This window comes from Bacillus cereus group sp. MYBK95-2 (assembly GCF_051915225.1).
GTDB classification, from domain to species: Bacteria; Bacillota; Bacilli; order Bacillales; family Bacillaceae_G; genus Bacillus_A; species Bacillus_A cereus.
The window spans coordinates 115,343-173,013 of sequence record NZ_JBQAEH010000011.1; the positions used below are offsets into that span (position 1 = coordinate 115,343).

Here is a 57,671-nt window from a genome sequence, read left to right on the forward strand (position 1 = left end):
TTTTTGAAAGATACCTTAACTAGCTATGTTTTTCCTATTTTATCAAGAGTACGGTAGAATTCTATCGGAAGTATATGCACATTATCGTAAAATAAATAGTAATTTGTATATAAACTAAGCGATTCTTAATCGTGTTCTAATAACAAGAGGAAAGACCAACTAAAAATATAGTTGGTCTTTCCTTTAAGTTGGTGTAAAAACAAATAAATAAAAGATAGGTGAGAATTAATGCTGCTAAGCAGTATTGATTCTGAATTAACTATAACACACTTCCTAAGAAGTAGTTGTGTCGGTTGATTGAACATTCATCCTTCCTTTTTTAACAAATAAGTATCTAAAATACATCACTTAATTGACAAGGGATGCACTTTAATTGAGGCATAGATCAATGCTCAAGATTTAGAAAGTAAATAACGAAATGTTCGAAGTGACAGATATCTGCTAACATCGATGTATTTACCAGTTTTCTTAGTAGGCTTTGTCAGTAGTTCCTACGCTGAGAACTAAAGTATCTTGTGTGTTGACGTAACTTCGATAAGTATGGGGCGATAAAACATATTTTTTAAAATGCCCCTTAAACTAATTATAAATCTTTTTTTGCATATATCTTCAGTGAAATTATCATTGATATAATGCTAATAACTATTGAAATGAGACAAGGCATCCATGCCATAATAATTGATGGGAATGGAAGAGGGAGTGTAAAATTCAGATGGCTTAACTGAATTTCTTTTATAAGAGTAGGAGCTACAAAAGGTGTCAAAAAGACAACAATAAAAGAAATCATTCTTGTTTTATCAAAACCAAATTTAAATTGGAAAGGGAGTAGTATTCCAAACAAAGTACTAACAACTAAGAATGTTATTCCGAGAGCATTTATACTAAGATTCTCGATACCAGATGGTATAATAATTGAAGTTATCATTCGAATAATTGAGGCACAAAGAAAAACTACCAATAGAAAGAGATATTTTGCCTTTACAAAGGCACTTCTAGTATATGGTGTTGCACAAAGTAGAGTTGCTCCTTTGTATTGGTCTTCGAACTTGGATATTGTACCAAACAAAATATGTTCCATAAAAACTACTGTTAAAAGAAAACCAATAAGCCCACCATCGTTAAGTTTTAATTGAGTAGAAAGATAGATTGGTGCAATGGCTGCAAAAACAAGTAAAATAGAAAAATATTTTTTGACTAACATTATGTCTTTTACAACAAGATTAATAAGCATATGTATTTCCTCCAATATAAGAAAGCATTATATCTTCTATAGTTGGTCTTTCCATCAAAACACCAGGCATAAGCCGGCACACATCATCTATTTTATGAGTAATCCCTTCAAATCCATATTTAGTTTGACTCAAATTCAAAAAGAGTTTTTCTGTTTGATTATTAATCAATTGATTATCACCTTTTACTAATGCATGTGTTTCCACTAGTGCATCTTTTTCTTCATCAATTAATATTTGACCATCATCTATCAAAATAATCATGTCTGCTATTTTATCTAGATCTGAGGTAATATGAGTAGAAAAGAAGACACTTTTTCCTGGTTCTTTCATAAAATCTAGAAGTATGTCTATTAGTTCACTTCGAACCAATGGATCAAGTCCACTTGTGGGTTCATCCATTATTAATAAATCTGCGTGGTGGGATAAAGCTAGAGCAACTGCAAATTTCATTCGCATTCCTTTGGAGAGAGTAGAAATTTTTTGTCCTAGATTTAAATTAAATCGTTTAATATACTTTAAAAAAACTTGCTCATCCCATTCAGTATAGGAAGGGGCGATTACATTCTTCATTTCTTTTAATGTTAATTCATCGTAAAAGTACCCTTCGTCTAACACGACACCAATTTTATTTTTGGATTTTCGCTCATGTTTATCTATATCCTTTTCTAAAAAATTAATTTTACCCGAATCTTTGAGTACGAGCCCGAGGATAGCTTTAATAGTAGTAGTTTTCCCAGAACCATTAGTACCAATAAAACCAGTTATACAGTCCTGGCTAAGTGAAAATGTCACGTCTTTTAATGAAAAATTCCCATAAGCTTTGTTTAGATTCTTCACTTCTAACACTACATTCATTTTTCATTTTCCTCCTTTAAGATTAAATCTAACATCGAATAGAGTTCCTCATTATGGATTCCAATACTTCGAGCCATTTTGCACACTTCTGTCAATTTTACTTCAACCATATGACGCTTAGATTCCATTAATAATTCCAAGTTTGTAGATGCTACATAAGTACCTTTTCCAACCCTGGTAACGATAAACCCTTCGGATTCTAGTTCCGCATAAACTCTTTTAGTGGTTAACATACTTACATGTAAATCATTAGCCAATACACGGATTGATGGTAATTGTTCACCTTCTGTCAATTCATTATTAAATATAGAATCTTTAATTTGTTCCTTTATTTGTTGATATAAAGGTTGATTTGATGCATTATTTAAAATAATTTTCATTTAAATACCTCTCCATCGACAAGTGTGACTGTTTATGATGCACACCATACACACCATACACAGTTAAGATTATAAGTTATTGAAAATGGTTTAACAAGTTATCTTGTTATAAAGTTCACAAAATTTTCATTTTAGGAAAATCTATAACGAAATCCTCATATAAATTTCTTACTTTTTTTATTAATATAATGCTAAAATCTTAAGTTTTAGATACTGGGGCAGAAGAGCTTAAATGGTGGAGTTATATTAATGACTTGTGAGACATATGAAAAAGAGTAATAAATATATAAAAATGGGGGTTAAGGATAGATGAAAACAAGCTATTGCTTCATTGCTGAAGTTGCTAGCTTGTTTTCATCTATAAAACTTTGTTTTTTTAAATATTTCTAGTGAACCTTTCAAGAATGAAAGGAATTGAAAAATAGAGATAAGATAATTGATGTGTAAAATAAAAGAGAAGAAATAAGATAACTATTGCTAGTAGCCTAATTACTTTAAAAATAAATAGAATTTTTTTTGCTTGCATAAATATCCTCCTCTAAAACCTTAAATTCATTTTTAAACCAATAGCATTTATTTACTGTTTTTATATTGTTATTAATTGATCTAATTATTCATTAAATATTTCTCTCATTAAGAAAATATAGTTTGCTGTTTATCAAGTAAGCTTTCATTTTAATTAAGTTATGTCTAATAATATTAAGCCTTATTTATATATCCTCTGAATGAACTTTTTATATATTTATTTGGATATAGATCATTAATCATTGCATATGGGCTTCCATTCCAGTATCTTACTACAGGTGTCCATAGTCTATGACTTTTAAGCCACTGCATTGTGTATTGCTGTAATAATTGATTATCTGTCAGCTTTTCTTTTTCTTCAATTGTCCAGCGTAATGCTTCTAGCGCTTTTTCTCTCGTCCAAAAACCACTAGGTGTCATCTTAAATTCCCATTCTTTAAATTGATTTGGATATAAATCATTAATCATTGCATATGGACTATCATTCCAATATAATTGACAAGCTCCACGCAATCTTGATTGGGCTAACCATTTATTTTCGTATATATTCTTCAATTGATCCAGATTTAATTTTTCTTTTTCTTCAATTGTCCATTTTAGTGCTTGTAATGTTTTTTCTTTCGTCCAAAACTTATTAGGAGCCTTATTAAATTCCCATTCTTTAAATCGATTTGGATATAAATCATTAATCATCGCAAACGGGCTTCCATTCCAAATCACCCTTAGTGGTGCACTTAGTCGATGTTCAATTAACCATTTTTGCCCATAAATTTGTAAGAGTTTTTGTGGTGGTAATTTCTCCTCTTCTTCAATTAACCATTTTAATAATTGTAGGGCCTTTTCTTTCGTCCAAAAATTTAGTGGTGTCATTCTAAATTCCCATTCTTTAAATTGATTCGGATATAAATCATTAATCATCGCAAATGGACTATTATTATATTTGTGCTTCAATACACCACGTAATCGATACTTTGCAATCAATTTGTTATTCCAATTCTGTTTTATCTCTTCTTCATTCCAATTCAAAATTTTTGTTACTAAATACTTTGTTACTCTTCTGGCCAATTGATTATTTCTATCTAATTTCCAAGTATTTGGTGGAAATCTATTTCTTTTTCCATCTAATATCTCCTGATAGATGTCCTCTATAGTATTAGTGTTCGTCTGCATCTTAAAACCTTCTTTTAATTGTATATGTAGTTAAATAAATTTTAATGTTAGGACTTTCGTCCGAACTATTAAAATTGTAAAATCTGTCTTAACTTAGAAAATATGATGCTTAATCAAATCATAGTAATGTAAAATAAGAATTACCTATAGAAATATATTGTCTAGGGCAAATGAAAGAATAGATTTGTAAAATATAATTTTTAATTCATAAAAGACATCAATCTGAAAAGAAAGATGTCTTTTTATTTAATAGTATTACGGTTTATTTAATTATTTTCCATAAAGCTAATGAGAAAATCCAATTTGGATCACCGTATCCTTGATAACTTTGAACTGCTTCATAAATTTTACCTTGATGTTCTACTCTATCTCCTTTTTTATATGCAGCATACGAATCCCATGCCTTATACTCAGAAGAGGGGGTATCTTTTGTTGTGATTTTGATTTCACTACTCGCAACTGAAACTTTTCCTTGAGTATCTATAGCTTTTACCATATATCTATATTCTGTACTAGCCAGTAAATTTTCATCTGTATAGTAAGTTGAAGGACTTGTAGCTATTTTCGTACCGTTACGATAAATCTCATATTCTTTTATACCAACATTACTTATGGATTCTTTCCATATTAAATGAACACTGTTTGTATTAGTTTCTGATGCTTGTAATCCTGTTGGAGGTGTTGGAGCTATTTGTTCTGGATTCTCTTCCTTTGTTGTAACTGAAATTTCATTGCTACTTTTTGACTTATTTCCTGCTGCATCTGTAGCTTTAATTGTATAATTATATTTTGTATTGGCTTGTAATCCCGCATCTTCATAACGTGTTGTTTTTGTTGTCCCTACTTTTTTTCCATCACGATAAACTTCATATTCTTTCACACCAATATTATCTGTGGAAGCCTCCCACTGTAGCTCAACAGTTGTTGTTGTTTTATTAACAGAGCGTAGGTTAGAAGGAGCTGTTGGAGCGATTACGTCAATTTCAGTACTACTATTAAAAGCAGAAAATAGTTTAGAAAAGGCACCGTCGTCTACATCGGGTAATCCAGAAGCATCTCCAGTTGCCTGACCGATTTGCCAACTTTCAGTAGCTTTTTTATCACGATACACTGACCACATACTAATTTCCCCAATACCTTTTTCTTTGGCAAATTGGAACAATTCTTTTGCATTATTTAATGTGAAAGTTTCATTTTGAGTATCGTTTTTTCCTATCATAGGTGTAACAGCAATCATTTTCCAAATGTCAGAATCTTTAATAGTACCTTTATATAAATTAGTTAATTGTCCATGCAAGCTATTAATAGCATCTATCGCAGCTTGTCCCATTTGTTGGTTTTGTTGTCCGTAATCCATAGTCATAATATTAACTGAATTTAAATCTACATCATGTTTTATAGCGCTTTGAATCACATTTAGTCCATCATTAGTTAGGCCATATGGCATTACTGGTAAGGTATAACCAATTTTTACATCTTTACCTTCAGCTTTTAATTCCTTTTGTAATAACGCAATTGCTTTTGATCTTCTTTCGATAGATTCTGGGTGAGCAACTAAGACGCCTTCAATATCAAAATCCATGTGTGTTAAATGTAATGTGTTAATTACACTTTTATAAGCATCTTTTAATTTATTCACATCTGTAATAGCTGCGGCAAGATCTGCACCTAATCCAGGTATATTACCAGCATTTGCTCCACCAAAAGATACTTTAACATCGCCACCTATTTTTCTAATTTGTTTAATTTGATCATCTAAGTTACCATCTCCAATAGGGGTATGACTTCCTCCCCATACTGGATTTCCATTTTTATCAGCCACTATAAACGAAAGCGTGAAGAAACTAGTATTTGTTTCTTGGGCATATTTTAATAGATTTTGAGGATTCATGCCGTTATCTACATATGGTGCAAAGACATGAGTTGGCCAAGTTATTCCTTCACCAAATAAATCATTTGGATCACTATTGTCAGGTATATATTCTGAACCAGTATATAATTCCCAACCGCTAAATTGTTGGGTAGGTAATGTGCCTGCATTTACCCAATATACAGAATGATAAATCTTACCTTCATATGTAACGTAAGATTCACCTGGATAATCTTTATTTTTATTCCAAAATGGCGCTACTTGTTGTTGAGCATTCACTATATTTTCTTGAGCGTAGGCAAACGTATGGTTAATGGCTTGGGATGTAGGAATAATCATAGTTAATGCAACAGCTGTTTTTGCTAGAGTACAAAATGGATGTTTTTTTCTAATCATAATAATATCTCCTCACTTCTAATTTATAATAAAAAAAAAGAAATTATATTAGGCATTATTAAAATTCTTTTAATATATATTATGAAGAATTATTGCCGTAACTTCCGATACTGATATTTTTATACGTGATGATTACCCTCATTTAGTAGGATAACAACTTACAAAAAATGAAACAAATTAGAGGGAAATATAATAATATTCATTCAAAAACAATATATTTCTTCTCATAAACTACAGGAAATCTAATTAAAATGTATATATATATACCATTTTTGTAAGGTGGGGATGAATAGTGAGCTAGAAGTAATATAAATGTACACAAAAGTGTCGATTCTAGTAATCTAGTTTGGCTGAAAAATTTTTATCTTGAGTACAAGAATAACTACTTTTATTACTAAATCTAAATGATTTGTTGTATTTTTTAGTAATAAAATGAGATTATTTTTTTTAGGTTTTCTAAAATTTTCTTACTTTAGTTGAGTAGGTAAACTGGAAACAGCATAAATTAAGTCCATTACTTCTCCTACATTTTTTATGAATTATATCTTTTTAGTCTTCTCATAAAAACTATAGGATGTTTGAAAAATTGACACATAGATTTTTTGTTTTTATATGTTAAGATTAGTGTTGCTAACCTATTGTTTATAATAAAACAGCTTATTTTATTCTCAAAAGTATAGGACTAGAAAAAACCTCATAAAAAAGAGGTTTTTTTTATTTCTATATTTATCTTTGGTGTGAAAATTCAGTTGCAAAATTATTTTTGACATAATGCTAGGATTCATTTAAATATTTCGTGCTCTTATATGTTGGATGAAGTCTTCAGATTATTTCATGATATATACAATTTTAATACTTATTTAGTTTTTAATATATAGTATTGTAATTTTGCTAAATTCTTAAAAGGACACATACAAAATTAAATAATGTGTAATATACACTTAATTAATTTTTGGGATTGTAATTTTGAACTAATTTTTTTAATTTATACTTAGTAGCATAAGCATCAGCAGCAATAATTGCATCAAAAACCATTTCTGGTGAAATTTCAAATGGCATATTATGTATAGTTTCACCATCTTGACAGGCAGCCTCAGCCACTTTCATCAATTCTTCTTTACTTGCATCACCTAGGTTCAGATCTTCAAGTGTAGTAGGTAAGCCAAGCTTGATACAGAAATCAATGTAGTTATATAGTTCTTCAGTTGTCCAAGATTCCAATGCCATTTGTACTAATGTGCCAAATGCAACCTTTTCTCCATGCATCAAATCATGAGTCTTATCATGTAAAACAGTAAAACCATTATGGATGGCATGAGCTGCAGCTAACCCCACACTTTCAAATCCAAGGCCACTAAGCAAGGTGTTTGCCTCTATTACGGCTTCAACTGCTGGAGTAACAGTTTTTTGTTTAACTGCTAAAAGAGCAGCTTCTCCATATTGAAATAAGGTATCCCAACAGAGTTCTGCAATCTTAGCAGCTGCTAGGGTAGAGAGTCCTCCAGCCATAGCGGGTTTTCGTGATTCTAAATTTGCTCTAGCTTCAATCCATGTAGCCATTCCGTCTCCAATCCCAGCAGCTAAAAATCTGGATGGAGCTTGTGCAATGACTTGGGAATCTACTAAAATAATATCCGGATTTTTTAAATAAAATTTGTATTTCTCAAATACTCCATCATCAGAGTAAATAACAGAAAGAGAACTGGTTGGTGCATCTGTTGAGGCAATAGTGGGAACGCTTACAACTTTGGCCGAAAGAATTTCTCCTACCGCTTTTGCTGTGTCTACTGATTTACCACCACCAATACCAATGATTACATCAGCACCAAATTCTTTTCCTATTTTCTCAATTCTTGTAATTTCATTTTCAGAACTTTCACCATTAAAACCGACTTTTTCAAAGCTTAGATTTTGTTTATGAAAGCTTTCCATAACTTTTTCACCAACAAGATGCCAAACACATTCATCTGCAATAACTAATAAATTGGTTCCTAGAGGTTTTACATACTCTCCAATTTTTTTAATTACATTTCTTCCCTGAATATATTTTTGCGGGCTAATTAGGATACGTTCCATGATAATCACTCCTTGATTTTTTTGTAAGTAAGCTGAAAATCTAGCCTTGAATCTAATGTTATCAAAATTCTGAGTACAGAATTATGAATATTTTATGTATATTTTTCGTCTGTTATATGACGGATTAAAAGATAGTGTTATGATTATCAAAAATCAAATACTATTTCTTAAGAAAGATAAAATGGGAAAAATAGTATTAAAAACCTATATTATCAGGTTTTGTATAAATAATCTTATTATATTATAGTTAGAGTTTTAATAATGAAAATAAAAATACATAAAATTCACTGGTTGAATTTTATGTATTTTTATGCATGTATTGTTATGGGGTAGGTTCTTATGATGCAAAGGATTGAAATTAATATTCATACTAAAAATGGTCCACATGCTCGAGTCGCAGTTACACTTATAGCAAAATTGAGCGGAATATTCTTAAGGATGAATCTATTCATGAAACACAGTCATTATTAGACCAATTGACTCTTGAAAAGAAAAGAATAAAGTATTTAGAAAGTGAATTGTCGAAATATAAAAAACTAAAAAACTAAAAAACTAAAAAACTCTTTTCCAGACATTATTAGTTATAGTGCCACTTTAATGAAGACGCTCTTTGTTGCGAATAAAGTGACAGAATTAGATTCTACGATTCTTATTACTGGAGAAAGTGAAACAGGAGAAGAACGTATAGCTAAAGTTATCCATAAAGCTGGTTTCAGAAAAGATAAGTTGTTTATTCTGGTAAATTGTGCGGCTATCTCCCCTAATTTAATTGAAAGTGAGCTATTTGAGCATGAAAAAGGAGTATTCACTGGAACACTTCACATGAGGAAAGGGAAATTTGAGCAAGCAAACATTGGAACAATCTTTTTAGATGAAATTGGAGGCTTAAAGCTAAATGTCCAATTGAAATCATTATAGGTTTTTATAATAAAAGGGAATTGTAGGGGGGAATAAAACTATAAAATTAAATGCTTGGGTATAGCGGTGACTAATGGAAAGGAATAGATGCCATGAAAAAATTTATTAATAATCCAGAAAAAGTAGTTAGGGATATGATTGACGGAATGTTGTTTGCACATTCTGATAAACTACAAAATATGCCTGAAACAAATATAATTATTCGAGCTAATAGTCCATTTCAAGGAAAAGTGGCAATTGTCAGTGGAGGCGGGAGTGGGCATGAACCAGCGCATATAGGATTTGTTGGTAAAGGAATGCTTGATGCTGCTGTAATGGGCGAGATTTTTACTTCTCCTACACCAGACCAGATTTTGAAAGCGATTCAAAAAGTGGATACTGGAAGTGGGGTTTTGTTAATTGTAAAAAACTACTCAGGAGACATAATGAATTTTGAAATGGCTGCTGAAATGGCTGAAGCACAGGGAATCCCGATTGCTACAGTCATTGTTAATGATGATATTGCTATGGATAATAGTTCATACACTATGAGAAGAAGAGGGATTTCTGGAACAATCTTTGTACATAAAATAGCTGGAGCAATGGCTGAGAAAGGAGCATCGCTTAAAGAAGTTGAAGATGTTGCAAATAAAGTAATTGCTAATATACGTAGTATGGGCATGGCATTAAAAACGTGCACTATACCTGGAGCTGGTACAGTCGGTTATAAAATTGATGAAAATGAAGTAGAGGTTGGTATAGGTATTCACGGTGAACCAGGAACACATCGTATTAGTATGATATCAGCTAATGAAATGGCTGAACTCCTTTTAGAGGATATTTTAAGTGATATGCAATTGGAAATTGGTGACAAAGTTGCAGTAATGGTAAATGGATTAGGTGGAACGCCGTTAATGGAATTATATATTTTAAATAAAATGGTTAACACAATATTAAACAAAATTGGTATCGATATCTGTAAAACATATGTTGGGGAATACATGACAGCGATTGATATGGCCGGTTTTTCTATTACTTTATTAAAACTAGATGGACAATTATCTGCTTTGCTTAATGATCCAGCAAATACGACTAACTGGCGTGTACAATAGGAGGGCCAACATGTATATTACACCAAGACATATCATCAATTGGATGCAACTCACTGCAAAACAACTTGAGTATCAAAAAAAAAATCTAACGCAACTTGATCAATTTATAGGTGACGGAGATCATGGTATTAATATGAATAGAGGGTTTAAAGAGGTTGAAAAAAAGATATCATATACAGCTTATGATGATATTGGAAATGTATTTCATGATATTGGAATGATACTTATTTCAAAGGTTGGCGGTGCATCAGGGCCTTTATATGGAACAGCATTTTTAAGGGCTGGTAGTGTTTTGAAAGGGAAAAATAAAATTACAATCAATGAATTGGGGATTGCTTTTCAAGAATCTGTAGATGGCATCTGTCTAAGAGGAAAAACTCAGATAGGAGATAAAACAATGCTTGATGTTTGGGATCCTGTTTTGAAGTATATCCAAAGAAATGGAGAAAAAATAAAACCTATTGGTCTTATCATTTTTGCAAGAGAACAAATGGAAAAGACTAAGCCATTATTAGCTAAAAAAGGGCGTGCTTCCTTTCTAGGAGAAAGGTCTATTGGTCATTTAGATCCAGGAGCAGTCTCATCTTTTATTATCTTTGAAACTCTATGTTTATCTCTTATAGGTGAAAAAGATATTGTTAATGAACTGAGGGAGCAATTGTGATGAGTAATGTAGGATTAGCTTTAATTTCTCATGGTTATCTACAAGTTCAGAGATTTAAAAGCTTTACTCGCCAAATTAAGTTCCGGTGTTTTAATAGTTTCTGTAGGAGGAGTAGATAACGATGAAGTAGGTAGAAGCGTCAGATAAATTCAAGAGGCTATTTATAATGAACGAGTTGTAATTGTATTCGTAAATTTGGGAGGCGCTCTAATTAAGAGTGATTAAATCAAAATAGCAGATTGACCATTAATAGAGGGTCCTACGTAGCAGTTGTTGAATTAGGGATTGGCAAAATATCACAAGAAATATATAAGATTTAAGGCTGTACTTGAAGCGAAAACCATTATAAAAATATAAAAGGAGCTAATCTTATGAGAATCGAAAGAAAATTAATTGTAACTCGTAAGGATGGAATTCATGCAAAATCAGCAAGTGAAATTGTAGATGGCTTAAGGGATTATGATTGTTCGGTTCAGTTTATATTTAAAGATAAAAAAGTTAATGCAAAAAGTACTCTTCAATTAATCGATTTAGCAGTAAAAAGAGGGGCAGAAATACATGTAATTCTTGATGGAGAAGATGCTGATGATGCCCTTGTGTTTATACAATGGTTTTTGAAATAACAAAGGGGGTCATAAATATGTCTCCATTTATGGGGGAATTAATTGGAACCTTGGTTCTTATTTTATTAGGGAACGGCGTTGTAGCAGGTACTTTGCTGAAAAAATCCAAAGCACAAAATTCCGGATGGGTTGCAATTACTCTTGGCTGGGGATTAGCAGTTACATTCGCTATATATATAGTAGATAACATAAGTGGTGCACATTTGAATCCTGCAGTTACAATTGCTTTTGCTTGTATAGGGGTATTTCCTTGGAGTGAAGTTCCTTCCTATATTGGTGCACAGTTGATTGGGGCTTTTTTAGGTTCAATATTTGTCTGGATCCAGTATTTTCCACATTGGAAAGAAACTAAAAATCAAGAAATTATATTATCGGTGTTTTCTACAAGCCCTGCAATAAAAAGTTGGCCTTCCAATTTGTTAAGTGAAATTATTGGCACTGCGGTATTTGTATTTTCAATTTTAGCTATAAGTCATAATAAAGTTACAGATGGACTACTTCCAATAATAATAGGAGCGTTAATAGTATCTATAGGTTTATCTCTTGGTGGAACAACTGGATTTGCTTTAAATCCGGCTCGAGATTTTGGGCCAAGGCTAGCACATCAAATCTTACCAATATGTAATAAAGGTTCTTCGGATTGGGGATACGCATGGATTCCCATAATTGGTAGTACCATAGGAGGAATCATAGGAGCTATAGGTTTTCAATTGATTTATTAAGCACTTAATATATTAAAATTCAATTAGAAAGTAATTAGTTAACCACATTTACTATCAATCATGTAATGCGAAGGGGTATCTAAGTAAAAAATGTATACTAAAAAAATCACTATACATTTCTTATAATGTGGAATTGTTTTATTCATAAAATGTTCAATTTATATCCATTGTGAAAAAATTCACAATGGATATAATGAATATATAACGGTTGTAGAGGATGATAGTGGTTTTATTCTTTTGCGACGAATCAACTCTTATATCAAATTTCTGTCTCCAACTATAAACTGTTTTCTGGATAGCTATCTTTAGCAAAATTCTGACTCGTAAGAAGGGGTTATTGTTTTTTTGTTTGCTATTTTGTATGCAGGCGATATAAATCATCTTATCAGATAGAACGGCAATGTTTTTAGTAAATGGAATCGATTTCATTATGCGAATAACAGTGCTTTTCTTTAGTTGGGAAAAGGAGAAATGTGTATACTCTTTCATTCTATTGAACTTTTGGTAAGTAACATATGCGTAATAAAAACTTACATGGTATTTTTATCATTCGAAAGAACTTTAAATTGTTTTCTGTCATGTTCGTTTGCATTGATAATCATGTTTTTCGAGATAAACGCTTTCCTTATCAATGAGGCAATTCGCAAATGGAGTTTTACTCCTATTTTGGTTTGACGCAACTCAGTCTATTTATAGTTGGTTAGGTTTAGAGTAAGTGTATTTGAAACAATGATTTTCAACGGTATGTTTTTTCTATATTTTGAAAGCGTTTTCTTGTAGTGGGTTATTTTATAAGATTATGAACCTTTTACTTAAGAAATTATGTGTTTTAAGTAATGATGTGAAAAATGATGAATTGGAGATTCACAAACTCATTTTTAGTAGTAAACAAAATTTTATAAAAGAAGTGAGATTTAAATAGCCTAGGAGGTGGTTTTCTCAAGGATAGAAAAAGTTGGTTTTTAATAGTTAAAGATTGATGAAATGAAGAAGAAAAGTTGTGTTGGTTGCGTCAATTCAGAAAAAATTAGGATGAAATATTTAGGAGGTAGAGAGATGGTAGGGATTATCCTAGCAAGCCATGGCCAATTTGCTGAAGGCATTTTACAATCTGGCGCAATGATTTTTGGAGAGCAAGAGAATGTTAAGGCTGTTACCTTAATGCCAAACGAAGGGCCAGACGATTTGAGAGCAAAAATGGAAGCAGCAATTGCATCTTTTGATAATCAAGATGAGGTATTATTTTTAGTCGATCTATGGGGCGGTACTCCATTCAATCAAGCTAATGGCTTGTATGAAGAGCACAAAGACAATTGGGCAATCGTTGCTGGCTTGAACTTACCTATGGTGATTGAAGCTTATGCATCCCGTTTATCAATTACGTCTGCTCAAGAAATCGCAGCACATATCGTTAAAACAGCGAAGGAAGGGGTCAGAATTAAACCTGAAGAGCTGGAACCAAAAGAAAATACTGATATTGCAGTTGCTAAAGATGGAAAAGCAAAAGGCAGACTAGCTCCCGGTACAGTAGTTGGTGATGGGAAAATCAAGTTCGTTTTAATCCGTGTGGATTCTCGTTTATTGCATGGTCAGGTAGCGACTGCATGGACAAAGTCTACACAACCAAATCGTATTATCGTAGTTTCGGATGCAGTGTCTAAAGACGATCTTCGTAAAAAATTAATCGAACAGGCGGCACCACCAGGGGTTAAGGCCAATGTTATTCCAATCAGCAAAATGATTGAAGTTGAAAAAGATCCCCGTTTTGGTAATACCAATGCACTGGTATTATTTGAAAACCCACTAGATGTCCTGAGAGTTATAGAGGGTGGTGTGGATATTAAAGAAGTTAACGTTGGTTCTATGGCTCATTCAACTGGAAAGGTTGTTGTTAATAAGGTTCTTTCTATGGGAAGAGAAGATGTTGAGGCTTTCGAGAAAATGAAAGCAAAAGGCATTCATTTTGATGTACGTAAAGTACCTAATGATTCTCGTGCAAACATGGAAGATATTCTAAAAAAAGCGAAGGTTGAATTATCGTAGTTACATAGCAAATTTAAATGAAATGGGGGATCATAATGTCTACTATAGAAATAATTTTAGTGATACTAATTGCATTTCTAGCCGGTATGGAAGGAATATTAGATGAATTTCAATTCCATCAACCACTAGTGGCATGTACACTAATCGGTTTAGTAACAGGTAACCTGGAGGCTGGTATAGTTCTTGGCGGTACACTTCAAATGATTGCACTTGGATGGGCAAATATTGGAGCAGCCGTAGCGCCAGATGCTGCATTGGCATCAGTTGCATCAGCGATCATTTTAGTATTAGGCGGACAAGGTGTTAGCGGTGTTGCATCAGCAATTGCAGTAGCGGTACCACTTGCAGTAGCAGGACTTTTCTTAACAATGATTGTTCGTACACTTGCTGTTCCTATTGTACACATGATGGATACGGCAGCTGAAGAAGGAAATATAAAAAAAATTGAAGTGTTACACATCGCTGCGGTGTGTTTACAAGGTATCCGAATTGCAATTCCTGCTGGAGCACTTTTATTTATCCCTGCACAAAGCGTTCAAGGATTCTTGGAATCAATGCCTGCATGGTTAACTGATGGAATGGCTATTGGTGGCGGAATGGTTGTTGCTGTTGGTTATGCACTAGTTATTAATATGATGGCAACAAAAGAAGTATGGCCATTCTTCATTATTGGTTTCGTAATAGCTGCGATTTCTCAATTAACACTTATTGCTCTTGGTGCATTGGGTGTGGCTTTAGCTCTTATTTATTTGAGCCTTTCTAAAATGGGTGGTTCTTCAAATGGTGGTGGAGGTAACTCTGGTGACCCGCTTGACGATATCTTAAACGATTATTAATTCAGGAGGAGGAGAAGACAAATGGCAGAGAAAATACAATTAACAAAAAGAGATCGTTTAGCCGTTGCATGGCGATCTACATTTATTCAGGGCTCTTGGAACTATGAACGTATGCAAAATGGTGGTTGGGCCTTCTCGATGATTCCAGCGATTAAAAAGTTATATAAATCAAAAGAAGATCGAAAAGCAGCATTAAAACGTCACTTGGAATTCTTCAATACACATCCTTATATTGCTTCACCAATTCTAGGAGTTACATTAGCACTTGAAGAAGAACGTGCTAATGGTGCAGAAGTTGATGATGTGGCAATTCAGGGGGTTAAAGTTGGGATGATGGGTCCTTTAGCCGGTGTTGGTGATCCGGTATTCTGGTTTACTTTACGTCCGATGTTAGGTGCTTTAGGAGCATCATTAGCAATGGGGGGGAATATCCTTGGGCCAATCCTTTTCTTCTTAGCCTGGAATCTGGTTCGTTGGGGATTTATGTGGTATACACAAGAATTTGGTTATAAAGCTGGTTCTAAAATCACTGATGATCTTTCAGGTGGATTATTACAAGATATTACAAAAGGTGCATCTATCCTTGGTATGTTTGTACTTGCAGCCTTGGTGGAACGGTGGGTATCAATTAAATTCAAGCCAGTTGTATCTGAAGTTCAGTTAGATAAAGGTGCGTATGTTGAGTGGGACAAACTTCCTGGAAATGGTGAAGGGATTCGTCAATCTTTTGAACAAGTAAACTCAGGAATGGCACTGTCACCTACGAAAGTAACTACCTTGCAAGATAACTTAGATCAATTGATTCCTGGTTTAGCTGCATTACTTCTGACATTCTTCTGCATGTGGTTGTTGAAGAAAAAAGTCAGCCCAATTGTTATTATTCTTTCATTATTCGTAGTTGGGGTAGTTGGTCACGTAATTGGACTTTTATAATTTAAGTTGCTCACGTTTTCAATTCTTAAGATATATTATTTAGGAATTGTTGAGATTGAGGTGTAGATTAGTAGCCTGTGAATTGATAATAGTTCGTATAAAAAAGTGGCTGGGGATTATTGTTTCAGCCACTTTTTGTATTGATCTTATTGTTTGAAGTTACGAATTATAAATAGGATAAATGAAATGGAGTGGATATGATGGTTCAATCAATTAATACAAGGGTAGATTTAGTAATAGATGCTACCGCTTTTACGGGACTTACGGACTATGGGAAAATTATGATTGGTGATAAAGGGTTTGAATTTTATAATTCTCGTGATACGCGTAAATTTATTCAGATTCCGTGGGAGGAGGTAGATTACGTTATAGCTTCTGTAATGTTTAAGGGGAAATGGATTCCACGTTATGCTATTGAAACCAAGAGAAATGGGGTCTTCACCTTTTCTTCTAAGGAACCTAAGAAAGTTCTTCGGGCTATACGAGAATATGTAGATCCAGGTCATATGGCACAATCTCTAAGTTTCTATGATGTTATTAAACGTGGTCTTAAATCGCTAGGTAAAAAGAAATAATATAATGAAAAGAAGGGTTGTGTTTTTTGCTGCAAGTACAAACAATTGATCTAGTAATTGTTTGGGTTTTCGACAGACTGGATCAGTAATAGATTAATCTGTTCTTTTTAAGAATATGAACGGATTCTACTCCAGAAAGAGTGAATGTAGTTGTGTCAAAATATTTGAACCCTAGCATAAAATAATAACATTGCTTCTTAATTAAGCAATGCTCTTGTTTTACTATGTTATTCATGTACTTTTGTTGTTTAAGTCACATAACACCAGGTTACGGAAGCTCAAATTGTCTCGTATGTACCGAATTTACTGTTAATAAGATTAGTTCATGCTGATAATGCTTCCATTTAAATAAATTTTCCTTTTCCATACTGATTATGCACCTTTTTTAGAGTCATACTATTAGTATGTCCAAGATTAGGATATTACTTGTAAGAGTTTTGGGATTTTTGCACCAGAACCCTTTTATACATTAAAGGATATTTATGTTTTTTAATTATATTTTTGCAATTGTGCTGTGTTATAATTCTGAAATACTGATATATCTAGTAGGACTTATAGATTTCAGTTTATCATATGAAATGAAAAATTAAGCCATTATTTTTGAGGTTCAGGCTACCATTATTCAGACTATTATTCACACTAAAAGAAGTACAAGGAGGAAGGTATATCTATTAAAATAGTGAGGTATACCAAATTCAAAATGAATATTAAATTTAATAAAAAAGTAGTAGCATTCACGGCAGGATTAACGGTATTATCTTCACCATTGGTATCGTTTGCAGAGGAACAACAATCAGTAAACAATAAGCAATCTACAAACCTTCAAGTGCAAGGTAACACAGACCAACGTCAAACAACAGATGAACAGGCTTTAAAAAGTATTGAAGCTAGTTTTGAAGGGGTAGACGGACGTGGTGGAGGTACTGTCGAAAATAAGAAAGTAGATAGTCTTCAACGTTCAGAGGGCATTCATGAAGAAACAGGTACATTAACGGTTCCTAACAATTCAAACAGAACAAAACGTAGTCTGTCTCCCATATCACCTAGCACCTCTAGTACAATAAATGGTGTTCCATTCACGGAATGGATTGTTCCAGCAGGTAACGATAATATTCGTCCTCAAAACTATATGAGTCCAAAGTATATTACAATTCATGAGACTGATAATACAAGTGTAGGAGCAGGTGCTAGAAACCACGCTCAATACCTATATAACCAAGCAGTAGGCAGTACAGACCGAGCTGCATCTTGGCATTTTACAGTAGACGATAAGGAGATTTATCAACACCTACCATTAAACGAGAACGGATGGCACGCAGGAGACGGTGATGGTCCAGGTAATAGAGAATCTATTGCAATTGAAATCGCAGTTAACAGTGACGGTAACTATAGTAAAGCGGTAGATAACGCTAAGAAACTTGTAGCTTATTTAATGAAAGAAACTGGTGTACCGTTAAATAACATTGTAAAACACCAAAAATGGAGCGGTAAAATTTGCCCTGCTAACATGATTAATAATGGCCAATGGGATGCATTCGTAAATGGAGTTGGTGGGTATTATAATAACCTTTATCAACCAAAAGATGACATTACAGGAGGCTGGTATGAAGAAGCTATTCGAGAGTTAAATAGAAGAGGTATTATGATAGGGGAAGGAAACGGAGTTTTCGCACCCAATAGAGCGATAACAAGAGCCGAATTTGCTCAATTAATCTCTAAATCTCTAAACCTGCCAGCTGGAGATGCTTCATTTAAAGACCTAAACGATGCAAACTCAACTTTACGAGATGGTATTAAACGTACTGCAAGTGCAGGCATCATTCAAGGTAGAGGAGATGGTTATTTTGACCCAAACACACCTATTACACGAGAAGAATCAGCAATTATTGTAAACAAGGCTTTACAGTATAAAGGTATATGGGGACCAGTTGTAAACCTACCATTCTCAGACAAAGACCAAATTAGCTATAAAGAAGACGTACAAAGATTATATGGCCTAGGTATTGTAAGAGGTAAGGGTGACAATCAATACGACCCTAAAGGAACAACAACTCGTGGTGAAACAGCAACATTTATTCTAAATATGCTACAAGTAATTGAAAATGGTAGTGTTGAAAAGGTAATTGGAACGGCTCAAATTAATGGTATTGGGGTAAATGTTCGAAGCGGATCAGGTACAAACTATTCTATTGTTAGAAAGACAAGTAAAGGCGAAAAAGTTACAGTATATGAAGAAAAGAACGGCTGGCTAAGAATTGGAACAGGTCAGTGGATTTATTATGACTCTAGTTATATTGACTATAACAGATTATAAAAGACTTAATAGTTAAAAGAACAAATCATATTTGGATATATAATTTACTCTCAGGTTGTGAAGAAGACTTTCTCCACAACCTGTTTTTATGCCTGGCCCCCTTTACTTACCAATACTGATAAAAAGAGGAGAAGGAAGGATTCATTATAATGCTGGGATCGGTAAATCAATGAGATTCTTTTCTTTAATTTTCCTTTTGGAACACAGTTTTTTATTAGCTTGATGGATATGAGGTCCCGCCAGCATTTTGGAAAAAAACACGCTAAGAAAATTTTGATATTAAAAAGACTGATTAATCCATGCTTAGATTAATCAGTCTTTTAATATCAATGGATTTAATTAATCCATTCTTCAAGAATTGTTAATGTTTTATTTGTTGCATCCATCTCTATTTTGAAATCCATTGGGACAATTAACATCGGGTGAGTATGGCAGCAATCAAATTCTGCAATAAAGGGTATGTAACTTCCCTTTAGAACCTCTAATAGAATCTCAGATGGTTTTTTAGTTGTACCCAGTTATGTATGAGGCTTTGGCGTGTTTTATTTTCGTTTGGGAACAATTAATTTCTTAAGTCAGTACGTATATGAGGTGCCCCCTATAAGAAAAATATCTGTCTAAATTGAAAAGTTTTTTAGTTGTAACGGTTAATTTTTTGAATTGCTTCCGTAACATTAAATGGTCAATTTTTTGTAACATACCTAAAAAAACCGTCACAGTAATGTGACGGAAACATGGAAAAGTATTAATGTATTACTATTATTATTTATTTGTAGCTTTTAAAATATTTAAAACGGTTTTGGTTGCATCTGCAATAAGTTTATCATCGTATTCAGCATCTTCTTTGTCATGATTAGAGAGGATGGCAAGAACAATTGGTTTTTTATTTGGTGGCCAAATAACTGCAATATCATTCCTTGTTCCATAAGAACCTGCACCTGTTTTATCAGCTACTTCCCATCCTTTTGGTACGCCCGCACGAATTAATTTATCCCCAGTCGTATTTCTCTTCATCCAATCTACTAATAGTTCACGTTTCTCAGATGGTAGTACAGTTCCTAATGTAAAAGACTGAAGTGTCTTAGCGATTGCTTTTGGTGTACTCGTATCATGTGTTTCTCCTGGATTTACTTCATTTAATTCAGGTTCAAATCGCTCGGAAATAGTAACAGTATCACCAATTTCCTTCAAGATTTTTTCAAATGCAGATGGACCACCTAATTTTTTAAGAATTAAATTATGTGCTGTACTGTCACTATATCGAACAGAAGCATCTGCAAGTTCTTTTAATGTCATTCCTGTATCCACATGCTTTTCAGTAATTGGATTATAATTAGAAAGGTCTTCACGCGTATACGTAATCCTTTCATCAAGAGCTTCTATTGAGTTCTGGCGTAAAAGAGCGCCCACTGCTAATGATTTAGATGTAGAGGCAAATGCAAAACGATCATCTGATCGATAAGAAACAGTTTGATTCGTACCAGTATCCAGTGCATAAATACCAAGCTTGGCATCATATTCTTTTTCAAGTTTAGCAAAAGAATTATCACCAGTATTTTCTTGTTTAATTGGATTTGTTTGTTTCGTTTGTTTAGGTGATTCAGATGGAGTATTACTATTGGAACAGCCTATTAGTGTTACACATGAAAGTAATACGACAGATACAATCTTTTTGTAATATGTAATGTTAAAGAACTTGCTTAATATGAACATAAATTTTCAACCTCTTTCAAGAATATATGGTTTTTTCCTAGGTTTTTCATACTGATGTAAGTAAAGAGAATATGGGGTAACAATACTTCTACAGCTAAAATTTTATAGCTCAAAGCACATGCAAGATGTTTATATGATTGATAAGCTATTGTTTAAGTTATTCCTTCTTCAATCTGACTTGCAATGCTTTACCTGTAAAAGGATTAAGCTTGTATCTCTTAAATACTCATCCTTCTTTTGCATCCTTTTCCTTTGCAAAATAAAAAGTCCTTTCATATTTTTGTAATACTTAAAAATAGATTTCAAACGGGATTTATTATATCTAAATTGAACATCTAATTTTAGGAACACATTTAATAGACAACCTAAGTAATAAAATTGTTCCACTTTAATTTGAGGAAGAACTTGATGTTTAAATAAAATGAAAGTAAATTTTTAGCCAAAAGTTTACTTCCAAATTAGAAAAGATTAGGTCCTCAATAGGCTTTACCCCAGCGATAAACCTTACGATCAAAAACAAAGGGTAATTCAACTATCAAACTCATATAAAATTTTAATATTGTCTAAGCATCCATTAGGATATACAATTGATCATCTATTTTTCTTTACATAATCTCCAGATACAGTCCATATTAACTATAGATTCTTGCCTTATGCTAAATGTAATCAAAAAGCAAGTAGATAAAGATAATGAATAAAACATTAACTCTAGATACTTTTTTGATGAATATTACAAATAAACAGGAGGTAATGAAAAATGATTAAAACATTATTAGCAGGTGCATTTTTAAGTACAGGATTATTAGCGAGTGGTACAATTGGTGCAGATGATGCGAAAACGGACAATTTAAAGTCAAATGAAAATTCAAATCAAGTAATTACACAGAGTGCAGATGGAACAATGTCTTCCTCACAAAACTTTGATTTACCTAAAGATGCAGTGCCAGCATCTAAAGGAGATGTAAAAACTGTTGAAAAATCAAAAGGTACAGGTACAGGTACAGATTCTCAAGAAGGAAAAATGGTAGAAACAAAAGAAGGTACAGAATCACAATCTGGAAAACATGCAAGAACTGTTGAAAAATCAGAAGGTACAGGTACGGATTCTCAACAAGGAAAAATGGTACCAACAAATGAAGAAAATTAAATAATATATAGTTATAACAAAGAGCATCCAAAAAGGGATGCTCTTTTTATATTATAGGGATTAACTAGTTTTACTCAACATAAGCAGTAGGAGGAATTGAGGATTAGAACATAGGGTACTGTTTCTTCAAATTATGGTGTTTAGAGCAATAGTTTTGGTGGTAACGTTACAATACAAACAGTTTGTTAGAAATTTTTTGATTTACATAGACTCTAGATAGACTACATATAAACTTCAGATACTTGTTTTATGATACGAGTAATCAAACAAAAAAAGGGGGGGTTACAACAGTATTAACAGGGCACTCTTTTAAGTACAGGAGATTATTAGTAGATGGAGAAAATGTTGAAGATGTACAGACAGATAAAAACATATTCCATATAAATAAAATGAATTGTAAGAATGCACCATTCTTCTCTATTTACCTATACGTATATTTTTCATCATTTATTATAAAATGCATATTGATTTAAATCATTTTGTTCAAAATATTAAATCGGTATTTTGGGGGATTTATCATAGCTTTATATTTTACTTTTCTAAATTAACGTAATTTTCAAATATAAAAGTGCATATGTTAGAATTTGGTGTATAATAAAATCAACTCGTGGTTATAGTGTTTGCTCCGATTCAAATTTAACTTTTTTACATTATCTAAAAAAGAACTTGTAGGGATTCCTACAAGTTCTTTTTGTTTTTCTGACTCTACTCCTATATGAATTAGCTACCAATAAAAGAATTCTTTAATATTTTAAAGAGTTTTTTAAAAATATTTTTAAATTGCTATTAAAATATAAACTCAAAATGATTATGATGTGAGATAGCTAAATTTTAGCTGCAATTGCTTTAATAGTTAATCATGGAAAGGAGGATTTTTATATCATGCAAAAATCTATAAAGGCTTTTTACCTTAAAATTAAATTTGGGGGTTCAAAATGATTATCAACTATTCTTTATAGAAGTTCCACCAACAAAACGCCAATTTCGTACGCTAAGGAATTTTCAAGGAACACAACTTGATTTTACTGCATATTAAACAAAAATAGAAAAAAACCATAAAAAAGTTAAATATTAGCGGCTTTTTATTAATTAGGATCATTAAACTTATTGTTTTTCATGTTATGATAAATTCCAATTGATATGTAATTGATCGAATTGCTCGCTTTTCTCTGATATTTTTTGTAGAGAAAGGAGGGGAGGAAGATGGGACTAATAGAACTATGTGATTACTTATCCGATTTATTACATGATCCTATACAGGGGTTTTTGACAATAATTTTAACAGCATACGGAGAACGACTAGCAGATAATATTAAAAGTAGATCAAATAAAAGAACTGCACCTAGAGCCGGGAAGCATAAGGGCAGTTCTAAACGAAAAAAATAATATATTTTAGCAACCGATTAATTTACATTATCAGTTACCAAGAGAGATGCGCCAACATCTCTCTTTTCTTATAATTATTACTCAAGTATTACTGGTAATACTTAATTGAAAGTATAACAAAAACATACTTAGAAGTAAAAAAGTGATTTTTCGGAGAAAAGTGGCCATTTTGATAAGCTAAGTGCAATATCAAGACAAAGCGAATGCCATATAGTTCGCTCCATAAAACAATTACAATTAATTTGTTAAATTTCGTTATGTTTTCTGAATACGAGGCATTCCATACAACAGGAATTCTATGGAATCAACAACAACAGAAGGTATTAAGTGATGACATAGAAATTCATATTGTAGAGATCCCAAAACTCATGCAACAGTGGCGTAATGAACAAGTAAATCCCTGGGAAGATTCCTTTGTTCGTTGGGTATTACTACTACCAGCGAATGAAGATGAACACTTAACCCAAACATTGGAGGATATTGCGATGAACCAAGACCCTATTTTACAAAAAGCAATGAATAAATGGGAACGTATGAATCAAGATTTTTCTTTCCGACAAGCGTATGAAGCAAAGGAAAAATCCCTTATAGATGAGGCCGATAAGTTCGCTCATGCAGAGAACTGTCATTGCAGCATTTACATCTTTTATAATGAGTATTAATTTTCTTTGAATTTTATAGTGGCAACTACTTGAGCATGATCAGATTGTGTCTTATTTTCAATATCATCACATTTTAAATGCCTGTCAAACACCTTATATTCACTTACTCGACCAATGTATTCTTTATTTTTCTCATTAAGTGAATTAGATACAAAAATAAAGTCTAATACATTTCCTAATTTTCCATAATAATGTGTAGGCAATCTTTTTTGTCCGCTTTGATTTGGAGCTAAGTCAAAAGCATCATAAAGTTTATAATCGTAGACAATCGGTTGTTTCTCGATAGGGATTTGTGTATCTCCTATTTTTGAAAGTTTTTCTCTATTTGTTAATGCTTCTATAGGAATAGAGTGTTCATCATCATTGAAATCACCAAGTAAGATAATTGGAAGTTCCTTATTACTGTGTAGAGTTTCTGATATTTCATGATATAAGATTGCTGCTTCCGTCCCACGTTGTAGTAAAGATGCTACATGCCCCATTGAACGTGCACGTAAAGTTTCTAGTATTTGACTATCCCACATTTCACTTGGATTATAAACGATATCTTTCATGGCTGGTTTTTTTGATTTTAAATGTGAAACATAACAAACGATATCCCTAGAGCTATCAATACGTATCGTAGCTTTTATAGGAATTCGACTGAATTTGAAAGTTTTTCCTAAGGGGATTTCTTCGGTAATGGAATCGGGAACTTTAACTGGACTTACTAAGAGTATTGGATATTTTGAAGCTATAGCAACTACGGGTTTTATAAATACTAATGGTTCATTTATATCTGTAACAGGAGATTCTACTGTTGTAAAATGAGTAAACCCTATTTCCTCAACTAAGTTTTTCAAAGCATTTGTACTGAATACTTCTTGGAAACCAATAACATCGCAATTCATGTCTGATATTTGTTTTTTTATCCATTCTTTTTTCATTAACCACTCATCAGCTGAATAGCAGCTATCTCGCTCATACCATGCGAAAGGAGGTTCAACAAATTGAAATAAATTAAATGTCCCACAGCGAATTTGCATAAGCTTTCACCTTCTTTAGTTATGTAATTTGTAATACCGACATGTGTTAGCAGAAAGCATATTCCGTAATAAAGGGTATGTTAATAGTATGGAAAACCTCTAATATTTTTTATTGATATCATTATCTTTAATTTACACATGTTTGCTGAAAAATACACTCGGAATTTTATACAGCTTGTATATGTATAATTCATTCAATAGGAATCCCCTAGTATAAAATTATTTGAACTAAGAGAACTTAAAAAGGAATCAGAATTTTAGATAACTAGCTATTTTTATGCCCGAAAACATTTCGATTTCGAGTCAGACCAATCGATGCTATGAACATAGCATTGACTGAAGAAATTCTTTTAAAAATTGTTCTACCCATTCGGTATACAGAAACCCAACGATACACGAGATGAACGGAGCATTACACGAGATGAACGGAGCATTACACGAGAGTCAGTAGCTAAGCTAAACCCTCCAGAAAATTGATGTGTTCATAGCATAAAATTTATAAAAAAAGAAAACATAAATTTTAGTTATTAATATTGAAGTTTTAAAGAAAGAAAAAGGTGACTTTGGTTATGAAAGAGGAAAATAATAAAAAATTAGGACTTGCCCTTTCTGGTGGGGGATTTAGAGCATCTTTCTATCATATTGGAGTACTCGCAAGGTTGGCTGATTTGGGGTTACTTCGTTCTGTTGAATTAATTTCTACGGTTTCAGGTGGCTCTATTATTGGCGCGCTTTATTACCTTCATTTAAAAAAACTACTGGAAGAAAAGAGAGATGTTGAAATTAAAGATGAAGACTACCAGACGATTGTTGCAAAAATTGAAGTTGATTTTCTAAGAGTAGTCCAAAAGAATTTGCGTTTAAGAACCTTTCTTAATCCAGTAAAAAATATAAAAATGATTCTTCCTAATTACTCACGAAGTGATCATATTGGAGAGCTTTATGATAAATTTTTATACAGAAAAGTTCTTGATACAAATAACACCAAGCCTATAAAAATGAAGGAGTTAATTATCAAACCCTGCTGTGAGAGTAATTCTTTTCACCCACTTAAGGATAATGAAAATAGAAGTGCAAAAGTACCAATACTTCTTATTAATGCAACTATCTTAAATAATGGACATAACTGGTGTTTTAGTGCTTCGGATATGGGCGAAACACAAATTGACCAATCTAGAAAAAAATTTGATAAAAACTTTCGACTAAAAAGAATAGAATCGTATGATGACATATACAAACACGAAGATTTTGAATTGGGTGTAGCCGTTGCCGCTTCGGCCTGTGTGCCTGGAATTTTTGCCCCTCTTGCTATTAGTAATCTTTATGATGAGAAGGTACGATTACAATTAGTTGATGGCGGTGTCCACGATAATCAAGGAATTAGAGGATTACTAGATAAACGCTTAAATTGCACACATTTTATATTAAGTGATGCATCAGCACAATTAAAAGATGAAAGGGAGCCTAATGTACAGATATCCAATGTAATCAAACGTTCAAATAGTATACTATCGGACAACCTACGAGAACAGCAATTGTCCAATATAATTAAGGAACATTCAGATAATGTTGCCCTAGTACATTTAAAGAAGGGATTGCCCGTAAAGGAAGTTTCCTACTTTGATGAGAGACACAATCTTAAAGAAGAATCGAAACTTTATAACACGGAACAAACCTGCGAGACTTTCGGGGTCAATACAGATGTTCAAAACCTCCTTTCTGGTATTAGAACAGATTTGGACTCTTTTTCAGAAGTAGAAGCTTTTTCTTTAATGCTTAACGGCTATAGAATAAGTCAATATGAATTGGATAAAGTAAATATAAAAAATTTTGTTACAAATACTGCATTAAAAGTGGAAAGATATCAATTCTTTAAGATGGATTCTTGGATTTCATCACCTGTTATTGATTCTTATTATAAAAATCTCCTTGAAACTGCAAGCAAACGATTTTTTAAGGCTATTAGAATAAATTTGTTGGTAAAGTTTATAACTATTTTATTGGTTGTACTTATATGTGGAACTATTATAAGTACTTTCGGTTCAAAGTTTATTTACTGGGCAAATGAATCAATATCAAAAGGTCAATTATTATTATTGATTCTCCTTTTCATCACCCTCTTTATTGTATACAAAGGATTAAAATTTTTTTCACAAAGAATTCTTTCTGTATGGTTCTTGATAAACCTATTACCATTTCTTATTGTATCTTTAACAGGGTTTGTATTTATTGGACTTTATCTAATCACTTTTGATCGACTATTTCTATACTTAGGTAGTTTTAAAGTATTAAAAAAGGTAAAAATAAAGTGAAAAATATAAAGATAAATTGAAGTCGTAGAAAAACCGGTTCTAACATTTGAAACCGGTTTTTCTATATCTATTTGAGTATTTTGCACGTTTTTCACTCCAAAAGCTATAAAAACTCTAAGGGCATAAAAAAATTCCCCCCTAAATATAGAAATTTTTGAAGTGATTAAACTTCGAAAATCTTGAAGGAGGAATTCACTTTCTATATTCTACAAGAAAGTCTATGTCTCTTTAAAGAACTACAACATTGTATAGTTTTGATATCCTCTTCAAGCTCATTACTTTTAATGTTGAAATTGTACCTATTGCTATTAAGCCGTTCTTATTCGCATCACAAACTAATGATATTCTTTAAAAAGTGGATTTAATCCCATTCTGATACAAATAACTGAAGGTTAAAAAACATTTATCTATTAACTGCCATTGAATAATTCTCCTATTATTATTTTGGTTTAACCATACTACGATGCCTTAAATCCTTTTATTTTTTCTTCCAAATATCTAGAATAAATATAATTTAAATGAGTATGCTAATTGATGTTTGTTAATAAAAGGAGGTATTTACAATGACTACTTATCGACTAGCACCTTATACAATTGAACCAGCAGACGACAGAGCAGAAAAAACACCACCAGGAGTGGAGATGATTAAAGCTCCTGAAGTTTGGGATGATAGTATGCAGGGTAAAGGTATCGTAGTTGCTATTTTAGACACAGGATGTGATAAAAATCATCCTGATTTACAAAATCGTATTCTTTTTGGGAAAAATACTACAGAACATGGTGATGAGTCTGATTTTTCCGATATCGCCGACCATGGTACTCATGTTGCAGGAACAATTGCAGCAAATGGGACAGGGATTTTTGGAGTTGCTCCTCAAGCAAGACTTGCTATTTATAGAGTGTTCACTCCAACTGAAGATCCTAATCGCCCTGCAGCATTTAATGAACATATAATTGCAGCGATTAAAGACTGCATCAAGTGGAATCAAGAACATAATAAAAAAGATCACATTCGTATTATAAATATGTCGCTTGGTGGTCCACGTCCTGATGAAAATCTTCATAAAGCTATACAAGAAGCGGTTAAGAATGAAATTTTAGTTATTTGTGCTGCTGGGAACGAAGGGGATCCCCGTAGCGGTGGAGATTCTAGCGCTGCGAAAGATGAGTATGGTTATCCAGCTAGGCATCCAGAGGTTATATCTGTTGCAGCAATTAAATTAGATCGTTCATTTGTACCTTTCTCAAACACAAACCTAGATAATGATTTAACAGCTCCTGGATTCGGTATTTTATCGACTGTTCCTAAAAATAAGGATAATAACGATGGAGTTAAAGATGGTTATGCTACATTTAACGGAACTTCTATGGCAGCACCGCATGTATCAGGAGCCGCAGCGCTTATTATTAAGCAATGTGAAACTGACTTTGGACGAACTTTAACCGAAACTGAAATTTATGCTCAACTTATCAAACGTACAGTCTCATTAGGACTTGACCGTAGAATCGAAGGTAATGGATTATTAGATTTAACAGAGGGTTATAGAACTTTCCCAAATAGAAATCAATTATAAAGTTAAATTTGGTGGAAAAGCTGCTTCACAATAACGTGAAGCAGCTTTTTTGCACAAGTACCTTGTTATAGCACCCTTACAAGTGTATGTTAGCAAGCATGTTGGCTTATACCAACCGACATTCATCTTCCATCTAAAATTGGTGTTTCACACCTTCACATTTTTGAGGAAGAAGTCTTCTGTCAGAAAACGATAAAAGATTATGATCATACACAAATAAATGCTGAAAATTGATTATATATATATTTCTTTAAAGTTCCAAGACACAAAAAGAATATATATATATAAACTTTTCGCAAACAATAACTTGAGTGAAAATTTATCATTAGGAGGTACAACTATGCCTGTAGAACATTATGGCGTATTAAAAGGTATTGCAATTGACAAAGAAGAGGAAAGAGATGATTTAGAATCTCCTCATTACCAGATTCTTATGATTGGTGAAGAAAATGTAAAATATCGCATTGCTGTTAATGCACAATCTATTGCTGAGCAACCAGAACTTTTATATTTAGTAGATGAAGAATTTGATGCATCAGCAATTACAATTCTTCCTACAATGGATAATGGCTTTAAATCAATTGATGAAAATAATAAAGAAATCTCACTAGATTATATACGTAGCCAATTATTTGATCCCGCTAAGATGAAAATATTACCTTCTGATCTCGAAGGTAAAAATAATGATTTACACGATTTATTTAATAAGTACATCCCAAAAGCTATAAATGAAGAAGCAACAATATATATCTACGGCTCGAAATTTTCTAATAAGCGAGAAAAAAAAGACAAAGTTTTTGGTTTCAAACCAGTAAAGGGTATGCATAATGTTCATATGAACCAAGGAAATGAAGATAAACCTCCAGGAATAAAAGATCACGCAAAAGATAACGGGATATACCATGATGGAGGGATTTTAATCCAGTATAACGACAATCACTGGGTTGCTATCTTTTTAGCTTTTCAATCTCAATCATGGTGTACAGATGATCGTGGTTTTCCAACAGAATTTTGTGATCATACACAAGCTAACATTGAAAATTAAATATTTTAAATAAAAACCAAGTAATTATACTTGGTTTTTATTATGAAGATGATAAGTTATCTATTTTAGACTTATTAATATCTAGATAACGGAACACAAGTTATTATCGAAATTCAATTACAATCATTTTCAAACGAGAAAGCTCATCGCTTTTAGGCATGGGATAATAATGAGGTTGAATCCAAATTACCATATAGTTTTCTAGTTACACTTAATACATATGATAACGATTCGTTTTTTTGAATTTGTACCCTAAAAATACCATCATAAAAATATGTTTTATTTCGAATTTTTGATAAAATTAGGATATTAATATAAAATGGGGTGTTCAGTATGTTGGATACAACTAAAAATTTTCAAAAGTTAGTTTACTGTGATTTGGATAGATATTTAAATGAATCATCAAAAAAATTATCTGATTATCCTAAAATTCAAAAGGTTATTCGGGCGCACAAACAGAAATTGTGGAGTTTTGGAAGTTTTTTCGAAGAAACTTTGAAGAAATACTCCTCTGAAGATATCTCTTCAAAAATAAATAATCAATGTTTTACAAAGCCGTTTTTCTACGGAGAAAGGCAAGAATTGGGTTACTATTACTTAACTTGGGATATTCCAAAATTAAAAGAACTCATTCGAGAAAACGAAATTATTCCAAACACACTCATTGTAGACAACTTAGTAGATGAAGCACTAAATAATGATGTGAATTTAAATACAATTGATATGAATAGAGAAAATAATGAACCTATTATAATAGCCCAGCACCCTGTCGCAAATAACAATTACAGGGGAGTCATTATCGATGGAAACCATCGCATTGCTAGAGCTTATAAAAAAGGGAATCATCAAATCTTAGCATATGTTTTACCTTCATTTGTGCATATGAAGGGCATGCTTTTAGATCTAGATGTATTTCTTTTTAAATTAGCTTATAACTTCGACTTAATTACTAAATTCGTAGATCACATGTATGTAGTATCAGATGAGAACTTAAAAAAAGAATTGCATGATACATTGTTTAAAGTTTTGTATAAAATATAGTTCCTTTTACTCGGGGTACCGGCAGCATTTTTGAAAAAACCCACGCTAAGAGTATGCAAGATTTTATACAGTTTTTTGGCTAAAACAGTAACAAACAAGAACTCTAAACCCACAAGAGGATAGGAATGTATAAAAAGATGAATAGGGTTATAGAGAAAAGAAAAGACGAATTCCTTTTGAAGTAGGGATTCGTCTTTTTTCTTGCTACCGATAATGGGACGTTATGTTAATCAAATGTATATAGAATATACATGATTCTTTGTTCAACAGTCAGGTTGAACAAAGAACGCTAATTTAAATAATGCTTCTTATTCTTCCGTAAAGAATGCTTTTCGCTCTGTAGCAATCCAATTCTCCAAATTGTCTTGGCTACGTCGAACAAGTCGATTCACTAACACATCATGCCATACATAATCCTCTAATAAGTATATATGAACGGGGTCATCTGTATAAAAAGCAATATTACGCTTTTCAAGTGATGGTCCATAAATCATCTCTTTAGAATCTATCGATACAATAAACCAATGTTCTGTAGACAGGGTTTCTGTATAAGGTGTTATGCGATGGGCTTCTAGATTTTTAATGGGATTTTCAACATGCAGGGTAATACCTTGTATTGTAACTTTATCAGCTACTTCACATAGATCTTCTTTTAACGCTTCATACATCTCATCCCACATTGAAATGACAATACGTCGTTCTGCTTTTTTTATTAATGCCTGACAATAGCTAATGATTGTTTTATTGTCTTTTAAAGTAATGACTCGATTATCCGTTTTTTCCTCGGAAGTTTCTAGTGTTTTTAATGAATCACTGATTCCTTCATAAGTAGACTGCCATTCTGATTGCGCCTTTTGTAAAAAGATTTCAACAGGCAGAGGTGAATAGCGAGTGGTGTCATTTATTTCTTCCTTCATGACAATTCCTTTTTCTACAAGGTTACCTAAAATCTCATAAATTCGCGCTCTTGGGACACCTGAATCTTTACTTACTTGGTAGGCTGTGACAGGCCCTTGTTTAACAAGAGATACATAAGATTTAGCTTCATATTCATTGAAACCAATTTTTTTAAGCTGTTGCACTATGTAGTCCACTTTTTTCGTCCTCCGATGTTTGCTTTTATATTTCAACGTTACAATAACTGTTTACATTTAGCAAATTATTAGTTACTATTCGAATAGTGACTAAAGGGGGGTTAATAGTATGGATTTTTATTTAGACCCATCTGTATTAATGATTTTGATTGTTTTTGGATTTGTAGCTGCATTTATTGATTCAGTTGTAGGTGGTGGTGGACTCATTGCTTTACCAGCTTTATTATTTACAGGGCTGAATCCAGCAAGTGCAGTAGCCACGAATAAATTAGCATCGACAATGGGGTGTGTAACTAGTAATATTGTGTTTTATCGTTCTGGTAACCTGGATTTGAAATCAGGGTTTAGATTATTCCCACTCACTTTTATAGGTTCCATAATAGGTGCATGGACCGTTCATTTAATGAACCCAGAGGTACTGAAGCCATTGATGCTGATCATGCTTGGTGCTGTTGCTATTTATACGATATTCAAAAAGGATTGGGGGAGTATTTCCACTCATAAGAAATTGTCCGGTCGACACTTCATTATTTTTACTGTTTTTGTTTTTGTTATTGGTTTTTATGATGGATTTCTAGGTCCTGGCACAGGTTCATTCTTAATGTTTTCGCTTTTATTTATTGGGTATGATTTTTTAAAAGCAGCAGGTAATGCGAAGTTGCTTAATTTAGGAAGCGATATGGGTGCATTGTTAATGTTTATGTATGTAGGACAAGTAAACTATGCGTATGGTTTCATAATGGGAATTGCACAAATTGCTGGAGGGATTATCGGATCTAAATTTGCTATAAAAAAGGGAAGTGGGTATGTTCGTGCCCTTTTCATAACAGTAACTTGTTTATTATTAGCAAAAAATATTTATGATTATATTCAATAACTTCTAAAATTAACTTCCTATATCGAATTTTACGTCAACTAGCCTCTTTTGTAGAGGCTAGTTCTTTGCATAGCGTGGTTTTTATCCGTTTTGTGGCCTGTATCCATGCCATTCTAATTCTTTATTCTCTAATCTTTAAAAGGAGCATTCATCACCCAATCTGAAAACCCCATACGAAGCATAGAAGAACTCAAATTATTTGGCTGTTGCTGTGTATTTTTTAGATTGGAATCATATTTAATAAGTTCAATCATAGCTTTTTTGAAACCTAATCGAGGATAAACCTCAATTATAAAATTAAATGTTTCCTCCGGAATGTCTTCTATACGTAAACCAACTACATCCATTCCCGCCCCGAAATGAACTAACGCAATCTCTGGTTGTTTTTCTTTAGCAATTTCTGAGGTGTGTAGAATAATAGCTTCACGTACCACATCAATTTTATCTTGTGAAAAACCATAGGAATGAAGGAATTTTTCTGCATGATCAGCACCTTCATATTCAAATGAATGTTTACAACATACATGCTCTGTAAGGCCAACATCATGTAAAATAGAAGCAAGATAAAATAACTCCTGATCATATTTAAATCCATATTTTTTTCCCAATGCATCACCAAAAGCATATGTTCGTAAACAATGATTATAAAGAAATTCTGGAGAAATCTCGTAAACCAATTGAGTAGCTTCTATTGCTACTTTACTATCTGGAATAATAATGTTATGCATAATTTCCTCCTTAGTTTTAATTATCTTCAATAAATTCATGTCAGATACCATTAGCATGATAAGAATGTTACATGCTAACCAAATGCTAACTCTCTCACTATCTCCTTTTAGAAATTCTAATCTTATATCAAAAAAAGACCGAACGGTCTCTTTTAAGGTAACTTATTATATGTTAATGTACAACTAAAACATATTACAATTTTTCAACAATAATAATGGAGGATATTATGCAAAAAGGTGAACAAACACGAAGAAACATTGTTTTAAAATCGGCAGAACTGTTTAATCAAAAAGGCTATGCTGGCTGTTCGATGAATGACATTATGGAGGCTACAGGGCTACAAAAAGGGGGGATTTATCGTAATTTTAAAAGTAAAGATGAGATTGCTTTAGAGGCATTTGAATATGCGATTGAGACTGTCTCTCAACATTTTTCTGAGGCGATATGCAATGCTAATACAACATTAGAAAAGGTTGGTGCTTTTTTTAATGTATATGAAGATGTAATAAATAACCCACCAATAAAAGGGGGGTGTCCTTTACTGAATACTGCTGTAGACAGTGATGATACGAATCTACTGTTAAGGGAAAAGGCACTTGAAGTTTTCTATACATTTCTCAATATGATTGAAGGGATTATAGTAGAAGGGATTCAGAACAAGGAGTTAAAACCGGATATCGATACAAAGGCGGTAGCTTCCTTTATTATCGCAACCCTAGAGGGAAGTATTATGGCCAGCAAGTTAGAAAGGGATAATAAACATGTTACTTATAGTAAGCAACACGTGCTGCGTTATTTGTTTATGCTAAAAATTTAGCCCGCTTTATGTTTTGAGAAACAACGGGGCTTTTGGCTTAATGGCGATGAGACTGTATTCGAAATAGAAGGATAATCTAATAAGAATAAAATCTATGCTAAAATCCATTTTTTATATGTATCTCACCTAAATTCCTTAAAAAGCTGATTAGCCCTTAGCGTTTAGGAAATCGGCTTTTTCTATGTGAAAAATTGCTTAGCATACAGGGAATCGGTTATTTATGTCCAAAATGTGTCTAAACGTAAAATTTTCTTTTTGGATATGGTGAGGCCAATTAGTTCTGAAGATGGACATGCTACAATATCTGATTACGTTAATATTTAAATCCGAAAAGGAGAAAGACCACTATTTTAGTGGTCTTTCTCCTTTTCGGATTTCCTTTGATGTAAATATTATCCATATTATTTGCACAATCATTAAGCTGACTGCAGTTATTATGTCCGTCTTATTAATTTAATTTTTCTACAATATATCCAGAAAATGGTGAATGTTCAGGGTTTTATTTCTAAATACTCTAAATATTTACATAAATTAAAAGGTAGAATATGCTTAATTTGTACCAAAAATTTTATTGAAAAAAGGAGATGGTTATATGTTAAAAAAACTAGTTGTAGGAGCTTTAGCAGGAGCAATCGGTATTGGTGGGTTAGGAACTGTAGTTACAACGAAGGCAAGTGCAGCAGAACAAGAAGCTGTTACATTACCATCAAGTTATTTGAATAAAAATGTGGGTTTATTTATTGCACAATTTGGTAATCAAGCAAAAACTTCTGTGAGAATTTATGGCGATGAGGTAACATTTAGAGTTTGGAAATTACAAAATCCATTTAATATGGAATATTACGAAAGAATTGTATGGTCAGTAGAAAAGCCAAGTACTGTATCAGAGAAATATGGACCTAATAGATATATTACAACTGCATGGGCTCCTCCAACTGATTTGAGCGATGGAACGAATACAGTGGAAATAACTGAACGGTTAGAAGATGTACCAGAGATATACGAAGGCTTAACAGTGTATGCATATGCACAAGCTAAAAACGGGAAATTTTATTATTCTGGTGAGACCGTAGTAGAAGGTCGATAGATTGAATAATAGTTTTATGGAATCAAGCTAATTAGTATGATTTTCTCTTTATAAATTATGAGATAGTTTGTCTTAAATTTTTACATTATTTAAAAAAGAACTTGTAGAATTCCTACAAGTTCTTTTTGTTTTTCTTATTGTAATTAGGGTAGAAACTGTAGCTTTAAAATAAAGTTTGATTAAAAATATCGTGTTAATCCATATTCTACGGTAAATAAAAAGAATCCATTTTGAAAAAGATTGATCAAAATGGATTCTTATTCAGCAAATTTATGTTTCGGTTTTATAAAAAAGTCTGATTATTTTCTACCTGTGTTGCCCCATAATTGCGCCTGATTTTTGAAAAATCTATCGCCCTTTATGCTTTTGTTTAGCTTTTTGTTTTTTTATTTCCCGCTGTTTTTCTTTGAATGCATCATCAAGCCCTTTTTAGACAGCCTCTTGTTACATTAATCAAGAATTTTCGTTTAGGCTTAGAATTTTTTTTGTAATTTCATTTCTTTCAGTACTTGTAAAAATCATTAGTTTTGGAGCTGAAGGGAGGTTGAAATTTACATGAGAATGAGATAATTCAAAAAGAAAAGTACCAATTAATTGTTTATTTTGGTTTTCAATTACAATCCAAAAGATACGTTTGTCATGATCAGGCGTTCCCCATTTTGCTTTTTCAATAGAATTTCTAAAATTTAAGCACCCAGCAATAATAAAGTCATCTTCCTTTGTTTTTTCAGCAGACTGAAAACCTGCTTTCTCAAGCTCTTTCCATGCTGGAGGAAGTAGGTTATCTAAGTACATACCATAGGTGGCATCTTCATACTTCGGAAATAATTTTTGGAGTTCCTCAATAGTATTTGCAAGAACTTCTTCCCAATGGTCCTTTAAATAGCCAGATACTTTTTGTCCTAACTCTTCAATTGACATTTCGGGTTGAATGTTTAATTTTGACACTTAGATCCCTCCATCATTTTTTATTACGTACTCCTTAATCTTATAACATTAAAGCCAATTATAAAGTTTTCAATTGTATATACTTATTTTAGAGGGGATTAAATGATAAACTTTGTAATAAATTTAATGTTGATAGGGATGAAAAAGAATGAAAAGTAATATAAGGCCTATTGATATTGCGAAAAGGTTAAATTTAAGTACTAGCACCTTAAGAAGTTACGAAACAAGGGGGATTATCCCACCCACAGAAAGGGTGGGTACAGGATATCGAATCTATACGGAGGAACATTTAGCATATTTTGAATGTATAGTAGCCATGTCACCCGGGTTTGGAATGGAGATAACAACAGCTGTATTAAAAAAACTGCAACAAAAAAATTTAAATTCTGCCCTCTGGATAATCAACGAGATACAAGCAGTCACCTATCAAGAAAAAGAGTTAGCTACTAGAATAATAAAAGACCTAAACAATATCATTGATTCTCAATCGATAGCAAATAACTTAATGACGATTGGAGAAGTAGCAAATAAAACAAAAATTTCTACCTCTACTATACGATATTGGGAAAAAGAGAGATATGTTAATTCAAAGAGAGGTGAAAATAATTATCGCTATTTTAATTCATATCAGATTATTAAAATTTTGTTAATGAAGCTTACACAAAACGCTGTGTATTCACACGAAATTGTTCAATTAAAAAAATCTATTAGAGATTTGGAGGAATGCAACATTGAAGGGGCAAAAAGCATTGTCGAGGAGTGCCAACAGCATTTAAATAAACGTAATCAAGAACAGTTACATGGACTATACTTTTTGTATCGATTATGTGCAAAGTTAGGATTAAAATAACTAAGAAAATATTTAACATAGGGTAATTTTGCTCAAATCCCCGAAAAGGGGGAATAAGATTGATTCATTATAAATTTATATGTTATTTCAAAAATACAATTTAGCTATATTTGAAATATATCGATATAATTGTATAAGTTTTGAAATATATATTTTAATGTTTAATCTAAATCTAATTTACAATATTTTTCATTAACGACCCTTTAGATAAACAGATCCAATGGGGCAAAACATCACGTCTTTTTTATAAACACCGTGACTTTATTTAAAAGCAACAGAAACAATAAGAAAGTATTTATCGCTAGTTTGCTAACTAAAATTTTTAGACTATAGAATGAATCATTAGACTGATAGAAAAATAAGCAAAAGGGGAAGAACCACCAATATTCTTCACCTTTTGCCTGTAATTAGGGTTTCTATATTAATGAATATAGAAGATTATAAAATGTTGGATGCAACAGTTTACATTCAAAATTATAGCAAGAGTAACAGGTGTTTTTTTATGCAATATTGCATAAAAGATTATAATTTATCAAATATACATGTCTAATGAGGAACATAAAAACTCCATATAGGATGAGTTTAATCCTTATAGTTTCTTTATAGTGAATTAAAAGCGGCAAAAATAAAAAGATTAATTTTATCAATACGAGTTTTTTCTTTTACATATTAAAATGGAAGTACCCTTTCACTGTATACTGACCTCTTCACAAATGGTGAAGGGATTTTTTTATTTAATAAACTAGTTTTACAAAACATACAAAATGTTAAATTGATGAGAATCAGTGATATATTATAAATATCGGGGTAAGTTCTTATGTCTGTGGTGATAAGGACTTATTTGCATGGTTACCACTCTATTTTGTACAATAAAAGAAAAACATCGTATGGGGTGGGGAGAGGAAAACCCATGTCTAACCAACAGTTAGTGAATTTGCGTATTGATTTTGCTTTTAAACAATTATTTGGTACAAGTGGAAATGAAGATATTCTAATTGCTTTTTTAAATGCTATGTTACAAGACTCGTTAGAGTCACCGATTGATTCATTACAGTTAGAAGACCCGGACTTGCACCGAGAACATGAAGAGGATAAATTATCGATTTTAGATATTTCCGCAACATTAGATACGGGAACAAAGGTAAATGTGGAAATACAGCTAAATAATAATCATGATATGATTAAGAGAAGTTTATATTACTGGGGAAGGCTATACACATCCCAACTTCAAAAAGGAATACCATATAGTTCTCTTTATAAAACAATTACGATTAATTTGTTAAATTTCGTTATGTGTCCTGAATACGAGGCATTCCATACAACAGGAATTCTATGGAATCAGCAACAACAGAAGGTATTGAGTGATGATATTGAAATCCATATTGTGGAGATTCCAAAACTCATGCAACAGTGGCGGAATGAACAAGTTAATCCCTGGGAAGATTCATTTGTTCGATGGTTGTTATTACTTCCAGCGAATGAGGATGAACACTTAACCCAAACATTGGAGGATATTGCGATGAACCAAGACCCGATTTTACAAAAAGCAATGAATAAATGGGAACGTATGAGTCAAGATTCTTCTTTCCGACAAGCGTATGAAGCAAGGGAAAAAGTTCTTATGGATGAGGCCGCAAAATTTGCTCATGCAGAACAAAAAGGGATGGAAAAAGGGATGGAAAAAGGGAAAATGCAACTGATACGTGGTATGCATAAAAACGGAATGCCAATGGAAGATATTGCAAAGTTTACGAATTTACGTATTGAAGAAATACAAGCAATTTTACAATCATAAATAAATTAACAAATAACACCTACAGATATATCTGTAGGTGTTATTTGTTAATGACCGCCCTGTCTGGAAGGTGATGCCTATCAGCATTTCCATGTGCATATTTCCAACCTACACCTGGTTCATCAATATAATAACCAGTGTTTCCATCTGCTTATTTATAACTTATATATTTCATTTGGATTCCTCCTCTTTTGGTTAATACTTATATAGTCGTTCAGACCCAAATTAAGCGTTTTATCTCTTGAGCAAATAGTTGTAATTCGTCAGACACAGAAACAGACATAAAAAACACCTCCATTAAAATCATAACTGATACTTACGATTTAGAGAGGTGTTTTTTATCGTCTCATTCTCAGGGTTCACTCCAGTTTTCCTTTAAAACATCTCATGTCTGATTCTCCTAAATCCTATTTTCTAGAGTGTAGCTTCATTTAAAAACTTTGCAACAGAACCATTTATTTTTATGTGTATAAATACTGTTTATTTGGAAAAGAGTAAACATGATTTGTAAATGAATAAGGAGGTAGGTAAATCGTGATGTTAAATACGGAATCTCAAAATCATGAAATACAAGAGTATGAACTGCTTAAAGAAATTCAAGGTGGTGGATATATCCTGTATTTCAGACATGCTAAACCAGATAGCTCCGAAGATATATTAGTTGAAGAAGGGAAACAACAGGCTAAACAAATCGGAAAGATTTTTCAAGAACGAAAGATACCTATTCAATATCAAGTTCTGGTGAGCCCTACGCAGCGTACGAAGGAAACAGGAATAATTGCGTTTAAACCAGAGCATATCGAAGTCCAAGGTAGTCTAAGGGATATCCATTACTTGAAAGAAGAGAATTTGGAGATTGAACAACAAAAAATAAAGGAAGAGTTAATTCATACTTTGGAAACACCCCCTTCTGACGGATTAAATAAGGTACTTATCGCTCATTTGCATTTGTTTGATGCTGCGCAAAATGATCTTCCATATATGGGGATGGTTGTGTTAAAACCCAACGGACCTGGAGAAGGATATCAATTTAAAGGTTTAATAACTTTAGAACAATTTATGAAATGGTCAGATGAAAATCGTACAGTGTGAAAAGTTTTTCTCTTAAATATAGTAGCAAGCTTTACCTAATATTAAAAATAGTCCCTCTTATTGAAATTACTCTTTTTAGAGAAAAAGTAAATTTCAATAAGAGGAATCTATATTTTTTAATATATTTAGAACCATAAAGAGTGTTAGTATTCCGTTTAAAACTAGGAGACAATAGTCAGGTGATCTAAGCATTGTATACGTATCGTGCGGGAACAGGTTATGCTTCAAAAACAAAATAATCAATTTGTAATTAGAACAAGTCTAAACCATTTCAAAGAAGGACATGAGCTTTTGAAAGTTGAACAAGTGTCCTCTAAGTCTTTTCGTATTACTACAAATGAAAAAATTTTGAGTTTTTGATGGATAAAGCAAGAGAAATTGCTCCAACTTACCATGCATATTATCGGATTGAAACTAAAGATGCATTTCTTATTACGGATCGTATCTTTGTAAAGTATTATGTAATAATTATTTGAATAGTTGTTTGAGGAGGAAATTATGTTAATAAATCAGGAATATGAGTATGAAGTTAAATTTTTTCTTAAGATAAATAAGGTTCTTGATACAGCGAATAATTTGCAGGATTGTGTAACAAAGGAGTTTAACATATCAAATAATGATTTTAAACAACTAGATATTCAATTTATTGATACAATGGGACAAGATATCTATAAGGAAGGTTGGATATTGCGTAACCGTAAAAAAAATAATAGAAATTATGAATTAACCTATAAAAAAAGGTACCCTATTGATAATGGAAATATAGATGAGACATTAAAGCAAGTGCTATCAGATGGCTTTCATGATTCAAGTGAAAATTTTGCGGTAGAGGTTGAATGGGGGTTACATAAACAAACATTAAGTGTTTCTTGTGAAAAGAAGGAACCCATACCTGATTCTTCAATCTCGAATTTACCTGATATTAAAGAGTTAAGAACAATGTTTCTTGACAATGCTCCGGAGATTTTTCTAAACTGGCAAGTTGAAAAGTGGGGCGAGAATCAAATTCAAAATTCAAAAGTCTACGGTCCTGTAAAGGCTAAGAAGTATGAGGGCACATGGGAAAGTACAAGTGTCAATATAGAGCTTTGGACATTGGAAGGATATTCTGAATCGATTATTGAAATCTCTTTAGAAAAATCGAAGGATAAAAATCAATCTCTTCAGGAGCATGATAAATTAAAGGAGTTCTTATATACAAAAGGTTGGCTAAGTGAAGAGGATATTTCTAAGACACAGTGGGTCATAGAGCATAGTAACTAGGGTTCTGTTGCAAAGTTTTCTAAGCGAAATTAAAATGTAAGAAAAATGATTCGGGGAGCATGATGCATGAGATACTTTAAAGGAAAACAGTTCAAGAAGGGGTACCGCCCACATTTTAACGAAAATATACGTTAAGCAAAATTCGACATAAAATGAGCCGAATTTCCTACTCTAAGGAATATTCGGCTCATATGTTTTATTTGGTCTGTAATTTGTTCTCTTCATATTCCTTCATTATTTTATAAAACGTGTTTTTCTTTAGCTCTAACATTTCCATAAACATAACAGCAGTGATTTCCCCACTCTTCCATTTTGAATGAGTTTCTTCTATACGGAACTTATTAAGAGAATGTAGGGATTAATAAAACTTAACAAAATAGTTATTTGAAACTGTTTATGAAAAAAGAGCACTATCGAAAGTGCTCTTAGAAGATACGTTTTATATTTTGTTTTGAGCTACGATTTTAATATTCTCTGGTGGAATGATATCCTGGATTTTTTCTTTTAAATCTACTTGAACCATTTCTTCAAGGTGTTCAAGTGAAACTTCAAAGTTTATACATTCTGCAGTTGTGATGTTTAATAAAGAATAATTTTCATTCTTTTTAACAACAAGATATTGCGATTGTTCTGTAATTACTATACATCCTTGTTGAATGCCTAATTTACGGTTATCCTCAAAAGTCATAAATGTTTCTCCTTTTATATTTATTGCCGATAGATAGTTTACAACATAAATACATTAGTTCATATTGGGAAACCTTACATTAGTATTACCGATTTATATGGTTTTTGAATATCTTGGGGGCTAGTAATACAGAGAGTATAAAAAGGTTCAATTGAATATTTAACAAAACCCTTATTTGAAAACAAGAAGCCCTAGAGTTAGGGCTCTAGGGCTTCTTGTTTTGGTATTCTCACATGGTTTTTCAAAAAGAATAGAACATATTGAAGATACCATGTGAATGTTTCATAAATGTATCAAAAAAGTGAACAAAATTGCTATTGCAGAAGAATCAGAAATGAAGTTTCTAATATGTAAGTACGTGAAAGATATTATTTCCAGTGGATAAAATGGGCATGGGACACCTAATCATTATTTTATCGGGGGAAAAGAATATGTTATGAACTTGGTTGAATGAAAAAATGAAAATTTTACTTTAAGCGAAGTTAATGAAATATATTTTTGGGATTATATCAATGATTGTTATCTTGATGGACACTTTAACTTTATAAAAGTCATAGAAGAAAACACAACTATGAGGAATAGTAAGCTATAAAAATGAAAAAAAGCCTCTCATTGAGAGACTTTTGAAAATGTTTATATTTTCAACTAGCTTAAAAATCTTTTCTTGATATCCGGAGTAGGAATAAGACATTGGTTTTGTTTGCCAAACCATTTGTATCTATTTTCTGCAACTTTTTTGTAATAAAAGTTTCGAATAGGTTTTGGAATTATTAAAAGGATAAATAATAATTTACAACTTCCTTTTAAGTATTTACAAATATTCAGTATGGCATCGGATCCTGTATAAGCCCTATTATTATCAATTAATATCACACTATCTATTGTTTCGCTAATGTTGTATTGATTTAATAACTGAATGCCAATACTACTTTGGCGTGATGCAAATTTAAAATATTCTTTAGGATCTCTTTTAATAATAAACTGAACACTTTGATTACATAAATTGCAGTCCCCATCAAAAAGTATAATTCGTGTCATTAATAATCCCTTCTAAAACGTTTATTTAATCTTTTTTATTTTAACGGAAAAGAGAATTTAAATACACTCATTTTAAATTATTGAATTCCAAAGAACTTTTAATAAAAACGCTATTTTATTAGAAAAGGGGAATGGATATAAATTTATTAGAGCAATACATTGAAGAAGTGATCAGTGAGGAACTGTACACTGAGGAATGGACAAAAGATTTTGATAAAAAATTTGTAAAGGTAAAGTTGGTTACCAATTGCTATGTTCGGAAACGCAATGAAGACCCAATTTTTGATGTTGATAAATGGGAAAAGGTAAAAGAACAAGGTTATTACATGGGATAAGTAAAAAAGCAGCTAGCAATAGCTAACTGCTGATATAAGGGAATCGGAGAAAGATAACCATGTGTCTGCATTATTAACGGAATATTAAGTTTTTATTCAAAGGGTTGAGGGAAATAGAAGAAAGAAAGGAACCAATAATGTATCTATGGCATGTTACGGGTGGAACAAAGAAAAACGATGTGTAGAGTTCTAACTATTAAGAAATGAAGTGATATTTGTAATGCCAATGTATAAGAAGGATGTAACAAATTTTTCTGATTAATGAAAAATAATTGAACAAAATAATCTTTTTAACAGAAAATGAGGAATAAAGATGAGACAAGGAAACCGCGGAATGGCGTTTGAAAAGCTTATTAACCTATCGAATAAATGGAATAGTGTTTATGGAATCGATTTCTATAATTTTTCACAGAAATATATCTTTGATTTTTTTTCATAATTTTACAACATATATTGTGAATTAGCCAATATCTATATACACGTACATGACATAAGAATGAGAAGAATACACCTTATTTTTCAAAGGGGATACAGAAGATATGAGTAAGTTGTTTAAAAAGAAATCTGTTACACAATTATTAGAACCTAATAAGAGTAAAACCTTAATGAAAAAATTGGGTTCATTTGATTTAGTTATGTTAGGATTAGGTTTAATAATTGGAAGGGGGTTCTTGTGTTAGCAGGATTAGTAGCAGTAAGAGACGCCGGACCAGCAGTTGTTTTTTCATTTGTATTGGCGGCAATTGTATGTGGATTTATAGCTTTATGTCACGCAGAGATTGCTTCTATACTTACGGTTTCAGGAAGTGTATATACGTATGCCTATGCAACAATTGGTGAATTAGTTGCACATTTAGTTGGTCGGATGCTACTTTCAATATATATTTTAGCAACAGCAGCGGTTGCTAGTGGGGGGACAGGTTATTTTCACACTTTAATAAGTGGATTGGGTTTGGAGATGCCCAAATCACTGTTAATGATTCCATCTCAAGGTGGTATGATGAATCTACCATAATATAATGGTGTTAATTAAAATTGGAATGGTTATATTGTTTATTATAGTCGGTGTATTCTATATAAAGCCGGGGAACTGGGTAACGTTTACAACATATGGTGTAAGTGGCCTTTTAGCTAGTGGGGCAGCTGAATTCTTTACTTTTGTGGGATTTGATATATTAGCAACTTCGGCAGAAGAAGTAAAAGATCCACAACGCAACCTTCCTATTGGTATTATTGTATCGTTAATCATAGTTACAGCAAATTCAACGGTTAGGATATTTCATATTTCAAAATAAAAAATGTAACAAAATACAACTAAATAAATATGTTTTGTTACGTTGGTTAGCGTGTTATAATGAGTTAGCGTTAACTTTAAGAGAACCAAATCTATATATAGGAGGGGTTTAAGTGAGTTTATCTCAGGAAAAAAAACTAAAATTAATGATGCATACTATTACTTTACTATCTTTCGTCATTCTCACTTTTTTTAGCATTACAATTTTTTATATACCCTTAATTTTTTATTTCATATTTAAATCAAAAGAACTTCGTATCATTGCTATTGAAACAGCTGTTTATCAGCTATTCACTTGGATTATTGTATTGATATGGAATACTTTTGTAATGAGGACTTTAATGCTTTCTATGTTCCATTCTGATATGAATGTGAGTAATATGTCCATGATATTGTGGACAGCCCCAATTTATATAATCCTAACTATTTTATTAGGTTTCGGGCCCCTTAAAGGAATTTTATATGTATTACAAGGAAAAGATTTTCATTATCCTATTATCTCCAAATGGATTAGCAAGTAAAAAAATAATAAAAAGAAACAATTCCGACTACATAACTAGAATATGTGTTATAATCTTATTGAACATATGAATAGGATAACAACTACCTGCTGTTGGCAAGTAGCAATTTATCTAATGAAAAGAACACTTGTTTCCAAGACAAGTGTTCTTTTTATATACATTACCTATACTATTTGTGAGATCCATTAGATATTTTAGTTCTCTTATTTATATTGTGTACTCATTTTCCCACTCCTTTGATTTAAATACTATATCCCGTTTTCAGCAGCATCGAGTTATAATATGGACTCGATATATAATAAATATTGTTTAATCTAAAAGCCTCTGTTATATTCACCTTCTATAAATCCTTCTTTACAAGTGTTAAATGAATATGGCTCTTTATATCCAACTTCATATTCTTCCATTTAATTTCGTTCTTAATGTGTAAAAGTGTAAACGTGGACATTTACACTTTTACACAGGTTCACAAAAATAATTACAACAATAAATTTTTATATTGTAATATAATTAAATAGACTTCATTATTTACAAACAGGAGGGATTTCATTGGAAGACTTTGATGATGAGCTACGCCAAATTGATATGGATCAAAAAGACGCAATACTAGTTGTAAGGGCTTACAAAAGGTATTTAGCAAAAACAGATGAGGATAGGGAATATGGAACAGAAGTAATTGAACGTATTAGCAATAGTGATACTACTCGTGAGGATGCGGATTTTATTATAAGATGCACGGAAGTTATTGATAATCTTATCGATAAAGTTTTCGAGGAGAAAGTAGCAAATAAAAGCTAACCTATTACTATAGGATAACCCTCCTAAAAAACATCTAGCATATAGGCTACGGATTATCTATTCCTGAACTAGTGACCCAAGATATCACAGCGATAATTCACTCATAGTAGGAATTAATATTAATGTTTTGTTTGTTGATGGGTATAAATGGGATTAATGTTAAGAATATTCAATATTAATAATATCAATTTACTATAGTTTACAATTATGTAAAACTATAACCAAGGCGAGTTTTACTTTAAAACTTATTCCTAATAAAGATTTAAAGAAATTTTTGTTTCATTTGCCAACAAGAAGGAAGCCATACTCTTTTTCATTTTTAATTTTGCCACATCGTTAACATTTGTTTAGAAAATTAATTGGTAAATTCAGATTTTAAAATTTGTTTTATGAAAGTAATTGTAGGGTTGTTTGGATTTAGGTTCAAAAATAGATAGACTGGTTCAAATGAGATCAATCAAATCTACTAATATTAGAAAGTGCTTGTATTAAGGAAAAGAAGATATTTCCAAATTTTAAAAATGCACATCAATTCAGATGTCATGTAAGTAGTTTGCGTAAACAACTAAAACAATATGGCGTGTAAATAGCAGATTAAAACTATGCATAGTAGGGATAAGGAAAAGGAGCGTTAATGGTCTTTTTTATAATAATTATCTTAGAAACTAGCGGGAATTGCAGATAACGCAGTAGGCTGCGAGAATTTATCAAACAAAATGAGGTGAATGAAACATGAAAGAAGTTGTGAAAAAAGAAAAAATGATACCCTTACAGGGGGAGGAGCATTGTAATCGTCAAGCAGACGCAGAACAGTATAATGCTGAGCAGTGTAATATAGAAAGAGAGTGTATCAAGCTAGACCAAAAAACAGTTAAAAATCGAACCACAGAAGAAAAATGGGATGAAAGATGTAAACGAGCAGTTCAATTATTTAATCAAGGGACAGAATATCCAGATATTGCGAAAATAGTAGGGTGCAAAGTGAGTAGTTTGTATAGAGAGCTCAAGAAACGTGGAGTATTACAAATGCCAAAGCAAGCAGCATCCTCTAAAACATTAAGGTCACCCATAGTATCAGCAAAAACAAAAAAATCGAGGTTTGAACGATATAAAGAGTATTATATGTATAAATAGAAGGATTAAAGGCTATATAGTTGTTTATCTGAATAATAACTGCATCTAAGATTCTCTATTTTTCGATTTATCACAAAGTACACATTTAGACATTACATTTAAAATTCTTATCAACTCAGCTTTGGGGGATTAGTAAAGATGCCAAAATATCAAAAAGATACATTTGAATAAATATTAAGGGATTTTTGCGCACTTGCTCCTTAATTGTCGCTAATATGGTTAGTGCTGCACACTCTTATGAAATGTATTAATCAAGCTGTACACCATATATAATTAATAGTCTTAATATATAGGTAAATATATATGATTTCTGCAAATGGAGGAGATATATAATGTTAACTGAATTACAAAAAAAGTTTTTCTCAAAATTAAAAATTCCCCCAAGAGAAAATGTGAAATTTGAAGATTTACATACAATTCTTTTGCAGATGGGGCACTTATTACCTTATGAAAACATAGACATCATGGAAGGAAATACGAAAGAATTTTCTAGAGAAAATATTGAAGAAAAGCTGCTTTTAAAGAAACGTGGCGGATTATGCTATGAAATTAATTCTTTATTATATTATTTTTTGTGTGATTGTGGATTTAATGTGTATCGAATAGCTGGAACTCTATATGATCCAAAAACAAGAAAGTGGAACCCTGACGATGGCCACGCACTTATCGTTTTACAACACAAATATGAAAACTATATTATAGACGCCGGTTTTGCATCCTATCTCCCTTTACATCCTGTTCCTTTTCACGGTGACAGTGTGACTTCTGTAACTGGCGAATATCGTGTTCGCAAACAAAATACGGAGAAAGGAACGCATGTATTAGAAATGAAAAAAGGGGAAAATGGAGAAACTTCACATTTTTTTGATTCTGATCTTAGTGATACCTGGTCTATCGGTTATGCTTTTTATTTAAATGCAATTAATGAAAAGAAAGTGAATGCTATACAAAACATGGTTATAGAGCATCCAGAATCACCAGTAAATAAGGCGAATATTATTTGCAAATTAATTGAACACGGGCATATTGCACTTACTAAGCAAAGTTTTACAGAAACCCGGCATGGAAAGAAAATTAAAAAAGAAATAACAGAAAAACAATATCATCAAATACTTAAAAATGAATTCAATATTTTTTAGACAAGCAAGATGTAGAAAGTAAACTATAAGATTTTCAACGCATTACGCCCTCATTTGTAGAAAAATGGGGGTTTTTAATTAATAAGTGCTTAAAAAGTTCTGGAATATTTTTATTTTTATGAATTTTTCTATTGTTAATAGGATAAATTCAGCGATATATAACTTAAATTTATAACGAAATACTATAAATGCTTATGGAATAACAGTGAAAATAACATCAAATATATCCATTTTATTAAAATAGTACTACATTCATGGGAAATTTGTTCAATTGTATATAGAGAGATATTATTTTAAATAGTTATTAATAACGAAAGAGGAGAGGGAAAATTATGTTCAATCAAAGAACAAGAAATGGCGTCAAAAAAATCCTAGCAATTACAGCAGCTAGTACGGTGTTTTCGATGTTTGGATCATCAATTTCTATCATAGAGGCGGCGTCTGCTCCAGGAGTTTATGTTACACCTAAAAATAGTGTTTCTTCAGATATTATTAGTATAGACTGGTCTCCTGTTCAAACAGCACCTTATACATATTGGGCTGTACATAACTGGAACCAGGGGGGAGAAGCTGGTGGGTATGCTGGATTCCAACAACAAAGCGGTTTTGATGAAAATGGAAAGCGTACTTTACACTTTGCAGTTTGGGATCCTATTTCTTCTAAGGAGGCAATAAAAGCAGAATATGTATCCCCTACATCAGTTGCAAGTAATTTTGGTGGAGAAGGAACAGGTCTTAAAATTCAGACGACATATGATTGGAAGAATTATAATTGGTATCGCATGACAATGCGTTCTTGGCAAGAGAATGGACACACAAAATTTGGACAGTGGTTAAAAGATGTTTCAAAAAACCAATGGAAGCTTATTGGGATTATGGACTTTCCAGTTCCTAACGTTACATTTAACTATGGACAAACGCTGTTTCAAGAAGACTGGCTTGGTAATGGACAAGATGTAAGAGAGGCACGTGTAAAAAATGGATATGGAAGAAATATCTCAGATAAAAAATGGACATCTTGGAATACTCAATCAATAGAGGGGCAAGAGCCATTGAATAATAATTGGGATGGGGGAGCTACTTCAGAATATCTTTGGTTTAAGGCTGGGGGAGACTCTCGATCAACTATTGGAACAGGAAAAACATTTACGTTAAATCAACCTAGCCAACCTGAAATAGGAAAACTAGATTATGATGTAAAGTCTATGTATTATGAAAATGAAAAATTAAATATAACTTGGCAATTAAAAGATAGTAGTACCCCTCAATTTAAGGGGAAAATTGAAATTTATAATAATGAAAATATGACGGGCCAACCGATTAACGTAATTAATGATATTAAATCATACCAAAATGGAATCAGTCAATCTATATCATTACCAACAAATACTTATGCAAAAATTGTATTAACAGATATATTTGATCAAACTGTGGAAAAAAAGGTGAAAATCAAAAATGAATCTCCAAACATTTTAGAAGGGGATCGTTTCGCATGGTCGATGAAGGGTATAGGAGATTTTGAATTTGCAAAACTTGATTTAAATAAATCAACAGAAGAATTGCAAGTTAGTTTAATAGCAGGTACACCACACAATTATTTTGATAGTACGTATGCAAGTATTAAAGTACAGGATACATCAGGGAAAGTGGTATATAGCAAAGAGGTTTATGGGAATACCCAACAAAAAGCTGAATCAAAAACAGTCCCAGTAAAAGTGGGCAATTTTATTGAACTTACACACCTAGAAGGTGAAGAGAGAGCAATATTAACAAATTTAGATAATAATAAACGCGAAAGTTTTGATAAAAAAGTAATATATGAAGTTACAAAGGATGGTCTGAAGAAAGTAAATCAAATTGTTATTCCTAAACCGGACACAGAAGCTCCTACACAGCCATTAGGATTATATGCAAGTGATGTTACAACAAACAGTGTAGAGTTAAAATGGAATCCTTCTACAGACAATGTGGGTGTAAAAGAATATCAAGTGTTACGTGATGGACAATTGATTCAAACTGTACAAGAAACACAGTTTACTGATCAAAACCTTACAGCTAATAAAGAATATAAATATACTGTAAAGGCTGTAGATGCGGCTGGAAATATCTCGGTTCAAAGCGATATCCTTCCAGTAACAACAAAGAGTCAAAATGTAACGTATGAAAAATGGGATCCCAAAAAGGCATATACAAAAGGAGATAAAGTAGAGTATCAAGGGAAATTTTATGAAGCGGTTCAAAGCTATCAAGGAAATGGAGATCCTACTTGGATATTTGCCCTATCTTTATGGCAACCATTTAAAATGATATAAAAGTCTTTTACTTAATTTTTATATATTCGTTTAGTGGTCGCAAAAATATGTTTAGATTTTAGCAGAAGATTGCAAAATTGTAAGGGGAAAACTTAAAAACTTAAAATCTGTATATAAAGTAAATGGTAGTAAAAATACCAAATCTGAATTTTATTAAGAAAGTGTACTAAAAAATTTGATTATATAAAGGAAGAAATAATTTTATCACTGAGAGAAAAAGCCCTGCACACAGGGCATCTAAAAAGATACCTTAGCAATAACGACAATTAGGGAGAAGTATTAACTAAGGTATCTGGGTGGATGGTTGCATAGTAAATATGCAATTTTGAGCATTGTTGAATGTATTGGGATATTCAACAAGTTCAGAGTAACACAAAGTTTCTGTTAATTCAGCCGGTAAATTTGTCCAAAAATACGGATCTATAAATCCACTTTTTACCTCTAGTGTGGATTTATAGATCCTAACAAACGTGTGATTTGAATTTAAAGTAATACCTTTAGAGACTTTTACTGGTCTATTATGAAAATTATACGATTTAGGGAAGTTCCTGAGCATTTCGTTAAGACTAGACCGCAGGATATATATAATACTTAAATCATGAGAATAGACAATATCTATGCATATCTTGTCATAACAACAAGACTTTTTGTAACTCTTTATTAATTAGGGGAGAGGTCATGTTTGATGAGAATGATAATCTGATTAGGAGGAATAGAGGTGGAACTAACTAAATTGGAAAAGGTAATTGTTATTAGTACATTTGTTCAAGGGTTAGGTGAAGAATTCCTGGAAAATAGCAAGGAAAACCATTCTTTAAAACAACTACTTAGGGAGATAGAAAAGGTGTTTAATGATTCAACACCGGATCAAATGCGAGAAGCAGCTGAAAGTGTATTAGAAAAATTCATTTATGATTTAATAAAAGAAAACAATCTTCCACTACTAAAAAATTAATTAAGGCTTAGTGCGAGAACGAGAGGGCAGTAAGGAAATGCCTATAAGGAATCGTTACCGTATCCCTATAAAAATTAATATCAAGCTTGCATAAGGAATGATATATAAAGAGTTTATTCTCTTTATATATGCCAAAAGTCAGTTACTTGTTTTCGAGAATCATGTTTTCTAACAATCTTCATTATTTTTTGCATTGTATTTGGTGATGGTACATAATCCTTGTCATTACACAGTTGGCCTAATGTATTTCTGTTTACTTTACTAGCTTTAGAAAAATCCTGAATTGAGTAATCGTAGCTAGCTAAAAATTTAGCTAGCTTTGTTCTATGTCTCCCAATACCTCTACCCCACACGCTAATCTCCTCCATAATCTTTTTTAATCATCCTTGTCCAAAATGCAAAAAACTATACGCAATTGCAAAGAAAAATTTGCATATTGTACAAGCTATTCACAATAAGATGTATCAAGGTTGCTACCAAATTAGCTATCAAGGTAACTCTACCAAATTTCTAAGTTTGTAAGCCCATGTATCATCAACATTCAAAATTCTGTTTATAAAGGGGAGATTTATATGTTAACTACATTTATCTCTTTAGGAGCTTTAGGAGTAACGACAATTGGAGGAGCGTTGTTAGAAAAGCATCTTGTGAAAAATGATCATGTTGCAGCAGCGAAACTTTTAAGTGATGGAATATATTATGGAATGAGGATAGGTGGAGTTTGTTTCATTGGTTATGTATTCATTCAAATTGTGGAGATGTTTTAGGGAGGAAATTACATGGGGATTTTAAAGGATTGGCTTCATAAACAAAGTTTGAAGAATCGACTTATAGAGGTATTTGTAAAGGCAGGTTTATATGTAGACCATCAAACAAGAGGTGGAAAAGTACCCATTTACCCGAAGATACATGACATTTTTTCCTCGAAAGAAAAGGTTCGATACATATTTACCATTCCAAACGGATTAGATCCGAAAAACATTGAAAAGAAGTGGTTTTGCTTTCAACAAATATTAGGGCGTAATGTAGCAATTGAAGGTGATATTAAAAGGTTTGTACTTAATGTGTTTCATTCGGATGCTGGGCTACAAGCATACAATTACAGTTATAAGAAGTGGCAACCATTACTTATACAACATCATCTTCCCGTAATTGTAGGGCGTGACCAATTTGGAAATACGATTACGTATGACATGATTGCTTCAAACACGCCGCATCTTCTAATTGCAGGAGAGACAGGGAGCGGAAAAAGTAGTATGGTACGCGTTGTACTGTCCACACTCATTCAATATATGTCTCCTGATAAATTACATTTGTACCTGGGTGATTTGAAGAATTCCGAATTTCATTTCTTGCGAAGGGTGAAACACGTAAAAGAGGTTTGCATGGAAGAAATAGAAATGAAGATTATGCTGCAGAAAGTGTGGAGGGAAATACGCGAACGTAGAAAATTGATGGAAGAGTATGAAGTAGATCATATTGACGAATACAACAAATTAAATCCTGATAATCAGAAACCATATATCTTACTTGCTATCGACGAAGTGGTCATGTTGCAAGATGAAAAAGAATGTATGTCTATAGTTGAAAAAATATCGGCAGTCGGAAGGGCACTTGGAGTTTTTTTAATGCTAAGTATGCAACGCCCTGATGCAAAAGTACTGGATGGTAAGTTAAAGCTCAATATGACGGTTAGAATGGGCTTTAAATGTGATAGTACAATTAACAGTAATATTATGGGTACTCCTGGTTCAGAACGCTTGGAGCAATCTGGCCAAATGATATTAAAGTTAAATGGATTAAAGAAAGTACAATCTCCTTATTTAGAATTAAGTAAAGCCAAGAAGATAGTTGAACCTTATCGCGTTCCGAAAGAGAATATAAAGTTGCAAAACCTACCACAAGAAGAAAATCAATTATTCGGGGTGTTAGATTATGAGGAATAGAGACAAAGCCATACTAAACAATTTGAAGCGTTTTAGATGTATGTCTCGTGATGACATTATTGATTTGCATTTTCAAGGATTAAAGAACGCGGTGACATGCTGTAATACGGTGATGAAGCGATTAAGAAGAGATGGTCATGTGGATGCCAATATCTCGCAACAGCCATACATTTACTTCCCTCAATCCAGCACACTTCGCAAAACTAGCCAAAAGATTCCCCACTTTCTAGGCATATTAGATGTATATAAACAGCTTATCTATTATGAAAAACCTAAACTGTTTAAAGTGGAGCCAAAGTACGGTAAAGAATTCATGGAACCTGATGCATTTACAATTTGGCGTAGATCTCCATTCTTCATTGAAGTCCAGAGGTCAGTTTACAGCAAAAAAGTTATGCAAGATAAAATAAATAGGTATGAATTATACTTCCACAGTCAGGAATGGCATAACGAATCTTGGCAGCCAAAAGAATCTAAATACTTTCCATCAATACTTATAATTACTGAAAAGTATTATAATATCAGCTCTTTTAGCCTACGTATTTTTCAAGCTTCTTCAATTAGTAATTTCTTGAATAGCCTTGTTGTAAAAGCACAGTAACAGCCCCTAATTAGGGTTTTTTTCTCTAAAGAGGTTTCTTAATTTAAATCTACGTTTATGAGGTCATCATTGACTGAATTAGTTAATATATTATTTTGCCAATGTGAATTCTAATACAGTTTCTGTTATTAATACAAGTAGCAATGCTGTTTTCGCGACAATTTCAGTACATACATTCTTTCAGTGCATCGTCTCTTTAGTCGCCGAATCAATTCCACATACTTTTGGAAGGAGGAATATTACCTAGGATTTCAAAAATGTTTACATATCCATATAACAATAATTGATATTGAATGTTTTCTACCTTAAAAGCTAGTTAGGCGATAAAAATAACATGAATGGACATAATAAGTTTGGTAAATTCGCGTATTACTTTTTTAATCCTAGGTATTATATTGCTTATAAAAGGATGTGTTAGAAGTGAGAATTGGAGTAGTTAAAGAGATAAAAAAGGGAGAAGCACGTGTAGGAATGACCCCTGAAAATGTTCGGAAGTTAGTTGAAGAAGGGCATCAAATCTTAGTAGAAAAAGATGCAGGTATTGGATCAGGATATACAAATGATGAATATACAGGCGCAGGTGCAAATTTAGTAGCACAAGGAGAAGCTTGGGAAGTTGATATGGTAGTTAAAGTAAAAGAACCATTACCTGAAGAATATCGTTACTTTAAAAAAGATCTTATAATCTGGGGTTTTTTACATTTGGCTGCGTCGAAAGAATGCGTAGAAGCAATGAGAAATGCTGGTACTACTGCAATTGCAGGAGAAACAATTAGCGAAGATGGTGTTTTGACATTATTAAAGCCAATGAGTGCAATTGCTGGGCGTCGTGCTGTATTCATGGGAGCATATTATTTAGAAAAACAACATCAAGGAGAAGGGATTTTATTATCAGGTATTGAGGGAATTCCTGCCGGAAATGTAGTTATTTTAGGTGGAGGAAATGCTGCAACTAATGCCTGTGATATGGCAATTGGAATTGGATGTAGTGTTACAATCCTAGAGGTTAATCAAGAAAGAATTGCATATTTAAGAAAGCAATACGCAACAGAAGAAGTAAATATAATTGAATCTAATACTGAAAATCTAGAGCGAACGATTAAAGAAGCAGATTTATTTATTTCAACAATTTTAATACCAGGATCTCGTCCTCCTAAAATTGTTAAAGAGTATATGGTTCAATCTATGAAGCCAGGAAGTGTGATTGTGGATATTGCAATAGATCAAGGTGGTACGGTAGAGACAGTCGATCATTATACAACTCATGATAATCCTATATTTGTTAAACATGATGTAGTCCATTATGCAGTACCAAATATGCCTGGTGCTACTCCACGTACTTCAACTATGGCGTTGGCAAATGGAAATATTGAGTATTTACTAGAAATAGCTAAAAATGGATTAGAGAATGCAATCCAAAATAAACCGGCTTTAGCGACGGGGATAAATATTTACAAGGGTACTATAACTTATGAGAATTTAGGTGCAACACTAGAGTTAGATTATAAGCCATTGAAAGAAGTGTTAATATGAGTAATGAGATTTTACCACTCAACATTGGGAATATAAAAAAGGCACAAAAAATTTTAGATGGAAATGCTAGAAAAACGCCTTTGGTTAAATCTTTCTATTTAACCAGTAAAACCGGTGGAGAAATTTATTTGAAGTTAGAAAATATGCAGTTAACGGGTTCATTCAAGTTTCGTGGTGCATTTAATAAAATTTCCCAACTAACAAATGAAGAAAAAGAACGTGGTGTAATCGCTTGTTCAGCTGGAAATCATGCACAGGGTGTTGCATTATCTTCTCATTTACTTAAAATTCAAAGCAAAATTGTGATGCCAACCTCTGCACCGCAAGCTAAAGTGGATGCGACGAGAGGATATGGTTCTGAAGTTATTTTATACGGTGATACATTTGATGATGCAAAAGCGAAATGTGAAGAAATTATAAAAGAAACAGGCGAAACATACCTACATCCATATGATGATGTAGAAGTAATGGCTGGCCAAGGGACAATTGGGTTAGATATTCTGGATGATATGTGGGATGTTGATACTGTTATTGTTCCGATTGGTGGGGGAGGAATTATTTCAGGGATTGCTGTAGCACTGAAATCATTTAATCCCTCCATTAATATTATTGGAGTTCAAGCTGAAAACGTACACGGTATGAAAGCTTCTTATGATGCTGGAGAAATTGTATCACATTATAAAGCTCCAACAATAGCGGATGGTTGTGCAGTTAAAATACCTGGAAATTTAACCTTTGAAATTGTAAAAAACCTAGTAGATGAAATTGTAACTGTTTCGGAAGAAGAATTAGAAGTAGCGATGAAAGACTTATTGCAACGCGGAAAGGCTGTCGTAGAAGGTGCGGGAGCATTAGCAACAGCCGCTCTTCTTGCAGGCAAAGTTGATAAATATGTACAGGGTAAAAAAGTAGTAGCGGTTATTTCAGGTGGCAATGTGGATTTAAAACGTATTTCAAGTGTATGTGAGCATTTCTTTGTTGCCAATGAAGTAAAATAACGATTGATGAATGTATATAATAAGTTGATAGTGCTAAAAAAGAGCTAGGATGAAACATCTTAGTTCTTTTTTGTAATATCAGGATACTATTGAGACAGAGTTTGTTTAAAAACAAACTCTTATACAAGGGGTAGAGCCACATCACCATCAAGCTAAGAAAATACAACTACCCCCCAAACGAAATTTTGTGCTAACTTGTATTAAAAAAGCCCATTTTTTCATTTTTGGATGTTATAAAACCTTTAAGTTGATGGGCATTTGGTGCTACTCCATTTAGTATAAGAATGGTCTCATTTTGAGCAAAAGCAATAATGGTTTAAAATTAAGGTATGAGACAAAGTTAATAAATAAATCGGAGGATAAAATGTATAAGTTATTGATTGTTGAAGATGAAATGAATATTGCATATACGCTAAAAAAACATCTTGAAAAATATGGATATCATTGCCTCATTGTAGAAGATTTTCAAAAGGTATTAGAAATTTTTCAAGATTTTCAACCCCACCTTGTCATAATGGATGTTACCCTTCCAGCCTTTGATGGCTATTATTGGTCCCGTAAAATAAGACAAATATCGAATTGTCCTATTTTGATTCTCTCTGCTCGTATGAGTGAGGCGGATCAAGTGTATGGCATTGAAAATGGGGCTGATGATTTCATTACTAAACCTTTTCTATTAGGAGTGGTACTTGCAAAAAT

The 57,671-nt window shown here is 32.4% G+C and carries 52 protein-coding genes and 5 pseudogenes (1 of these 57 cut by a window edge); 40 read left to right on the plus strand and 17 right to left on the minus strand.

Annotated features, from left to right (window positions below; all coding sequences use genetic code 11):
- Positions 1 to 583: 583 nt before the first annotated feature.
- From ACTFN4_RS26365 to ACTFN4_RS26390, 6 genes are all read right to left on the minus strand, one after another.
- The gene (locus ACTFN4_RS26365) at positions 584 to 1,231 is read right to left on the minus strand and encodes an ABC-2 transporter permease (RefSeq protein WP_262314385.1); all 648 of its coding nucleotides are present in this window, start codon (positions 1,229 to 1,231) and stop codon (positions 584 to 586) included.
- Positions 1,221 to 2,087, minus strand: a complete 867-nt coding sequence (locus ACTFN4_RS26370) for an ABC transporter ATP-binding protein (RefSeq protein ID WP_439963027.1) — start codon at positions 2,085 to 2,087, stop codon at positions 1,221 to 1,223. The genes ACTFN4_RS26365 and ACTFN4_RS26370 overlap by 11 nt, the downstream gene beginning before the upstream one ends.
- Entirely contained in the window at positions 2,084 to 2,467 is a 384-nt protein-coding gene (locus ACTFN4_RS26375; protein ID WP_000691661.1) for a GntR family transcriptional regulator, read from the minus strand. The genes ACTFN4_RS26370 and ACTFN4_RS26375 overlap by 4 nt, the downstream gene beginning before the upstream one ends.
- Before the next feature lie 699 nt (positions 2,468 to 3,166).
- On the minus strand, positions 3,167 to 4,162 hold the full coding sequence (locus tag ACTFN4_RS26380) for a DUF4046 domain-containing protein (RefSeq protein ID WP_086422655.1): 996 nt from the start codon (positions 4,160 to 4,162) through the stop codon (positions 3,167 to 3,169).
- Positions 4,163 to 4,424: 262 nt separating this feature from the next.
- Positions 4,425 to 6,428: a fibronectin type III domain-containing protein gene (locus ACTFN4_RS26385; RefSeq protein WP_439963028.1), complete on the minus strand. Its 2,004-nt coding sequence runs from the start codon at positions 6,426 to 6,428 to the stop codon at positions 4,425 to 4,427.
- A 945-nt stretch (positions 6,429 to 7,373) separates the two neighbouring features.
- Positions 7,374 to 8,504, minus strand: coding sequence for a glycerol dehydrogenase (locus ACTFN4_RS26390; RefSeq protein ID WP_439963029.1), 1,131 nt, complete (start codon positions 8,502 to 8,504; stop codon positions 7,374 to 7,376).
- Positions 8,505 to 9,101: 597 nt separating this feature from the next.
- Here ACTFN4_RS26390 and ACTFN4_RS26395 point away from each other — a divergent pair.
- The 9 genes from ACTFN4_RS26395 (at position 9,102) to ACTFN4_RS26435 (ending at position 16,909) form a co-directional block, all read left to right on the plus strand.
- Entirely contained in the window at positions 9,102 to 9,422 is a 321-nt protein-coding gene (locus ACTFN4_RS26395; RefSeq protein ID WP_439963030.1) for a sigma 54-interacting transcriptional regulator, read from the plus strand.
- A 92-nt stretch (positions 9,423 to 9,514) separates the two neighbouring features.
- Positions 9,515 to 10,513 carry a dihydroxyacetone kinase subunit DhaK gene (gene dhaK, locus ACTFN4_RS26400; protein ID WP_439963031.1) on the plus strand — a complete coding sequence of 333 codons (999 nt, stop codon included), beginning with the start codon at positions 9,515 to 9,517 and terminating at the stop codon, positions 10,511 to 10,513.
- 10 nt (positions 10,514 to 10,523) lie between these two features.
- The gene (dhaL, locus tag ACTFN4_RS26405) at positions 10,524 to 11,177 is read left to right on the plus strand and encodes a dihydroxyacetone kinase subunit DhaL (protein WP_086422660.1); all 654 of its coding nucleotides are present in this window, start codon (positions 10,524 to 10,526) and stop codon (positions 11,175 to 11,177) included.
- Between the two features lie 371 nt (positions 11,178 to 11,548).
- Positions 11,549 to 11,800, plus strand: a complete 252-nt coding sequence (locus tag ACTFN4_RS26410; RefSeq protein ID WP_065705945.1) for an HPr family phosphocarrier protein — start codon at positions 11,549 to 11,551, stop codon at positions 11,798 to 11,800.
- 17 nt (positions 11,801 to 11,817) lie between these two features.
- The gene (locus ACTFN4_RS26415) at positions 11,818 to 12,522 is read left to right on the plus strand and encodes an MIP/aquaporin family protein (RefSeq protein WP_439963033.1); all 705 of its coding nucleotides are present in this window, start codon (positions 11,818 to 11,820) and stop codon (positions 12,520 to 12,522) included.
- A gap of 1,056 nt (positions 12,523 to 13,578) precedes the next feature.
- On the plus strand, positions 13,579 to 14,565 hold the full coding sequence (locus ACTFN4_RS26420; RefSeq protein ID WP_439963034.1) for a mannose/fructose/sorbose PTS transporter subunit IIA: 987 nt from the start codon (positions 13,579 to 13,581) through the stop codon (positions 14,563 to 14,565).
- Between the two features lie 35 nt (positions 14,566 to 14,600).
- Positions 14,601 to 15,401 carry a PTS mannose/fructose/sorbose transporter subunit IIC gene (locus tag ACTFN4_RS26425; protein WP_000103758.1) on the plus strand — a complete coding sequence of 267 codons (801 nt, stop codon included), beginning with the start codon at positions 14,601 to 14,603 and terminating at the stop codon, positions 15,399 to 15,401.
- 21 nt (positions 15,402 to 15,422) lie between these two features.
- Entirely contained in the window at positions 15,423 to 16,334 is a 912-nt protein-coding gene (locus ACTFN4_RS26430; RefSeq protein ID WP_000818327.1) for a PTS system mannose/fructose/sorbose family transporter subunit IID, read from the plus strand.
- A 197-nt stretch (positions 16,335 to 16,531) separates the two neighbouring features.
- Positions 16,532 to 16,909 carry a DUF956 family protein gene (locus ACTFN4_RS26435; protein ID WP_439963035.1) on the plus strand — a complete coding sequence of 126 codons (378 nt, stop codon included), beginning with the start codon at positions 16,532 to 16,534 and terminating at the stop codon, positions 16,907 to 16,909.
- Between the two features lie 261 nt (positions 16,910 to 17,170).
- On the opposite strand, the pseudogene ACTFN4_RS26440 reads toward ACTFN4_RS26435, so the two are convergent.
- A pseudogene (locus ACTFN4_RS26440) lies at positions 17,171 to 17,276 on the minus strand (IS6 family transposase); the annotation flags it as partial.
- 333 nt (positions 17,277 to 17,609) lie between these two features.
- Here ACTFN4_RS26440 and ACTFN4_RS26445 point away from each other — a divergent pair.
- The gene (locus ACTFN4_RS26445) at positions 17,610 to 19,223 is read left to right on the plus strand and encodes an S-layer homology domain-containing protein (protein ID WP_439963036.1); all 1,614 of its coding nucleotides are present in this window, start codon (positions 17,610 to 17,612) and stop codon (positions 19,221 to 19,223) included.
- A 335-nt stretch (positions 19,224 to 19,558) separates the two neighbouring features.
- Here the strand turns inward: ACTFN4_RS26445 and ACTFN4_RS26450 are convergent.
- Together ACTFN4_RS26450 and blaIII are read right to left on the minus strand one after the other, a co-directional pair.
- Positions 19,559 to 19,738, minus strand: a pseudogene (locus tag ACTFN4_RS26450) (LD-carboxypeptidase); the annotation flags it as partial.
- Between the two features lie 247 nt (positions 19,739 to 19,985).
- Positions 19,986 to 20,936, minus strand: coding sequence for a class A beta-lactamase BlaIII (blaIII, locus tag ACTFN4_RS26455; protein ID WP_439963038.1), 951 nt, complete (start codon positions 20,934 to 20,936; stop codon positions 19,986 to 19,988).
- Between the two features lie 757 nt (positions 20,937 to 21,693).
- Between blaIII and ACTFN4_RS26460 the strand changes: the two genes are divergently transcribed.
- The 4 genes and pseudogenes from ACTFN4_RS26460 to ACTFN4_RS26475 form a co-directional block, all read left to right on the plus strand.
- Positions 21,694 to 22,083: an alpha-ketoglutarate permease gene (locus tag ACTFN4_RS26460; RefSeq protein ID WP_439963040.1), complete on the plus strand. Its 390-nt coding sequence runs from the start codon at positions 21,694 to 21,696 to the stop codon at positions 22,081 to 22,083.
- A gap of 242 nt (positions 22,084 to 22,325) precedes the next feature.
- Complete coding sequence (locus ACTFN4_RS26465; RefSeq protein WP_439963041.1) at positions 22,326 to 22,556, plus strand: hypothetical protein; 231 nt, start codon at positions 22,326 to 22,328, stop codon at positions 22,554 to 22,556.
- Between the two features lie 730 nt (positions 22,557 to 23,286).
- On the plus strand, positions 23,287 to 23,469 hold the full coding sequence (locus ACTFN4_RS26470; protein ID WP_166572513.1) for a hypothetical protein: 183 nt from the start codon (positions 23,287 to 23,289) through the stop codon (positions 23,467 to 23,469).
- 197 nt (positions 23,470 to 23,666) lie between these two features.
- A pseudogene (locus ACTFN4_RS26475) lies at positions 23,667 to 24,092 on the plus strand (Rpn family recombination-promoting nuclease/putative transposase); the annotation flags it as partial.
- A 35-nt stretch (positions 24,093 to 24,127) separates the two neighbouring features.
- Here the strand turns inward: ACTFN4_RS26475 and ACTFN4_RS26480 are convergent.
- The gene (locus tag ACTFN4_RS26480; protein WP_439963042.1) at positions 24,128 to 25,156 is read right to left on the minus strand and encodes an endonuclease/exonuclease/phosphatase family protein; all 1,029 of its coding nucleotides are present in this window, start codon (positions 25,154 to 25,156) and stop codon (positions 24,128 to 24,130) included.
- A 569-nt stretch (positions 25,157 to 25,725) separates the two neighbouring features.
- On the opposite strand from ACTFN4_RS26480, the gene ACTFN4_RS26485 reads away from it, so the two are divergent.
- The 4 genes from ACTFN4_RS26485 to ACTFN4_RS26500 all read left to right on the plus strand — a co-directional run bounded on the left by ACTFN4_RS26485 (position 25,726) and on the right by ACTFN4_RS26500 (position 31,128).
- On the plus strand, positions 25,726 to 27,468 hold the full coding sequence (locus ACTFN4_RS26485) for a patatin-like phospholipase family protein (protein WP_439963043.1): 1,743 nt from the start codon (positions 25,726 to 25,728) through the stop codon (positions 27,466 to 27,468).
- 563 nt (positions 27,469 to 28,031) lie between these two features.
- Positions 28,032 to 29,042, plus strand: coding sequence for a S8 family peptidase (locus ACTFN4_RS26490; RefSeq protein WP_439963044.1), 1,011 nt, complete (start codon positions 28,032 to 28,034; stop codon positions 29,040 to 29,042).
- A 340-nt stretch (positions 29,043 to 29,382) separates the two neighbouring features.
- Positions 29,383 to 30,087 carry a DUF2278 family protein gene (locus tag ACTFN4_RS26495; protein ID WP_439963045.1) on the plus strand — a complete coding sequence of 235 codons (705 nt, stop codon included), beginning with the start codon at positions 29,383 to 29,385 and terminating at the stop codon, positions 30,085 to 30,087.
- A 333-nt stretch (positions 30,088 to 30,420) separates the two neighbouring features.
- Entirely contained in the window at positions 30,421 to 31,128 is a 708-nt protein-coding gene (locus tag ACTFN4_RS26500) for a hypothetical protein (RefSeq protein WP_439963046.1), read from the plus strand.
- A 308-nt stretch (positions 31,129 to 31,436) separates the two neighbouring features.
- On the opposite strand, the gene ACTFN4_RS26505 is transcribed toward ACTFN4_RS26500, so the two are convergent.
- Positions 31,437 to 32,222 carry a TrmB family transcriptional regulator gene (locus ACTFN4_RS26505; RefSeq protein WP_439963048.1) on the minus strand — a complete coding sequence of 262 codons (786 nt, stop codon included), beginning with the start codon at positions 32,220 to 32,222 and terminating at the stop codon, positions 31,437 to 31,439.
- A gap of 109 nt (positions 32,223 to 32,331) precedes the next feature.
- On the opposite strand from ACTFN4_RS26505, the gene ACTFN4_RS26510 reads away from it, so the two are divergent.
- Positions 32,332 to 33,099 (plus strand): TSUP family transporter, encoded by a 768-nt coding sequence (locus tag ACTFN4_RS26510; protein ID WP_439963049.1) that lies wholly within the window; start codon positions 32,332 to 32,334, stop codon positions 33,097 to 33,099.
- Positions 33,100 to 33,227: 128 nt separating this feature from the next.
- Here ACTFN4_RS26510 and ACTFN4_RS26515 read toward each other — a convergent pair whose 3' ends face one another.
- The gene (locus ACTFN4_RS26515; RefSeq protein WP_439963051.1) at positions 33,228 to 33,827 is read right to left on the minus strand and encodes an HD domain-containing protein; all 600 of its coding nucleotides are present in this window, start codon (positions 33,825 to 33,827) and stop codon (positions 33,228 to 33,230) included.
- Positions 33,828 to 34,054: 227 nt separating this feature from the next.
- Between ACTFN4_RS26515 and ACTFN4_RS26520 the strand changes: the two genes are divergently transcribed.
- Positions 34,055 to 34,645, plus strand: a complete 591-nt coding sequence (locus ACTFN4_RS26520) for a TetR/AcrR family transcriptional regulator (RefSeq protein ID WP_439963052.1) — start codon at positions 34,055 to 34,057, stop codon at positions 34,643 to 34,645.
- 592 nt (positions 34,646 to 35,237) lie between these two features.
- Complete coding sequence (locus ACTFN4_RS26525) at positions 35,238 to 35,732, plus strand: hypothetical protein (protein WP_439963053.1); 495 nt, start codon at positions 35,238 to 35,240, stop codon at positions 35,730 to 35,732.
- A gap of 453 nt (positions 35,733 to 36,185) precedes the next feature.
- Here ACTFN4_RS26525 and ACTFN4_RS26530 read toward each other — a convergent pair whose 3' ends face one another.
- The gene (locus tag ACTFN4_RS26530) at positions 36,186 to 36,680 is read right to left on the minus strand and encodes a DUF6022 family protein (RefSeq protein ID WP_439963054.1); all 495 of its coding nucleotides are present in this window, start codon (positions 36,678 to 36,680) and stop codon (positions 36,186 to 36,188) included.
- Between the two features lie 148 nt (positions 36,681 to 36,828).
- Between ACTFN4_RS26530 and ACTFN4_RS26535 the strand changes: the two genes are divergently transcribed.
- The 4 genes from ACTFN4_RS26535 to ACTFN4_RS26550 all read left to right on the plus strand — a co-directional run bounded on the left by ACTFN4_RS26535 (position 36,829) and on the right by ACTFN4_RS26550 (position 41,680).
- Positions 36,829 to 37,530 (plus strand): MerR family transcriptional regulator, encoded by a 702-nt coding sequence (locus ACTFN4_RS26535; protein ID WP_439963055.1) that lies wholly within the window; start codon positions 36,829 to 36,831, stop codon positions 37,528 to 37,530.
- Between the two features lie 910 nt (positions 37,531 to 38,440).
- Positions 38,441 to 39,325: an Rpn family recombination-promoting nuclease/putative transposase gene (locus ACTFN4_RS26540; RefSeq protein ID WP_439963056.1), complete on the plus strand. Its 885-nt coding sequence runs from the start codon at positions 38,441 to 38,443 to the stop codon at positions 39,323 to 39,325.
- Between the two features lie 537 nt (positions 39,326 to 39,862).
- A complete protein-coding gene (locus tag ACTFN4_RS26545) occupies positions 39,863 to 40,417 on the plus strand; it encodes a histidine phosphatase family protein (protein ID WP_439963071.1) in 555 nt (184 codons plus the stop codon).
- Positions 40,418 to 40,915: 498 nt separating this feature from the next.
- On the plus strand, positions 40,916 to 41,680 hold the full coding sequence (locus ACTFN4_RS26550; protein WP_439963057.1) for a CYTH domain-containing protein: 765 nt from the start codon (positions 40,916 to 40,918) through the stop codon (positions 41,678 to 41,680).
- Between the two features lie 196 nt (positions 41,681 to 41,876).
- Here the strand turns inward: ACTFN4_RS26550 and ACTFN4_RS26555 are convergent.
- The 3 genes and pseudogenes from ACTFN4_RS26555 to ACTFN4_RS26565 all read right to left on the minus strand — a co-directional run.
- A pseudogene (locus ACTFN4_RS26555) lies at positions 41,877 to 42,011 on the minus strand (recombinase family protein); the annotation flags it as partial.
- A gap of 108 nt (positions 42,012 to 42,119) precedes the next feature.
- Positions 42,120 to 42,368, minus strand: a complete 249-nt coding sequence (locus ACTFN4_RS26560; protein ID WP_439963058.1) for a hypothetical protein — start codon at positions 42,366 to 42,368, stop codon at positions 42,120 to 42,122.
- A gap of 645 nt (positions 42,369 to 43,013) precedes the next feature.
- Positions 43,014 to 43,406, minus strand: a complete 393-nt coding sequence (locus ACTFN4_RS26565; RefSeq protein WP_086422710.1) for a thiol-disulfide oxidoreductase DCC family protein — start codon at positions 43,404 to 43,406, stop codon at positions 43,014 to 43,016.
- A gap of 131 nt (positions 43,407 to 43,537) precedes the next feature.
- Here ACTFN4_RS26565 and ACTFN4_RS26570 point away from each other — a divergent pair, with 131 nt between their 5' ends.
- The 8 genes and pseudogenes from ACTFN4_RS26570 to ACTFN4_RS26605 all read left to right on the plus strand — a co-directional run bounded on the left by ACTFN4_RS26570 (position 43,538) and on the right by ACTFN4_RS26605 (position 51,894).
- Entirely contained in the window at positions 43,538 to 43,741 is a 204-nt protein-coding gene (locus tag ACTFN4_RS26570; protein WP_439963059.1) for a hypothetical protein, read from the plus strand.
- A 539-nt stretch (positions 43,742 to 44,280) separates the two neighbouring features.
- A pseudogene (locus tag ACTFN4_RS26575) lies at positions 44,281 to 44,997 on the plus strand (amino acid permease); the annotation flags it as partial.
- A gap of 151 nt (positions 44,998 to 45,148) precedes the next feature.
- Positions 45,149 to 45,556: a hypothetical protein gene (locus tag ACTFN4_RS26580; protein ID WP_439963060.1), complete on the plus strand. Its 408-nt coding sequence runs from the start codon at positions 45,149 to 45,151 to the stop codon at positions 45,554 to 45,556.
- Positions 45,557 to 46,105: 549 nt separating this feature from the next.
- The gene (locus ACTFN4_RS26585; RefSeq protein WP_086400830.1) at positions 46,106 to 46,354 is read left to right on the plus strand and encodes a hypothetical protein; all 249 of its coding nucleotides are present in this window, start codon (positions 46,106 to 46,108) and stop codon (positions 46,352 to 46,354) included.
- A gap of 732 nt (positions 46,355 to 47,086) precedes the next feature.
- Positions 47,087 to 47,488 carry a hypothetical protein gene (locus ACTFN4_RS26590; protein WP_065705905.1) on the plus strand — a complete coding sequence of 134 codons (402 nt, stop codon included), beginning with the start codon at positions 47,087 to 47,089 and terminating at the stop codon, positions 47,486 to 47,488.
- A gap of 332 nt (positions 47,489 to 47,820) precedes the next feature.
- The gene (locus ACTFN4_RS26595; RefSeq protein ID WP_439963061.1) at positions 47,821 to 48,627 is read left to right on the plus strand and encodes an arylamine N-acetyltransferase family protein; all 807 of its coding nucleotides are present in this window, start codon (positions 47,821 to 47,823) and stop codon (positions 48,625 to 48,627) included.
- A 332-nt stretch (positions 48,628 to 48,959) separates the two neighbouring features.
- Positions 48,960 to 50,939 (plus strand): DUF3472 domain-containing protein, encoded by a 1,980-nt coding sequence (locus ACTFN4_RS26600; protein WP_000483139.1) that lies wholly within the window; start codon positions 48,960 to 48,962, stop codon positions 50,937 to 50,939.
- A gap of 718 nt (positions 50,940 to 51,657) precedes the next feature.
- Positions 51,658 to 51,894 carry a hypothetical protein gene (locus tag ACTFN4_RS26605; RefSeq protein ID WP_000424048.1) on the plus strand — a complete coding sequence of 79 codons (237 nt, stop codon included), beginning with the start codon at positions 51,658 to 51,660 and terminating at the stop codon, positions 51,892 to 51,894.
- 122 nt (positions 51,895 to 52,016) lie between these two features.
- On the opposite strand, the gene ACTFN4_RS26610 is transcribed toward ACTFN4_RS26605, so the two are convergent.
- Positions 52,017 to 52,247, minus strand: coding sequence for a helix-turn-helix domain-containing protein (locus tag ACTFN4_RS26610; protein ID WP_000264559.1), 231 nt, complete (start codon positions 52,245 to 52,247; stop codon positions 52,017 to 52,019).
- Between the two features lie 219 nt (positions 52,248 to 52,466).
- Here ACTFN4_RS26610 and ACTFN4_RS26615 point away from each other — a divergent pair, with 219 nt between their 5' ends.
- From ACTFN4_RS26615 to ACTFN4_RS26645, 7 genes are all read left to right on the plus strand, one after another.
- Positions 52,467 to 52,661 carry a hypothetical protein gene (locus ACTFN4_RS26615; protein ID WP_000958230.1) on the plus strand — a complete coding sequence of 65 codons (195 nt, stop codon included), beginning with the start codon at positions 52,467 to 52,469 and terminating at the stop codon, positions 52,659 to 52,661.
- A 12-nt stretch (positions 52,662 to 52,673) separates the two neighbouring features.
- A complete protein-coding gene (locus ACTFN4_RS26620; protein ID WP_439963062.1) occupies positions 52,674 to 53,840 on the plus strand; it encodes an FtsK/SpoIIIE domain-containing protein in 1,167 nt (388 codons plus the stop codon).
- Entirely contained in the window at positions 53,830 to 54,441 is a 612-nt protein-coding gene (locus ACTFN4_RS26625; RefSeq protein WP_086422715.1) for a replication-relaxation family protein, read from the plus strand. Before ACTFN4_RS26620 ends, ACTFN4_RS26625 begins: the two co-directional genes overlap by 11 nt.
- 103 nt (positions 54,442 to 54,544) lie before the next feature.
- Positions 54,545 to 54,688 (plus strand): hypothetical protein, encoded by a 144-nt coding sequence (locus tag ACTFN4_RS26630; RefSeq protein WP_157453536.1) that lies wholly within the window; start codon positions 54,545 to 54,547, stop codon positions 54,686 to 54,688.
- Positions 54,689 to 54,861: 173 nt separating this feature from the next.
- Positions 54,862 to 55,974, plus strand: a complete 1,113-nt coding sequence (gene ald / locus ACTFN4_RS26635; RefSeq protein WP_335446477.1) for an alanine dehydrogenase — start codon at positions 54,862 to 54,864, stop codon at positions 55,972 to 55,974.
- On the plus strand, positions 55,971 to 56,972 hold the full coding sequence (gene tdcB / locus ACTFN4_RS26640) for a bifunctional threonine ammonia-lyase/L-serine ammonia-lyase TdcB (RefSeq protein WP_000064086.1): 1,002 nt from the start codon (positions 55,971 to 55,973) through the stop codon (positions 56,970 to 56,972). The genes ald and tdcB overlap by 4 nt, the downstream gene beginning before the upstream one ends.
- A gap of 364 nt (positions 56,973 to 57,336) precedes the next feature.
- Positions 57,337 to 57,671 carry the start of a response regulator transcription factor gene (locus tag ACTFN4_RS26645; protein WP_414835497.1) on the plus strand. The gene runs 358 nt beyond the window's last position, so 335 of the gene's 693 nt are visible here — the first part of the coding sequence; its start codon is at positions 57,337 to 57,339; its stop codon lies off the right edge, out of view.

Coding starts and splice junctions, on each gene's coding strand:
- ACTFN4_RS26365 (WP_262314385.1), bottom strand. CDS start 1,231: ATGCTTATTAATCTTGTTGTAAAAGACATAATGTTAGTCAAAAAATAT.
- ACTFN4_RS26460 (WP_439963040.1), top strand. CDS start 21,694: ATGATTAAAACATTATTAGCAGGTGCATTTTTAAGTACAGGATTATTA.
- ACTFN4_RS26485 (WP_439963043.1), top strand. CDS start 25,726: ATGAAAGAGGAAAATAATAAAAAATTAGGACTTGCCCTTTCTGGTGGG.
- ACTFN4_RS26380 (WP_086422655.1), bottom strand. CDS start 4,162: ATGCAGACGAACACTAATACTATAGAGGACATCTATCAGGAGATATTA.
- ACTFN4_RS26390 (WP_439963029.1), bottom strand. CDS start 8,504: ATGGAACGTATCCTAATTAGCCCGCAAAAATATATTCAGGGAAGAAAT.
- ACTFN4_RS26480 (WP_439963042.1), bottom strand. CDS start 25,156: ATGCAAATTCGCTGTGGGACATTTAATTTATTTCAATTTGTTGAACCT.
- ACTFN4_RS26550 (WP_439963057.1), top strand. CDS start 40,916: ATGTTAATAAATCAGGAATATGAGTATGAAGTTAAATTTTTTCTTAAG.
- ACTFN4_RS26500 (WP_439963046.1), top strand. CDS start 30,421: ATGTTGGATACAACTAAAAATTTTCAAAAGTTAGTTTACTGTGATTTG.
- ACTFN4_RS26540 (WP_439963056.1), top strand. CDS start 38,441: ATGTCTAACCAACAGTTAGTGAATTTGCGTATTGATTTTGCTTTTAAA.
- ACTFN4_RS26495 (WP_439963045.1), top strand. CDS start 29,383: ATGCCTGTAGAACATTATGGCGTATTAAAAGGTATTGCAATTGACAAA.
- ACTFN4_RS26590 (WP_065705905.1), top strand. CDS start 47,087: ATGAAAGAAGTTGTGAAAAAAGAAAAAATGATACCCTTACAGGGGGAG.
- ACTFN4_RS26490 (WP_439963044.1), top strand. CDS start 28,032: ATGACTACTTATCGACTAGCACCTTATACAATTGAACCAGCAGACGAC.
- ACTFN4_RS26625 (WP_086422715.1), top strand. CDS start 53,830: ATGAGGAATAGAGACAAAGCCATACTAAACAATTTGAAGCGTTTTAGA.
- ACTFN4_RS26410 (WP_065705945.1), top strand. CDS start 11,549: ATGAGAATCGAAAGAAAATTAATTGTAACTCGTAAGGATGGAATTCAT.
- ACTFN4_RS26420 (WP_439963034.1), top strand. CDS start 13,579: ATGGTAGGGATTATCCTAGCAAGCCATGGCCAATTTGCTGAAGGCATT.
- ACTFN4_RS26560 (WP_439963058.1), bottom strand. CDS start 42,368: ATGACTTTTGAGGATAACCGTAAATTAGGCATTCAACAAGGATGTATA.
- ACTFN4_RS26510 (WP_439963049.1), top strand. CDS start 32,332: ATGGATTTTTATTTAGACCCATCTGTATTAATGATTTTGATTGTTTTT.
- dhaK (WP_439963031.1), top strand. CDS start 9,515: ATGAAAAAATTTATTAATAATCCAGAAAAAGTAGTTAGGGATATGATT.
- ACTFN4_RS26570 (WP_439963059.1), top strand. CDS start 43,538: ATGGATATAAATTTATTAGAGCAATACATTGAAGAAGTGATCAGTGAG.
- ACTFN4_RS26415 (WP_439963033.1), top strand. CDS start 11,818: ATGTCTCCATTTATGGGGGAATTAATTGGAACCTTGGTTCTTATTTTA.
- ACTFN4_RS26435 (WP_439963035.1), top strand. CDS start 16,532: ATGATGGTTCAATCAATTAATACAAGGGTAGATTTAGTAATAGATGCT.
- ACTFN4_RS26375 (WP_000691661.1), bottom strand. CDS start 2,467: ATGAAAATTATTTTAAATAATGCATCAAATCAACCTTTATATCAACAA.
- ACTFN4_RS26620 (WP_439963062.1), top strand. CDS start 52,674: ATGGGGATTTTAAAGGATTGGCTTCATAAACAAAGTTTGAAGAATCGA.
- ACTFN4_RS26385 (WP_439963028.1), bottom strand. CDS start 6,428: ATGATTAGAAAAAAACATCCATTTTGTACTCTAGCAAAAACAGCTGTT.
- ACTFN4_RS26430 (WP_000818327.1), top strand. CDS start 15,423: ATGGCAGAGAAAATACAATTAACAAAAAGAGATCGTTTAGCCGTTGCA.
- ACTFN4_RS26520 (WP_439963052.1), top strand. CDS start 34,055: ATGCAAAAAGGTGAACAAACACGAAGAAACATTGTTTTAAAATCGGCA.
- ACTFN4_RS26525 (WP_439963053.1), top strand. CDS start 35,238: ATGTTAAAAAAACTAGTTGTAGGAGCTTTAGCAGGAGCAATCGGTATT.
- ACTFN4_RS26395 (WP_439963030.1), top strand. CDS start 9,102: ATGAAGACGCTCTTTGTTGCGAATAAAGTGACAGAATTAGATTCTACG.
- ACTFN4_RS26595 (WP_439963061.1), top strand. CDS start 47,821: ATGTTAACTGAATTACAAAAAAAGTTTTTCTCAAAATTAAAAATTCCC.
- ACTFN4_RS26535 (WP_439963055.1), top strand. CDS start 36,829: ATGAAAAGTAATATAAGGCCTATTGATATTGCGAAAAGGTTAAATTTA.
- ACTFN4_RS26370 (WP_439963027.1), bottom strand. CDS start 2,087: ATGAATGTAGTGTTAGAAGTGAAGAATCTAAACAAAGCTTATGGGAAT.
- tdcB (WP_000064086.1), top strand. CDS start 55,971: ATGAGTAATGAGATTTTACCACTCAACATTGGGAATATAAAAAAGGCA.
- ACTFN4_RS26445 (WP_439963036.1), top strand. CDS start 17,610: ATGAATATTAAATTTAATAAAAAAGTAGTAGCATTCACGGCAGGATTA.
- ACTFN4_RS26545 (WP_439963071.1), top strand. CDS start 39,863: ATGTTAAATACGGAATCTCAAAATCATGAAATACAAGAGTATGAACTG.
- ACTFN4_RS26515 (WP_439963051.1), bottom strand. CDS start 33,827: ATGCATAACATTATTATTCCAGATAGTAAAGTAGCAATAGAAGCTACT.
- dhaL (WP_086422660.1), top strand. CDS start 10,524: ATGTATATTACACCAAGACATATCATCAATTGGATGCAACTCACTGCA.
- ACTFN4_RS26425 (WP_000103758.1), top strand. CDS start 14,601: ATGTCTACTATAGAAATAATTTTAGTGATACTAATTGCATTTCTAGCC.
- blaIII (WP_439963038.1), bottom strand. CDS start 20,936: ATGTTCATATTAAGCAAGTTCTTTAACATTACATATTACAAAAAGATT.
- ACTFN4_RS26600 (WP_000483139.1), top strand. CDS start 48,960: ATGTTCAATCAAAGAACAAGAAATGGCGTCAAAAAAATCCTAGCAATT.
- ACTFN4_RS26565 (WP_086422710.1), bottom strand. CDS start 43,406: ATGACACGAATTATACTTTTTGATGGGGACTGCAATTTATGTAATCAA.
- ACTFN4_RS26615 (WP_000958230.1), top strand. CDS start 52,467: ATGTTAACTACATTTATCTCTTTAGGAGCTTTAGGAGTAACGACAATT.
- ACTFN4_RS26470 (WP_166572513.1), top strand. CDS start 23,287: ATGGGACTAATAGAACTATGTGATTACTTATCCGATTTATTACATGAT.